A 54,468-nucleotide genomic window follows, 5' to 3' on the forward strand; every position below is an offset into this window, starting at 1 on the left:
CTGATGCCCTGTCTGATCCTGGCAGGCGGCCTGGCCGTCGACGGCGCTCAGCAGGCTCGGGCCCGCCGACAGGCCCACACCGTCGCCTCGCAGGCGGCCAGGGCCGGCTGCGACCAGTCCTCCGCGGCCCAGCTGACCGGTCGGTCGGGGGCCTCCGGTGATGGTGACGGGCGTGCCCGGGCCGCACAGGTCGCCGCTGCCGCCCGGCCCGAGGGCGGTTCGGTCTCCTCAGCGGTGCGGGTGGAGGACGATCTGCTGACGGTCACCGTGACCGTCACCAGAGCGACCATCGTGCTCTCGGCGATCGGACTGGACTCGGTGCGGGGCCAGGCGGTGTCCAGCTGCCGGTTGATCCCCCGCTGACCACCGCCGGTAACTCCCACGCGCCGGACCGTGGCCCCGATACGATCGGGGGATGACCCACTACTACCCGGTGCACCCGGTCAACCCGCAGCGTCGTGCCCTCAACCAGTTGGTCACCATCCTCAAGGAGGGTGGCCTGATCGGCTATCCCACCGATTCCGGATATGCCTTCGGGGCCCGGCTCGGCAACAAGGACGCCCTGGAGCGGATCCGTCGGATCAGGGGCCTGGACGAGAAGCACCACTTCACCCTGGTGATGAGCGAGTTCAGCCAGGTCGGCCAGTACGTGCAGATGGAGAACTCGGTGTTCCGCGCCATCAAGGCCGCGGTGCCCGGTCGCTACACCTTCATCCTGCGAGCCACCCGTGATGTGCCCAAGGTGATGCTGCACCCCAAGAAGCACACCGTGGGAGTCCGGGTCCCCGAGCACGTCACCTGCCTGGCACTGATGGACGCCCTGGGTGAACCGATCGTCTCCTCGACACTGATCCTGCCCGGCCAGGACCGGCCGATGGACGATGGCTGGCAGGTGAAGGAGGCACTCGACAACGAGCTGGACGCCGTGCTGGACTCCGGGGACTGCGGCACCGACCCGACCACTGTGATCGACTTCAGTTCCGGCGAGGCGGTCATCACCCGGATGGGTGCCGGCGACCCGGCACCCTTCCAGTGATGGCAGGCAGCCCGGCCGTGCCGAAGGACACCACGAGCATCCCGGTCCTCGGGCTGCTGGGAGCGATGGACGACGAGATCCGCCTGATCCGAGGCGACCTCGCGGACGCCCGAGCCCTGCCCGGACCCTGCGAGATGGTCTCGGGGAGGTTGGACGGCCACCCGGTGATCCTGGCGAGATCCGGCATCGGGAAGGTCAATGCAGCCCTGGCGGCCTCGGCGATGGTCTCTGCAGGTGCCTCGGCGATCGTCTTCACCGGGGTGGCCGGGGCGGTCGCCACGGGGCTGGGAATCGGCGACGTCGTGGTGGGCGACCGGTTCGTCCAGCATGACGCGGACGGCACCGCCTTCGGCGACCCGATCGGCCAGCTACCCGGCGAACCGCGCTACTGGGCCCCGGACCCCCAGCTGCGGGAGCGGGTCCGGCAGGCTGCCCTGGAGCTGGCCGGCGGTGGCGCTCATGCGGTGGTGTGCGGCACGATCGCCAGCGGCGACCAGTTCATCGCCGACCCCGCCCAGGTGACCTGGCTGCGTCGGACCTTCAACGCCTCGGCGGTGGAGATGGAGGGGGCCGCCCTGGCCCAGGCGGCGTCCCACCTGTCAGTGCCATTCGCAGTGGTGAGGATCCTGTCGGACTCCGCCGACGGGAACGCCGTCGCAGACTTTCCGGCATTCCTGGCCGAGGCCTCGCAGCGCGACCGTGAGCTGGCCCACGCGCTGGTCGCCCAGCAGTGAACCGGAGCCGGCCCGATGAGCTGCGGGCCGGCAGCGCGTGGCGGCCTCAGGCCCGCACCAGCAGGGCCCCGCTGTCGATCCGGACCCGCATCGTGGTGGCCATCGAGAGCGGATCCCCGTCGGCCTCGGTGAGGACCTTGCGGTCGGTACTGACCAGGCAGGTGTAGGCCGAGGCGTGCCGGATGATGCGATGGCCCCTGCGGTGCAGGGTGACAGCGCGGAGGGTCGCCGCGGCCCAGCCCACCAGGCCCGAGGGGGAGAAGGTCATCAGGTCCAGCCGACCGTCGTCGATCCTGGCCTCGGGCACCAGTTCGATCCCGCCGGGCAGCAGCCCGCAGTTGCAGGCCAGCACCATCTGGCACCGACCGGTGACCGGTTGACGGCCATCCACCGTGGTCTCGGCGCTGAACCCGCGCTGGGTCAGCGCTCTGAGCCCCGAGACGATATACGCCAGCCAGCCGATCCGTTCCTTGGATCTGGACTGTGTTCCCGCCAGTGCCTCGGCATCCAGGCCCATTCCCGCGATGACGGTGAAACACATCTCGGCGCCCTCGTCGAAGCGCACCCGGCCCAGGTCCACCGCGCGCGGGGAACCCTCGAGCACTGCTGTCAGCGAGGCCCTGAAGTCATTGTGCGGCAGCCCCAGGTTCCGGGCGAGCAGATTGCCGGTGCCCAGTGCCAGGACGCCCATCGCGATCCCGGTGTGTGCCATCGCCGAGGCCACCTCGCGAACCGTGCCGTCGCCACCCATCGCACAGACCAGGTCGGCGCCGGAGTCCACTGCACGACGGGCCATCCCTGCGCCATGATCCTCGGCGGTGGTCGCGACCCACTGGGGTCGGGCCCAGCCGTGACCCTCGAATATCGAGGCGGCGATGTGCCTGTGGGCGTCGAGGTCGTCGATCTTCAGCGGGTTGTAGACGATGACCGGCCGTGTACCAGGGGTGCTGGTGGTCATGCCAGGAGCCTAGCCCGGCAGTCCGGAGATGAGGGTGTCGATCCGTGAGGAGGACTCCCGGATCCGCGCGGCCGAGGTCCGGGCGGTGATTCCCTCGACCATCGCGGGCACCAGTGAGGGGTCTGCGCACAGGGCCAGGTCACCGCCGGCGTCGAGGAACCGCGAGCCTCGGTCCCGCACCGGCACTGCTGACACCGCCTTCGCCGAGCCGAGGTCATCAGAGAGCACCACGCCGGCGAAGCGCAGCGCCGAGCGCAACAGGTTCGGGATCACCTTCGAGGAGAAGACCGCCGGGACGGTGGGGTCGATCCGCGAGTAGATCGCCGAGGAGACCATCACGGTCTGCGAGCCGGCGGCGATCCCGGAGCGGAAGGGCTCCAGGTTCGCCGAGTCGGCAGAGGTCGTGGTGTCGGTGGCCACCGCCAGATCGGTGTTGGCCCGAACCGCTCCCAGCCCCGGGAAGTGCTTGACGGTGGTGGCCACCCCGCCCTGCCGGTAGCCGGTGACCGCAGCGGTGACGAATCGGCTCACGGTGGCCGGATCGGTGCCGAAACCCCGGTGCAGTGCTCCAATGGGTGCATTGCCGGAGCCCAGCTGCGGATCGACGACATCGGCCACCGGTGCCAGCACCAGGTTGAGGCCGGCCCTGGTCATCTGGGCCCCCATGGTGCGGGTGAGGGCCTGGCAGCTGGCCGCCGAACCGGTACCCATCCGGGCGGCCGAGGGCAACGGGGAGAAATCGGAGGATGTCAGATTGGCCACCAGGCCGCCCTCCTGGTCGGCGGCGATCAGAGCTCGCGGGGCCCCGGCGGCCCGCGCTGCCCGATGGATCCGGGCGGTGGCGGCGCGGATCCGAGAGGTGGAGGTCCAGTGGCCCAGCAGGAAGACCCCGGCCAGCCGGTGTCGGGTCACCAGGGCGGCGACCTCCTCCAGGTCGGAACCGGTGCTCAGCCCCACCAGCATGCAGCCTCCGGCCAGTTCGGCCGGGTCGGCAGAAGAGGCGGTCCGCGAGGGACTGGGACTGGGTGAGCGCGACACGCTGACAGACGAGTCGGCCGGTGACGGTGCCGGTGAACCGGTGCCTGCGGCGGGTGTGCTCGTCGAGGCCGAGGGCTCACTCCGCGGGGCCGCGGGGGCACAACTGGCCAGCACCGGGGTGAGGGCGGCACCAGCCAGGAGGGCTCGTCGTGAGAGGACCATGGATTTCACGCTAGTCACGTCTGGGCCCCTCAACAATGCCCGAGGGCCACCCGGTGCGATCTGGTGGTTGCGGTGGATGGCTCACAGGTCCACCCAGCTGCTCCCCGATGCCGTCAACTCCACTGGTCGCCCCAGCAGGCTGCTGACCCTCGCTCCGAGCTCGGCAGCGACCTCGCCGGCGGTCGCCTGGTCCGGGGCCTCGTCCAGCTGGGCCAGCCTCAGCACGACCCGGTCGGGCAGATAGCTGATCCCGGTCACCGGCACCCCGGCCGCCCGCAGCGCAGCCTCCTCCCGGCCGGCCTGCGACAGTTCGAGGCTGGTGGTGAACTCAGCGGATCGGATCCGCCGGCTGAAGGTGGCGATCGCCAGTGCCCCGGTGACGGCCCGGGAGTAGCTGCGAAGCAGCCCGGAGGCACCGAGTTTGATCCCGCCGAAGTATCGGGTGGTGACGGCCACCAGATCCGACAGATCTGCTGGGTGCGGCTCATCGCCACCGGGCCGGTGGCAGACCCCGGGAGATCGGGGTGGTGGACCACCGCGGAACTGGAGCAGAGCCTCCAGGGTGGGGATACCGGCGGTTCCGGCGGGTTCCCCGTCATCACTGGAGCGCTGGACGGCCCGGCTGGGGCCGAGCAGGAATGCACTGACGTGGTGACGGGCGTCATGGTGGCTGCGGCGCTGGTCGGCGATCACCTGACGGGCGGCGTCCTCCTCGGTGACCCGGACCAGCCGGGTCAGGAAGATCGAGCGCTTCACCTCGATCCGGTGACTGATGTCAGTGCCTTCTCCCAGCACGGTGTAACCCACTCCGGCAACCCTGCCACAACCGCGGATGTGGCCGACTGCGCGCCACCTGGCCGGGGCCCGGTGCGGCTCCTCAGGTTCCGCTGGCGCCATCGGGCCGGTCACCTAGGGGGATAATCGCCGCCCGGTGTTCCCTCCCGGGACCCAGCCGTACAGAATGGGGCCATGGCTGAATCATCGATGATCGACGCAGCGAATCTCAGACTTGCCATCAACGGACTGCCGTTGCCCACCGGCGGTGCCTCCACCGGCATCGAGGCGGTGGCCCCGGTGCTGGCCCGCCAGCGAGAACTGCGCCGGGAGCTGCCGGAGGCACTGTGCCCGGCCGACCGGCGGATCCAGCGGTTCATCGATCGCTACCTGGATCAGGCAGGCGTGGCGGACCTGAGACCCAGAATGCCGGCCACCACCCTGGTGCTCGACGAGGCCGGCCTGGCACGCACCTTCTCACTGCCGGTCGACGGCGACGAGTTCTCCTCGGACCTGCTGTCCAGCTACCGGGTGGCCAACGGCGTCCTGCACAATCCGCGCAACGACCGGCGCACCACCGCCGGGGTCTTCCACATCGTCGAGGGAGGCCTGGCGATTCCCGACGACAAGAAGGCGGTCCCGGCCAGGGTCTTCGCCCAGCTGCTGGAACGCGCATTCCAGGCCCCTCGGGCCGACACCCTGCTGCCCTACAGCGCCGACCAGGACGCCGAGCACCAGGCCCACAGCTACGTCTCCCTGCTGATGCGCCCGATCGTGGTGCCCGCGGTTCCCGGCCTGGTCTCCGAGCGTCGGATGGAGACCCGGTTCTTCGCCCCCGGTGGGCTGGTCTCCAACCTGGACTTCGTGGAGGGGATCTTCGGCAATGCCGGGGATCCGTTGCTGCCGGTCAACGACGCCGCCCTGGCACCGACCTCGTGGACCGGCCACACCGGATGCGTCATCCTGGCCCCGCACCTGAGCCGTGTCACGAAGAAGGAGCTGGGCCTGCCGCATGTCGACCAGGCCACCGAGCGCCAGCGCCGCGATGGGATGTGCTGGCGGGAGGAGTCGGAGTACTACAACGAGGGCAAGCCGTTCAAGCTCTGCGCCCGCGATGAGTCCGGGGTGATCGTGACGATCATCGCCGACAACTACTACGGCTACTGCAAGAAGGAGGTCAAGACCCAGATCGGGTACTCGGCCAATCTGTTCGGCATCAGCGAGGAGGAGCACTCCGGGGGAGCGCGGGCCTACACCGCCTACAACGAGGGCCTGGAGTACACCACCACCTCGGAGCCGGGTGATCCCGAGGTCGCCGATGTGGTGGCCGCCAGTCCGGGTCGGTTCACCCTCCAGCCGGAGGGTTATGCCATCGACAATGAACTCGACGGAGTGGTCATCGTCCCGGGTGAGGCCCGGTACTCACTGCTGAAGGGCACTGTCTCCTGGACCGGGAGCGACGGCGTCGAGCAGTCCCTGCGGCTCAGGGTGGACCACGAGTACCTCGGGCCGACCGGCACGCGGATGCGGATGGAGCACTCCGAGATCGACAACCAGTGGGCGCTGAACCTGGTCGACGGGGCGTCGACCACCCTGCACAAGCAGTGCACCGTCTCGGGAGGCGGCAAGTCGGAGATCTCCAAGGCGATCTCCGATGCCTTCATCCCGGGCTCGGCCTACACCCCCGATTTCGAGGCCGACATGGCTGCGGTCGACCAGATCCTGCACCGCGACTACTCGATGAGATTCGCCGATCCGGGGCTGGCCGGCTCCGATCACCGCCCGATCCTGTCGAGGGAGCGCTCGGTGGGTTCGGTGATCAAGCTGCTCACCGCCTCCAGCGACTTCACCGAGGACTACAACTCCTGGGTGGAGTCGATCCCGCAGTTCCGCAAGGAGCTGGTCTTCACCATCAAGCGCTACTACAAGCCCGAGTGGGGGTCGGACTGGAAGTCCCACTTCTCGGTCTCTCCGACCAACGGTCGGCACGGCACGATGGTGCGTCTGGACGGCGAGAAGATCCGCGTCGACATGCTGCGGGTCGGCTTCGACGAGAACGGCTCCTGGCGGCTGTTCACACTGCGCCATGACTACGCCCCCGATGTCAAGGTCCAGACCGAGGACGACATGACCGCCTCGGCGGTGGTGCCGGCCGGACTGACGGTCGGACCGCAGGATCTCTCCAGCAAGGTGGTGGCCAACTGTGAGGCCCTGCTCTTCCAGCGCCCCGACGACGCCATCCACCGCGGCTACGACCGGCAGACCGAGCGCGACATGGCCGGGTCGGGGCTGTTCATCTCCAACTACCAGCCGCTGACCCGCGCCGATGTCGCCCAGATGAGGGACGACGTCGTCGAGTTCTCCAAGTTCTCCGCGCCGATGCGCTCCTTCCTGTCGCAGTTCGCCGACTCCGACCCCGCCGCCGGACCGGCCTATGCCGTCTCCAGCGCCGACCCGCGGCTGGTCGACGGGGTGCGGTCGAAGAACCCTCGCTACCTTCAGGTGCGCCCCGACATCTCCCATTCCCGCCTGACCCGGATCGCCGACCTGGCCAGTCACCTGCACCATCGTCGCCCGGTCGCCGAGAAGCTCCTGCTACCGGTCGACATCGTGGCCGCCGGAAGACGCAACAACCCTCCGGAGGAGAACGTCCCGGCGCTGTGCTCCTACAACCCGCTGCACTACATGGAGCTGCCCGAGCTGTTCATGGAGTTCATCTCCTCGATGACCGGCAAGAGTCCGTCGACCACCGGCGCCGGTTCCGAGGGGGCGCTCACCAAGGGCCCCTTCAATGCGATGCCGGCGGTCTTCGACCTCAACTCCTCGTTCCTGTCCTTCGCCCTGTCGGGATACGACGGCTGGCTGTCCTCGGCCGGCTGTATCGGCCCGAAGGTCCAGGTCGCCCACGACATCTCACTGCTGATCCCCGAGCTGTTCTCCCGGATGTCGCCGGCCGAGAGGGATGCCGCAACCCTGATCCGCGGCGGATACCTGGAGAAGCTGACGGACTACCAGTTCGACGGTGAGACGATTCCGGCCTCCCGGCTGGGCTACCGGATGACCGAGAAGTTCATGAAGATGTACTTCGGGCGGATCTTCATGCACCCCGACACGATCTTCACCCCCGAGATGCTGCGTCCCGAGCTCCAGGACGAGCAGGTCTTTGCCGACTCGGTGCGAACCATCGCCGCGACCCACGCCCGGGTCGCCCGGGCCTACTTCGACGACGGCACGATCGCGATGGCGGTACCTCCGATCCGGGCCCTGCTGGAGGTGATGGCCAACGGTCGGTCGGCCGAGGGCTACACCCTGGACTCGGCGGAGCTGCGCCAGATGTTCACCCGGGAGTCCGTGCTCGCCTCCGACTGGTACGGCGCCCGGCTGGACGCCAAGCAGGCCGAGGACATCAGGCGCAGCGAGGCAGGGCTGGCCCATCTCCAGGAATTCATCGACGATCCCCGCAACGGGACAGCCTCGGCCGAGATCGGCGTCGAGGACAGGCTGGCACAGGTACGGGCCTATCACGATCTGGTGACCTCGCAGGGCTACCGCGAGTTGCTGGTGGGAACTCTCGGCCGGCAGGTCGATTTCCGGTTCTGAGAGTCGGGTCGGGGGGGCATCAGAGCCGGCCCCGACCCGGTCCGGCGGTTGACTCAGCGGGAACCGGTGGGCACCGCCGAGAGCACCGGCAGGTCGCGCCCCATCGTGGTGGTCAGCGACCAGCCGGTGTCGGTGTCGGTGATGGTGGCACTCACCATTCCCGACGGGTCGATGGTGTACCTCTCCTCGACCTGGTGGCCGTCGGCGACCTGGCGGACCTGGCTGGCGTCGAGCTGGGCCCCGGACTGCTGGAGCTCGCGGTCGAAGGGCACCACGATCTGGGCGAAGGGGGTGAGATCCCCGCGGGGGGTGCCGTCGACGTCGGTGCGGGAGAACTCGACGAAGCGGTAGACGCCGACATTGTGGCGGCTGCGGTACTGCCGGGTGATGGTCACCGGGGAGTCCAGCCGAAGGGTCTGGTCGGCCAGCACGTCGAAGGCGACCTGGGTGCCCCAGTTGGTCTCTCGGAAGACCCCGAAACCGCGGGACAACCGGTCACGGATGCTGTGCGGCGAGCTGGGGTCGGCTGCGATCGCCAGTCCGATGGCGGTCGATGCGGTGGGGCTGGGGGAGCGGTGCACTCGCCGTCCGAACAGTTCACGGACCCGGCGGGCGACCAGTGGCAGTGCGGTGGCCCCACCGACCATGTCGATCCCGGCGATGTCGGAGTTGGCCGGATCATCCTGCAGCAGGGCGCTCAGCGGGGTCATCACGGCCAGGCTGCGGTCCACCAGCGGCTGGCAGGCGGCCTCGAACTCGGCCACCGGAATACGCACCGTCTGGTCGGGAAGGTCCACCAGCACATTGCGCGACTGGGTCCGGACGGCCTCCTTGGCGATCCGGCAGGTCTCCAGAAGTGCTCCTTGCTCGGGCAGCGGGCCCTCGACCCGTCGTCCGACCATGTCGGCCAGCACCTGGTCGAAGTCGTCACCGCCCAGATCGTTGAGACCGACCGAGTCGACCACCTCACCGGAGGTTCCCGCCATGTCGACCAGGGAGGCATCGAAGGTGCCACCGCCCAGGTCGTAGATGATGACCCGGGTGCGCTTGGAGTTGAGCGTTCTGGACTGGCGCAGGGAGTACTCCAGGCCCGCGGCCGATGGCTCGTTGACCATTCCCAGCACGGTGAAACCAGCGGCCCGGAAGGCCTCGATGGTGACGAAGCGCTGCCCGGTGTGGGCGTGCGCCGGCACCCCGATCACAGCCCTCAGCGGCCCCTCCACGCCGGCCATCCGGATCTGGGCGGCGACATGGCGCAGGTAGCAGGTGAGCAGCTCACCGATCGGCACCGGCGTCCCACCGATCATCACGGGGGTCGAGAAGGTGACCGACGGATCGGCCAGCGAACGCTTGACCGATCGGATCCCGGGATGGCCGGCCGCCATCGCCTCGGCGGCCTCGAAACCGTGCACCAGTTCGCCGTTGACCAGCGCGGAGAGGCTGGGGATGTGGTCGTGGGAGTCATCCTGGCTGTCCTGGAAGGACATCACCGGGTAGTTCCCACGATCCACCGAGGCGACGACGGTGTGGGTGGTTCCAAGGTCAATGCCGAGATCCATGTGGCTGAGCCTATCGCCGCAGGGTGGGCGAGCCCGCGGCCCATCTGGGCCGAGTCTCCGGGGCGCACTCCCTGCGGGTGTTCAGGAGTTCCAGGAGTCGTCGCCGTGACGGGGCCGGTAGGGGCCGGTCTCACCGGACTCCCCGTCGTCGTGGCCGGGGCCCTGCTCGGAGGAGTCCTCGCTGCTCCGCTTGGCACCACCGGGTTCCTCCTGGTCGGAGGCCGCATCGGCGTCTGGTCCACCGCTGGTCCGGTCGCCGGAGTCCTCGTCCCGGTCATCGTCGGGAGCGGACTTCTGGTCGTCGTCCATCGACCTCAGGAAAGCCTCCGCCTCGGCCCCGATATCGTCGGCGCTGGGCAGCACGACATGCTTGGACTCGATCTCCTGGCGGCCGTTCTGGCTGTCGTACTGCTCCTCCAGATTGTGGATCATCGCCGAGAGCTCCTCGGAGTTGTCGACCTGGCTGGTGATCTGGGCACGCACCACCCCGGCGGCCATCGCCAGGGCATGGCTGGGCAGTGCCAGCCCGGTGGTCTTGCGGATCGCCTCGACCAGGGCGCGGGCGGCATCGGGGTAGTCCAGATCGGCCAGGTAGTGGGGCACGTGAGCGGCCAGTCCCAGCACGTCGTGACCGTGTTCGGCCAGCCGCTGGGACAGCATGGCAGGGAACGATGCCGGCATCTGGATCCGTCCGAAGGGGGACTCCTCTCCGAGGATGAGCTCCGGGCGGGAGGCCCACTTGGTGACCTGAACCGGGCGGGTGTGCGGAGCCGCCATCGGGATCGCCTGGGTGACGATGCTCAGCCTCACATCGGTGGCCTTGACGATCTTCTCGATGGACTCGGCCAGACCCTCCCAGCGCAACGCCGGCTCAGGACCGTCCAGCAGCAGGAAGTGCTGCTCCAACTCATCGGTCATCTCGTAGAGGGTGATCTCGGGCGCCTGGTAGCCCTCGAAATGGTTCTCGTCGAAGACGATCGGCGGCCGGGAGTCGCGGTGGTCCAGGATCTCGTCGAGGGTGAACCCGCCCAGCTCCCGATGGGCCAACTCGCTCAGCAGACTCTGGCGCAGCAGGTGCTGGGCATGACCGGCGTCGATGAAGGCGCCCAGGGTCATCACAAGGGTCGACACATCCAGTTCATCTGGATCGACCTCGGGACGCCAGCGGAACAGCTGCTCGTCGCTCATGATGCCTCCTTGTTGTCTGGAAGGTGTTTCCGCACCGGTTGCGGACCCGGGTGCAAGAACACCACGGGTTCAACAACAGCACGGCTACCGGTGATATTCCAGTGGACAGGCCCGTCAGCGGGCCGTGTCACCGCTAGATTGGCGGTATGGACGGGGTATGGGTACCGCTGCGGGATGACCCCAGGGGCGGATTCCAGATACCCGAGTCGCGGCTGTCCGAGAGGTTCACGCACAGTTCCGGTCCCGGCGGCCAGGGGGTCAACACCTCGTCCTCACGGGTCGAGCTGAGCCTGGATCTCACCTGCTGCCCCGAGATCCCCGAGAACCTGCGCGCCCGGATGATGACCGGCCTGCAGCATCGGCTGGTGGACGGGGTCCTCACGGTGGCCGCCTCCCAGTACCGCGAGCAGTTGGCGAACCGGCGTGCCGCCCGTGCTCGGATCTCGGAGCTGCTGAGCCGGGCCGCCAGACCGTCACGGACCCGGCGCCGCACCAGGCCCACCAGGGGATCGGTGAGACGCCGGGGCGAGGCCAAGGCCCGACGGTCGAAGCTCAAGGCGAGCCGGCGTCCTCCCACTGATTGGTGATCGGGCTCTGGGAGCCGGGGGAGAGACGGCCCTGCCACCAGCTGGTGGCAGGGCCGTCGTCGGGGCGTGAACGAGTGCCTGATCAGTCCTTCGACGAGGAGGTGTCGGGGACGATGTCGGCCAGCTGGTGGTCGATGTCTCCCAGCTCCTGGTCGCCATTGAGGCGGGAGTGGCCCTTGGAGTAGCTGAAGTAGATCACGATGCCGATCGCCATCCAGATCAGGAATCGCATCCAGGTCTCCACCGACAGGTTGAGCATCAGGTAGAAGCAGATCAGCGCGGAGGCGATCGGGATCACCGGCACCCACGGCACCCGGAATGCGCGAGGCAGATCCGGCTGCTTCCTGCGCAGCACGATGATGCCGATCGAGACCATCACGAAGGCCAGCAGGGTGCCGATGTTGACCATCTCATCGAGGATGCCCGGGGGCACCAGGGCGGCGGCCAACCCGTCGGTGACCATCACCACGATGGTGATGACATAGGGCACCCGGGTGCGCTCGGAGACCTTGGACAGCACGGGTGGCAGCAGATGGTCGCGCGACATCGCGAAGATGACGCGGGTCGCCCCGATCATCATGGTCAGCACCACCGTGGTGAGGCCGGCGACCGCTCCGGCGGAGATGATGACCGCCATCCACGGCTTGCCCACCATCGTGAAGGCCTTGGCCAGCGAGGCGCTGGGATCGAGCTTGGTGTAGGGCACCATCCCGATCAGCACCAGGGAGATCGCGATGTAGAGAACGGTGCAGATCACCAGGGAGCCGATGATTCCCAGCGGAATGTCGCGCTTGGGGTTCTTGGCCTCCTCGGCAGTGGTGGCCACCACATCGAATCCGATATAGGCGAAGAACACCAGGGCGGCACCGGCAACGATTCCGGAGGCGCCGAATGCGGTCGGCTGAGCGCCGCTGATCCACTGGATGAGAGGCTGGGTGAGCCCCGAGGTGGTGCTCTCAACGGGGGCCTTGGCCGGGATGAAGGGGTGGAAATTGGCAGCCCGGACATAGCCGATGCCGGCGAAGATGACGAACAGCACGATGAACAGCTTGAGGGCCACCAGAGCCGTGTTGACCCGCATCGACTCCTTGATACCGGCCAGCAGCAGCAGGCCGAGAATCACGATGATGCCCATCGCCACCAGGTCGACCCGACCGCCGGAGACGATCTCGGGTGGCAGGTGGATGCCCAGCTCGCCGAGCAGCACATTGAGGTATGCGCTCCAGCCCTGGGCCACCACCGAGGAGGCCAGGAAGAGCTCGAGGAAGAGGTCCCAGCCGATGATCCAGGCGAAGATCTCGCCCATCGAGGAGTAGGAGAAGGTGTAGGCCGAGCCGGCCACCGGCACGGTGGAGGCGAACTCGGCGTAACACATCGCTGCCAGCGCGCAGGCCAGCGCGGCCACCAGGAAGCTCACCACGATGGAGGGGCCGGTCATGGTGTGGGCCACCCGCCCGGTCATCGTGAAGATGCCGGCTCCGATGACCACGCCGATGCCGAAGGTCGTCAGCTCGACCCAGGTGAGGTTCTTGTTGAGCTTATGGGTCGGGTCCTCGGTGTCTCGGATGGATTGCTCCACCGATTTCGTTCGCAGGATACTCACAGGCTTCGCCTTCCGGGCTTCGGGCTCTACTGATTCATCCGGTCCCCAGTTGTTAGCGGTTCTGCTGAGGGTTCGACCTCTCAGCATGGGTCGCCACATTGCGGGAACCAAGAACGAAGCGAGAATTTACCGCAGGTGTGGCGCGATCGAGGAAATCTGGTGATTCGGGCCGAATGGCGAGATCGGCAGGTTCGCCGGAGTGGCAGCCTCAGCGCTGGTGGCCGTCCATCAGGATCGACGGCCGACCGCAGCGGCGTTCCGGGGGATGGGGACCAGGTGGCGGTGGCGGAGTCTGGCAGACTGAACCGGTGCGCGCCTACCGAGAGATCCTGAGCCTTCCCGGTGCGCTGAGGTTCTGTGCAGCGGGTCTTCTCGCCCGGGCCGGGGGAGCCATGATGGGCATCGGCCTGGTCCTGATGGTCTCGGCGATTTACGACTCCTACGCGATGGCTGGAGCACTGGCGGCGGTGTCCGGTCTGGCGTGGGCGATCGGCACCGCGGTGCTCTCCGGTCTGGTGGACCGTCACGGCCAGCGCCGGATCATGTGGCCGGCTGCCGTGCTGTGCAGTGCGACTCTGCTGGTGGCGGTGGTCTTCGCGGTGCTCAGGCTGCCGGTGTGGACGTTGTTCCCCCCGGTGGCGATCAGCGGGTTGTCCAGCGGTTCACCGGGGGCCCTGGTCCGGGCCCGCTGGAACCATCTGGCGGCGACCCCCGAACAGCTCCACAGCGCGTTCTCGCTGGAGTCGGCTCTCGACGAGTTGACCTTCGTGGTGGGCCCGGTGCTGGCCACCGCGCTGTCGACCGGGGTCCACCCGGCGGCAGCCCTGGTGGTGCCGGCCGTGGTGGGGCTGGTGGGCGCCCAGCTGTTCTACTCGCAGCGGTCCACCGAGCCTCCCGCGACGCCGCGGGCCACCGATGCCGAGGGTCATCGGGTGCCAGCCCGGATGATCATGGCCTTTCCCGGGGTCGCAGCAGTGGTGGGCACCAGTGTGCTGATCGGGTGCGCCTTCGGCTCGATCGATGTCAGCGTGGTGGCCCAGGCCACCGGCTGGGGAGTGCGTTCCGATGCCGGCCTGGTACTGGCCGCGTTCTCGGTCGCCTCGGGGATCTCCGGGCTGCTGTACGGGGCCAGATCCTGGGCGATGCCATTGACCCGTCGCTTCGCCATCGGGTTGGTCGCGATGTCGGTGGCGGCCCTGGGCCCGGTGCTGGCCGGCAATATCGTGCTGCTCGCGGCTGTCGGCATGCTGATCGGGCTGAGCGTCGCCCCGACCCTGATCAACACCAATTCGTTGGTGGAGCAGCTGGTGCCCAGGGCCCGCCTCACCGAGGGGCTGGCGTGGACCGGCACCGGTCTGGGGGTGGGGGTCTCGATCGGCTCGAGCGTGTCGGGTCAGGTGATCGACCGGGCCGGGGAGCATGCCGGCTTCTGGGTGGTGGCGATCTGCGCCTGCGGCGCGATGGTCATCGGGGTGAGTTCCCTGCGGGCGCTGCGGCGCGCACTGGCGTCCGGTGATGGTCCGCCGACCCTGGTGAGCGTCGACCCCGACTGATTGCCGGCAGACCTGTCACCTGGAGTCTGCTTGCATGGACGTGATTCATCACTGGGGCAGGGGTGGGCCAGGACCGCTCTCGGGACCTCTGCAGCGGACAAAGTGACATAATGTCGCTTATCGGACAATCACATCGTGGTGATCGGGACCGCTGGAGATCCCCTCGAGGGCTGATCCCCCGGTGTCCTAGAACTGATCGATGAAGAACTGCGCGTCCGTTCCGTCGGGCAGCCTGCGGCGGGCGAACTCCTCGGCCCTGCGACGGGTGGGACGCAGGCTCGTCCAGACCACTGCGGCGGTGAGCACCATCCCGATGCTCACCTGGAGGGCCGACAGATCCGCGATGAATCCCAGCGCGAACAGCAGGATTCCCGGTGCCTCGGTGGCCGCCATCGTGATGAGGAAGTGAGTCGCGTAGGCCGATCTCAGGTCGGCAGGCGTGCTGACCGGCAGGTCGAGGAGGCCGACCATCCGCCCCAGCGCCAGGGAGATCACTGGCGCCGCGACGGCAGCAGCCCACCCCAGAGTCGGATGTCCTGTGAATCCACTGTCAAGGGCGAACCAGGAGGCGGCGGCGATCAGCACCAGGGTGATCGCCACCGTGGCGGAGATGATCCTCAGCCCCGCCAGCTGCCCCGGTCCCGGCGGTCCTCCGGTGGGATGGTCGGCCATCAGAAGTTGATCATGTGTCCGCCGATACCCTCGGCGGCGTCCTTGAGGGCCTCCGACAGTGACGGATGGGCGTGGATATTGCGGCCGATCTCCTCGGCGGTGATGTCCCACAGCTGGGCCAGGGTGAGCTCTGGCAGCAGTTCGGAGACGTCGGGGCCGATCAGTGAGGCACCCAGCAGCTCGCCGTGCCGGGCGTCGGCGACGATCTTGACGAAACCGGTGGCGTCGCCCAGCCCCCAGGCCTTGCCGTTGGCGGCGAAGGGGAACTTGGAGGTCTTCACCTCGTAGCCCTTCTCGCGGGCCTGGGCCTCGGTGTAGCCGAAGGAGCCGATCTGGGGCTGGCAGTAGGTGGCCCGCGGGATCATGTCGTAGTTGATGGGCATCGTCTCGGCCTGGGCGATGGTCTCGGCGGCGACCACCCCCTGGGCCTCGGCGGTGTGGGCCAGCATCAGCTTGGCGGTGCAGTCGCCGATGGCGTAGATGCCCTCGACATTGGTGCGCATGAAGTCGTCGATGGCGATGGCACCGCGGTCGGTGAGTTCGACGCCGGTCCTCTCCAGTCCGTAGCCCTCGGTGCGCGGGGCGAAACCGACGGCCTGGAGGACCCGGTCGGTCTCCAGCACCGTCGCCTCTCCCCCGGCGGCCGGCGAGACGGTGACCTTGACCTTGTCCCCGGAGTCGTCGATGGCGTCCACCTTGGTGGAGGTCAGCATCGTGATGCCGAGCTTCTTGTAGACCTTGGCGAGCTCGGCGCAGATCTCCTTGTCCTCATTGGGGACGATCCGGTCGAGGAACTCCACGATGGTCACCTGGACGCCGTAGGCGGCCAGCACATAGGCGAACTCGGTGCCGATGGCCCCGGAGCCGGCGATGACGATCGAGCCGGGCAGGGTGTCGGAGAGGATCTGCTCCTTGTAGGTGACGACCCGCTCCGACAGCTGGGTGCCGCGCAGCGTCTTGACCGTTGCGCCGACAGAGATGATGGCGTTGTCGAAGGTGATCTTCTCGGTGACCTCGCCGTTCTCGTTCCTGACGTCCAGCTCCTTGGGGCCGGTGAACTCACCCCAGCCGTTGACCTCGGTGATCTTGTTCTTCTTCATCAGGAAGTGGATGCCATTGACCATCCTCTTGGAGACCGCCCGCGAGCGGGTGAAGGCCTTGCCGAAGTCCATCGAGATGTCTCCGGAGATCCCGAAGGTGTCGGCTTCGCGGGTCACGATCTGGGCCAGTTCGGCATTGCGCAGGAGCGACTTGGTGGGGATGCAGCCGACATTGAGGCACACCCCGCCCCAGTACTCCTTCTCGATGATCGCTGTCTTCTTGCCGAGCTGGGCTGCGCGAATCGCTGCCACATAGCCGCCGGGGCCGGCACCAAGGACAACGACGTCGAAGTGTGAGGTCATGGCGCCACTCTAACGGGCCGTCCGATCCCCCGCTGTGCGATCACCGCGCGGGTCCTTCAGCCGTCACCGAACGAGGGCCTTTCACTCCCCCGCCCGTGTGTCGTACTATCGGCATCAGATCTCCAATATGATATATTTCCGGAAACTTCGGGTGCACTGCCCGCCCGCCTGAGTCCACTCGGGGGACGGGGTGGTGCGCCGACGTGTTGCGAAAGGATCAAGGCGTGGACACCATCAGCCCGGCATCGGTGGGACGACTCATCCGTGATGCCCGCAAACAGCGCGGTCTCACCCAGAACCAGCTGGCCGAACTGCTCAAGACCTCCCAGAGTGCGATCCACCGCATCGAGGCCGGCCATCAGAACCTGTCCCTGGACTACATCAATCGGATAGCCGACGCCCTGGAGTCGCCGCTGATCTCGACCCCGAAGTCGGGTACCTCGATGAACTACCGGATCCAGGGTGGTCGGACCCTGTCGGGCAGCATCGAGGTGCGCTCCTCCAAGAACGCCGCGGTCGCGCTGCTGTGCGCCAGTCTCATCAACCGGGGCCACACCGTGCTGCGCGGGCTGGCCCACATCGAGGAGGTCAACCGCATTCTCGAGGTGCTGGCCTCCATCGGCGTCACCGCCAGCTGGTCGGAGGACGGTAAGGACCTCACCCTCGAGCGCCCCGCGGAGCTGGATCTGGACGCCATGAACGAGACCGCCGCCAAGCGTACTCGCAGCATCCTGATGTTCCTGGGACCGCTGATGCACTTCTACGACGACTTCAAGCTGCCCTACGCCGGCGGCTGCAACCTGGGTGCCCGGACCGTCGAGCCGCATCTGCAGGTGCTGCGGGCCTTCGGCCTGGACGTGGTGGCCACCGAGGGCGCCTACCGGGCCCACGTCCATGACCGCAGGATCCAGGAACGCCACATCGTGCTCACCGAGCGCGGCGACACCGTCACCGAGAACGCCCTGCTCGCCGCCGCCCAGATGCCGAGCCTCACCGTGCTGCGCAACGCCAGCCCCAATTACATGGTCCAGGACCTGTGCATCTTCCTCACCAAGCTCGGCGTCCAGATCGAGGGGATCGGCTCGACCACGCTGCGGATCCGCGGCGTCGCCGATATCAACACCGATGTGGAGTACTTCCCCTCCGAGGACCCCATCGAGGCGATGAGCCTGCTCACCGCAGCGGTGGTCACCAAGTCCGAGCTGACCATCACCCGGTGCCCCATCGAGTTCCTCGAGATCGAGCTGGCGATACTCCACGAGATGGGGCTGGACTTCAGCCTCACCGATGAGTACCCCTCCCACAACGGCTACACCCGGCTGGTCGACATCACGGTGCGTCCCAGCCAGCTCAAGGCGGTGGCCGACAAGATCGCCCCGATGCCCTTCCCGGGCCTCAACATCGACAACCTGCCGTTCTTCGCGGTGATCGCCGCCGAGGCCGAGGGCCAGACCCTGATCCACGACTGGTGCTACGAGAACCGGGCGATCCATCTGGTCGATCTCAGCAAGCTCGGCGCCAACGTCCAGCTGCTGGACCCGCACCGGCTGATCGTGGTCGGTCCGACGCGGTGGCGGGGTCGTGAGCTCATCTGCCCACCGGCCCTGCGTCCCGCGGTCTGCCTGCTGCTGGCCGCACTGGCCGCCCAGGGTGAGACCGTGCTGCGCGACGTCTACATGATCAACCGCGGATACGAGGATCTGCCCGCCCGGCTGGGGGCCCTCGGGGCCAGCATCACGGTCTTCAACGACTGAGTCGTCAGGGCGGTGAGCGCTCAGTCCAACTCGGCGGTCGGTGCCGCCGGGGCCTCGACCAGCCGGTCCTGGGCCTGCACCAGGGCCAGCTCCGTGCGCCCCAGCCGGATCGTCTCGGCCAGCACCGCGTGCACCGAGCCGGCGGTGTGCCCCAGCGCGGCCGCCAGGTCGCGGCCGGCCAGCAGATGGGACAGGAAGACCGCGGCGGTGAGATCTCCCGAGCCGTCGAAGTGGGCGTCCAGCAGGGGGGTGGAGACCAGCACCGCACGGTCGGCGGTGACGGCCACCATGTGGGCGTGCTCGCGATCCAGTTCGGCGCACTCCACCGAGGTCACCAGCACCGTGGAGGTGCCGGCCTCGACCAGACGCCGGGCCGCTGTCAGCACCTCGGCCAGGCTGGTCGGCCGGGCTCCGGACAGCGCCCCCAGTTCGAAGAGGTTGGGGGTCAGGACGTCGGCCAGCCCGAGTGCCCGCTGGCAGAAGAAGGTGCGTACCCCCTGGGGCACGTAGAAGCCCTTGTCGATATCCCCCATCACCGGGTCGCAGCAGAACAGCACGGCGGGATTGAGCTCCTTGAGCCGCCGGGCGGTCTCCCAGATGAGCCGCCCGGACTCCTCGGTGAGGTAACCGCTGAGCAGCGCGTCGACCTGGCTCAGCACCCCGTTGGCGGCCATCGCGTCGATGATGCCGCGCAGCTGATCGGTGGTCAGCGCGGGCCCGGCCACACGGGGCCGGGCATTGTCATTGGACAGCACCACGGTGGGTACCGCCCAGGTCTCCACCCCGAGGCGCTGCAGCGCGAAGACGGCCGCCGAGTTGCCGACCGACCCGACGGTGACATGGGACTGGATGGACAACACGGTCCTGGAACGGCCGGCCGTGAACAGGCCGGGTGCTGACCGGTCGTGGTTGGACAGATGTGGGCTCACCCGAGCCACAATAGGCGGGTGCGAGCCAGTGATTTCCCCTACTTCTCGAAGCCTTTCACAGCCCTGGCGCACCGGGGTGGATCGTTGCTGGCCGACACCATCGGCCACGAGAACACCCTGAGAGCCTTCGGTAACGCTGTGGCGCTGGGGTACAGCCACATCGAGACCGATGTGCACGCCACCAGTGACGGAGGTCTGGTGGCCTTCCACGATGATCGTCTGGATCGGGTGACCGACTCCACGGGTCTCATCCGTGAGATGCCGTTGTGCCGGGTGCGTCGGGCCAGCGTGGGAGGCGAGCCGATCCCGACCCTTGACGAGGTGCTGGAGGCCTTCCCCGAGACCTTCGTCAACATCGACATCAAGGAGTCCGGGGCGGTCGCCCCACTGGTGGAGGTGCTGAGGCGGCACCGAGCCACCGGAAGAGTCTGCGTCGGCTCCTTCGGCTCGGACCGGCTGGCCAGGTTCCGGCTCCTGATGGGCTCCCAGGTCGCCACCGCGGTGGGCCCGGTGGGGGTGGCCTGGTCGGCCATCGGTCGGGTGACCGCCCGGTTGCTGCCACCGACCGGGGTGGCCTTCCAGGTGCCGATGAGAACCCGGCTCGCCGGGCTTGACATCCCCCTGGTGACCCCGGCCTTCATCCGCGCCGCCCACGCCACCGGCCGGGCGGTCCATGTCTGGACCATCAACGACCGCGAGCAGATGAACCGACTCATCGACATGGCGGTGGACGGCATCGTCACCGACCGCATCGACGTGCTGGCGCAGGTGCTGGCCGAGAGGGGTTTGGCCGGCTGAGGCCGGCCCAAGGGGTGCCGCGGACCGGGGCTACGCGCAGCGCCGAGTCGAGGCCCTCGCCATCGGTTGCCCGAGCCTGCCATGATGGATAACGCAACTTGCCCGAGTCGGAAGTCTGGAAGGAGGAGCCATGGCAGATCGTGCACTGCGTGGAATGGGTCTGGGATCCAAGAGCTTCGAGGACGAGGAAGGCGTCGAGATGGCCGAGAGGCAGGAGATCGGTTTCGACTGTCCCAACGGCCATCACTTCGACATCACCTTCTCGGTGGAGGCGGAGCTTCCCGGGGTCTGGGAGTGCCCCCGATGCGGCGCGGAGTCTCATCGCAGCGATGGCACCCAGGCCGAGAAGAAGAAGGAGAAGCCCCAGCGCACCCACTGGGACATGCTCACCGAACGCCGGTCGATCCCCGAGCTGGAAGAACTGCTCAAGGAGCGGCTGGACGATATCCGCAAGGACTAGGGCCGGCCGTCGGCGCGGCGGCTCTCAGCGCCTGTGATGGGGCCGTCGACCACCAGCAGCTGTGGCACGTCCACGGCCCCGAGGAGCCCCTCAGCTGCGGCTCCTCAATGTGTCGCGCGCCGAGCCGAGGGCCTTGGCGAGCTGGCTGGTGCGGTAGTCGAGTCCCCACAAGGTGGTGCGGATCAGGGCCTCGACGACGATGGCCCGGCTCATCTTGGAGTGGCCGTACTCCCTCTCGACGAACTCGATGGGCACCTCGGCGACGGTCATGCCGTGCTTGAGGACCCGCCAGGTGAGGTCCAACTGGAAGCAGTAGCCGGCCGAGGCCACGTCGTCCAGACCTATGGTGCGCAGCGTCTGGGCACGGAAGGCATTGAACCCCCCGGTCGGATCCCTCACCTTCATGCCGAGCATCAGCCGGGTCCAGACTCCCCCGCCTCGCGAGATGAGCTCCCGGGACCTCGGCCAGTTCACCACGCTGCCACCGGGCACGTAGCGAGACCCTTTCACCATGTCGGCATTCCGCAGTGCCGCCAGCAGCAGCGGTAGCTGCTCAGGCTGATGGGAGCCGTCGGCATCCATCTCGACCAGGACGTCGTAGCTGGCGTCCAGCCCCCAGTGGAAGCCGGCCAGATAGGCCGCTCCCAGGCCCTCCTTGCCCTTGCGGTGCATCACATGAATCTGGGAGTCGGCGGCGGCGAGCCGGTCGGCGATCCGGCCGGTGCCGTCCGGGGAGTTGTCGTCGGCGACCAGGATGTCGACTCCGGGGTCGGCGGCACGAACCCGTCCGGTGATCGCCTCGATGTTCTCGGCCTCGTTGTAGGTGGGGATGATGACAAGGACCCGGGAGCCGGTCCCCTCGTCGTCGCTGGTGGGCATGGCGTCGTCGTCCTCTCCCGGCCCCGCCCGGGGCCCTGCACGGTCACTCACTGCACGACATCTGTCGGAGATGTCGTGAGGCCTCTCAGCCTAACCCTCACACCCGGCCGGCTGCCGGGCGAGCCTCCTGCCAGGGTGGCCGGAGTGCAGCTCGAGGCCGTCAGGAAGCCGGGTCCGGTCGCCCTCGTCGTGATCCTGCGGCGCCGAGGAGCACCGTGATGAGGGCGATCGCGACACTGAGCCAGGCGATGACCGGGGAGGCCTTGACCCCGGCGGAGACGCCGGAGCCGACCGAGAGGGTGTACATCCGCCAGTCGTGGCTGGCCTCGGCGGTGCGGTCGCGGACGGCGCCACTGGGTTCGATGAGGCCCGACAGTGAGGAGGTCGTCGAGACGGTGATCTGACGGCCGGTCTCGATGGCCCGGGCCCGGGTGATCTGCCACTGCTGGTAGGGCTGCGCGGTGTGGGTGTAGGTTGCATTGTTGGACTGGACCATCAGCAGCTGCGCACCGCTGCGCACGGTGTCGTAGACGGTGCTGTCATAGGCCAGTTCGAAGCAGATGACGACCCCCACCGGTAGCTGGCGGCCATTGATCCGGGCATTGATGATCCCCGCAGTGGTGCCCGGAACCGACTGGCGGCCGACATGTTCCAGCACCGGCAGGATCGGCAGCAGGGTGGAACGCCAGGGAATCCATTCCCCGAAGGGCACCAGATTGCGCTTGTGGTAGACGCTCGATGGCTTCGCAGCCCCCTGTGGCCACCACATCGCGGTGGTCTGGCGCTCATCGGGCCCGGGCCCCTCGGTGACGGCCCCGACCAGGATCGGGAGCTCGGCGATCCGGGTGGCGGTGGTCACCAGGGAGCGCGTCTGAGCGTCTGCCACCGGATCGATGTCGGTGCTGTTCTCCGGCCACAGCACCATCTGGGGCGCGGCTCCTCCGCCGGCTCGCTGGGCCGCGATCGCCGCGATCGTCTCGGACAGGTGGTTCTCGGTCACCGAACGGGCATAACCCATGGCGTAGGACCCGGCGGTGCCGTCGACCCCACCCTGGATCACCATCACCCTGGGCCCGGAGGTCTGCCGGGAGACCTGTCGGTTGACCCAGGCCGTGGTCCACTCCCCCACCAGACAGGCCACCAGCAGCAGTGCCACCAGGCTGACTCCGGGACCGGGCCGCAGCCCCACCCGGCCGGCTGCGACCGGACTGCGGCCCTGCCGGGGACCGATCGCTGCGGCCAGCAGTTGGCCGGCCAGGGCGATGAGCAGGCTCACCCCGGTCGCCCCGATCCAGCGGAAGGTGCCGGCCACCGGGGTGTCGATCGCGGTCCACGCCAGTCGTACCCAGCCGAACCCGCCGATCGGCACCCGCGCGGCACCGACCTCGGCGGCCGACCAGATGCAGGCGGCCCACAGCGGGGCCAGCGGCAACCGCTGCACCATCCGGATGCCCCAGCCGGTGACCATCGGCCAGCAGGCCATGAAGGCGATCAGCACCACCGCGGCGGGCCAGGCGACCACGTAGACCCACCAGATGGTGCTGGTGAACAGCCCCAGGCCGTACAGGTATCCCAGTCCCAGAGCCGCCCGTGGCCGGGCTCGTCGTACCAGCAGGGTCAACCCGGCGACCCCGGGAATCACCAGCGGCCACCAGCCCACCGGCGCCTGGCCCAGCCCGGTGGCGACTCCCGCCAGCACCGCGAGCAGGCAGCGCCACAGGGTCGCATGGTGGAGAGCCGATGGTGGCTGGAGGCGGCCGTCACGGGCGCGGGCGCGGAGGAGGTGGCCGGCCTCGAAGGGCGATGGGGTCGCGGTGAACGGCGAGGTCACTGCTCGGTGACTCCTGAATCGGCGTCGGTGCCGCCGGCGGCAGCACGCTCCGAACCGGGCTCGGCATCGTCCAACTGGTCACTGACCAGCGGACGGGCATCGAAGACGGTGTCCAGCACGACGGTCGTCTCGGTGCTGCAGCGGCAGCTCTTGCGTATCTGGTTGAGCAGTTGGTCGAGATGGTGCGGGGATGCCACCTGGACCCGAATGAGGTAGGAGGCCGAACCGGCCACCGAGTGGCAGTCGCGCACCGCCGACAGCTCCCGCAGCACCGGCGGGATCTGGTCGTCGAGGGCCGGATCCACCGGGCGGATGAGGATGAAGGCGGTGATCCCGGCATCGATCGCGACCGGGTCGATGTCGGCGTGGTAGCCCTTGATGATGCCCTTGGCCTCCATCCGGCGCACCCGCTGCTGGGCGGCCGAGGTGGACAGCCCGGTCTCCCGGCCCAGGTCGGTCCACGACATCCGCCCGTTGGACTCCAACAGGGCCAGAATCTGTCTGTCGGTGCTCTCCATGGGCCACATCGTGCCACTGTCTGGCGAAGGGATCACCGGTGTGGACGTCTGGAGAGGAGCCGGGGCCCGGTCACTCGGTCGACTGTGACGGGGTCGCCTCGGGCTGGGCGGGCTGCGGCGGCGTCCAGTTCGAGCGGAGCACGTGAATCGTCGAGCCGGCCAGCAGATTGGGGGCCAGCCGAGCGGCCCGGGTCTCGCGTCCGTGCTCGGCCAGGCTGATCCGCTGGAGGACGTCCAGGCCCTCCTCGGCGAACCAGGCCTCCAGATCCACGACTGTGGAGTAGCGCACATTGGGTGTGTCGTACCACTGGAAGGGCAGGTCCCGGGAGACCGGCATGTGGCCGTTGATGAGGCGGAGTCGGTTGCGCCAGTAGCCGAAGTTCGGCATCGAGAGGATGAGCAGCTTGCCGATCCGGGCCATCTGGTGCAGCACCTCACTGGGGCGAGGCACCGCCTGGAGGGTGCGCGAGAGCACCACGACGTCATAGGAGTCGTCGTGGAACTCGCCCAGATCCGCGTCCAGATCCAGTTCCAGCACCGGGACCCCGTTGGCCGCGGCGGTGATGAGTTCGGCGGTGGAGGAGTCCACCCCGGTTCCCAGGCAGTCGCGCTCATCCATCAGTTGACGCAGCAGCAGACCGTCGCCGCAGCCCAGGTCCAGTACCCGGGAGCCGGTGGGCACCAGGGAGGAGATGATCTGTTGGTCGGGCCGCAGCCCGACCGGCTGCCCGGAGGACCGACCGGCTGTCGGGTGTGGGAAGGATGTCTTCATCGGGATACCTCCCGGTCGCAGACGTGTCCATCGAAGTGCGGGGCCCGGGCCGAGGCGCGGCTGGTGCGTCGCTCGTCGGGGACCTCGAGGAAGGCCCTCACCAGGTCGTGATAGGGATCCAGCTTCATCAGGAAGGAGTCGTGGCCCCAGGAGGAGGCGATGGTCGAGAAGGTCACCGGCAGGCCGGCTCCCTCCAGGTGACGGACGATCCGCCGCGAGTGGGCCGGTGAGAACCGCCAGTCGGTGTCGAAGCAGACCACCAGGAAGTTCACCGGGTCCTTGACGACCAGATCGGTGGTTCCGACCCCACCGAAGGGGTCGAAGTAGTCCATCACCCGGGTGAGGTAGATGTAGCTCAGCGGGTCGAAGCGGGTGAGGAAGGCCTCGCCCTGGTGGTCCAGGTAGCTCTCGACCGCGAAATCGACGCCGAATCCGCGCCGTGACTGGGCGAACTGGTGGCTGCGCCCGAACTTCTCGGCGAAGGCGTCCTCCGACAGATAGGTGATGTGGGCCAGCATCCGAGCGATCGACAGGCCGGTGTCGGGTCGCGCGCCCGCATTGAGATAGCTGCCGTTCCCGAAATCGGGATCGCGGACGATGGCCTCGCGTCCCACCGCCGAGAAGGCGATGTTCTGAGCGGTGAGTCGACTGGAGGCCGCGATGATCACAGCATTGTCGAGGGTCTCGGGATGGGTCAGTGCCCAGTCCAGGGCCTGCATCCCGCCCATCGAACCGCCCACCACCGCATGGAACCGCGAGATCCCCAGGTGGGCGGCCAGCCGCAGGTGCACCTCGACGAAGTCGTGCATGTCGACCTGGGGGAAGTCCATCCCCCAGACCCTCCCGGTGTCCGGATTGATCGAGGCAGGTCCGGTGGTGCCCGAGCAGCCTCCCAGCAGGTTCGAGCAGACCACGAACCAGCGGTCGGTGTCGATGGCCCGTCCCGGCCCGATGATGTTGTCCCACCAGCCGGGCTTCCTGTCCCCCTCGTGCATCCCTGCACCGTGGGCGTCGCCGGTCAGCGCGTGGCAGATGTAGATGGCATTGTCACGCCGGGGAGAGAGGGTGCCGTAGGTCTCATAGGCGACGTCGACATGGTTGAGCCGGCCTCCGGCGACCAGATCGAGGGGATGATCGGGGGTGGCGACGGTGGCGACCTGGGTGGTCACCCGGCCGACGCCCGGACCGAAGGGTGTGGTTCGTGGGGCTGGCTGACGTGGCATCGGTGCCGATTGTGCCACTGTCGCGGGCCCGGCGGCTCGATCTGAGCATGATCGGAGATCGTCTGCGCCCGATCACCGTGCCGGTTTCGGGCCGGGCGGATAGCGTTGCCCTCATGCGGCTCGTCGATATCGACTCCCTGGACCCGATACTGGCAACCCTGCCCGAGTGCCCACGCATCGTGACCCCCGGTGGCGGTGCCACCCCGCTGGCCCTGCTCAACGCGCTGGACCGCCAGCTGGGCAGCTGGAAGCTGTTCTGCGTCAACGCTCCGGCAGGAGTCCCCGCCCATCACGGAGTCCGCCACGAGACGGTCTTCCTGGGGCCCGGCTCCCGGCAGGCCCAGGACGTGCACTACTTCCCGATGCCGATGAGCACCGCGCCGATGCTGCTGTCGACCAGCTGCCCACCCGACCTGGTCGTGCTGCACACCACCACCCCGCGCAACCGGGTGGTGAGCATGGGGATCGAGGTCCAACTGATGGCGGCAGCGGTGGAGGCCGCCAAGCGGCGCGGCGTCCCGGTGATCGCCCAGCTCAATCCCCAGATGCCCTTCGTCCGCGGCGATGGAGTGCTCCCCGAGCAGGCCATCGATGTCGCCGTCGAGGTCGACCAGCCGCTGGTACCGGTGGCACCGGCCATCCTCGACAATGACCTGATCAGCATCGGCGAGCTGGTCGCCAGCAGGGTCGGCAACGGCAGCACCATCCAGATCGGCATCGGCAAGATCCCCGACGCCGCCGCGCTGGGGCTGCGTCGGCACAAGGATCTGAAGATCTGGTCCGGCATCCTCTCCGACGCCGCGATGGCCCTGGACCGTGCCGGGGCGCTGGTCGCCGGCCGCCAGATGACCGGGTCCTCGCTGCTGGGCAGTCTGGAGCTGTACGCCTGGGCCGATGAGAATCCCCGGGTGAGGCTGCTGAGGTGCGAGAAGACCAACAGTCCCTCAGCGGTGGCGGCCCTCGACGGGTTCGTCAGCATCCACACCGCTCTGGAGGTCGACCTGTTCGCCCGGGTCAACGCCTCCCGGTTCGGTCTCAAGATGTACTCGGGAACCGCCGGGTCGACCGACTTCCAGTTCGGGGCGATGCACTCTCGCGGCGGGCAGTCCCTGGTGGCCCTGCACAGCCGGCACCAGGACTCCTCGACCATCGTCGGGAGGCTGTCGGGACCGGCCACCTACTCCCAGCCGACTGCCGTCATCACGGAGAACGGCGTCGCCGAACTGATCTTCGCCGACGAGGATGAGCAGGCCCGGCGCCTGATCGACAATGCCGCCCACCCCGACTTCCGTCAGCAACTGCGGTCCCAGGCACGCGACCTGGGGCTGCGGTGCTCCCCGGCCGTCGGCTGAGAAGACCCGGCCGGGCGCCGCCAGCCGGATCGTAGGCCGCTACTGGTGGATGCCGAGCAGCCGCTGCAGGGTGGTCACCACGCCGCAGTCGAGGTTCGACGGCGCGATGAACCGGGCCCTGGCCAACAGATCGGGATGCGAGTTGGCCATCGCGAAGGACAGCTCGGCGTGATCGAACATGTCGAGGTCGTTGAGATAGTCCCCGAAGACCGCCGTCTGACCAGGGGTGACACCGAGCACCTTCTGCAACTGCCCCAGGGCATGCCCCTTGGTGGCATCGGCATTGCTGACGTCGAGCCAGTGGTGGGCCGACAGCACGACGGTGTGATCCTGGGACCGCTGGCCGGTCCGCGTGCCCTGAGGGAGCCGGTCGGACTCACCGCCGATCGCGTCCTGCAGTCTGGGGAAGATCTCGGCGGCATCCCCGAAGTCGAAGACGGCAATCTTGATGATGTCGTCGTCCACCCGGGACAGATCCTCGACGACCTGGTGGTGAAGGTAGTACTTGGCGACCTCGGCGAGGAAGGCGTCGTCGTCGCGACGGATGTAGGCCCCCTGGACACCGCACAGCACGGCACCGAGGTCGTGGCCCCGGGCCTCCAGCCGATCGAGCTCGGCCAGGGTGACGGCAACGTATCCCGGGTCGATGACCGAGGCGTCCAGTCTGGAGTCCTCGCGCATCAGCAGGGCGCCGTTCTCGGCGATATAGGCCATCTGGGAGCTGCCGGCGGCACGGTCGAACATCGCGTGCAGGGTCGCGTACTGGCGCCCGCTGGCCGGGGTGAAGGCGATCTCACGGTCGGCCATCACCTGGAGGATCGGCCACAGACCGTCGGGGATCTCGCCGTGGCCGTCGAGCAGGGTGCCGTCCATGTCGCACACCACCAGCCGAAGGTCTGGGGTCTGCGCCGGTGCCTGCGGGTCGGTTTCCTCAGAGGGCTGGGGTGTGCTGGTCTGGGTGGCTGATGACTCCACGGTGACTGGTCTCTCCGGTCTGCGAGGCGAACTGCGGGCTGACGTGCGTGCCGGGAAGGGCCCTGGCACCAGCGCTGACGTTACCCGCTGCCCCAGCCATCGCACCACGGGGCAAACTCTGGTGACGCCGTTCATCGCGTCCGGGCCGGCCCGACAGCAGCGCCCACAGGATGCAGGCCAGATCAACCAGTTCCTGGATGCCGGCTCCCACCACCGCCGGCATCACACCGGTGGCGGCGACCAGCATCAGCGCCAGGGACAGTCCGATACCGATCGCGATGGCCTGCCAGGCCACCGACAGGGTGCGTCTGCCGATCCGGACGGCCAGCGCGACCCGCGACAGGTCGTCCTTCATCACCACGACGTCGGCGGACTCCACCGCAGCCGCCGAGCCCTGGACCCCCATCGCCACTCCCACCTCGGCCACCGCCAGCACCGGGGCGTCATTGACCCCGTCACCGACCATCATCACCGGGCGCGGACGGGCCGATCTCACCGCCTCGACCTTGCCGGCGGGGGTCAGTCCGGCGGCGGTCTCCCGGATCCCCAGCTGGCCGGCGACCTGCTCTGCGGTGGCGGCGGCGTCGCCGGTGAGCATCAGGGTCCGTGCGATCCCCAGCCGGGACAGTTCGGCCAGGGTGGCGGCGGCCTCGGGGCGCACCGAGTCGGCCAGCTCGATGACTCCCACCGGCCGTCCGTCTGCCCAGACATGGACCCGGGTGGTGGCCCCGTCGGTGCTGTCCGGGGCGAACGGCGTCTCGCATCCTGAGGAGTCGAGACGGGCGAACCCCTCAGTTCCGACGCGCACCTGCCGGCCCGCGACCCTGGCGGTGATTCCTGCCGAGGTGACCTCCAGGGCCTCATCGGCGGCCGCCACGTGAAGGCCGCGGTCTGCCGCGTCGGCGGTGATGGCGGTGCCGATCGGATGGACCGACATCTGCTCCACACCGGCTGCCAGTGCGATCACCTGCTCGGCAGTGAATCCCGGTGCGCAGTGCACGGCGGTGACCCTCGGAGCGCCACGAGTCAGCGTCCCGGTCTTGTCGAAGGCGGCGGTGCGCACCCGGGCCAGCTGTTCCAGAGCACCGGAGTCGCGAATGATGATGCCCAGCCTGGCAGCCCGGTTGGTGCCGGCCATGAAGGCCACCGGGGCGGCGATGATGAGCGGACAGGGCGTGGCCACCACCAGCACCTCGGCGAACCTCACCGGATCACCGGAGAGGAACCAGGCCGCGGCGGCGATGGCCAGCGAGACGGCGGTGAAGGGCACCGCGACCCGGTCGGCAAGGCCCACGAAGGGCGCCCGGGAGTCCTGGGCCTGGCGCACGAGCTCGACGATCCGCTGGTACTGGGAGTCGGCGGCCAGGGCGGTGGCGCGCATCACCACCGCGGTCGGGCCGTTCACGCTGCCGGCCATCAGCTGCTCGCCGGGACGCCTGAGAACCGGCATCGGCTCACCGGTCAGGGAGGACTCGTCGAGGGTGGCATTGCCGACCTCCAGATCCCCGTCGACCCCGACCATCTCCCCGGGACGGACCTGGATGCGGTCTCCCACCCCGACCCTGCCGACCGGGATGCGTTCGACCGTCCCGTCGTCGGTGATTCTTCCGACCTCGTGGGGTGCGTTGTCGAGCAGTGCCGACAGGGATCGACCGGCCCTGGCCGAGGCGAGGTCCTCCAGCCCCTCTCCCCCGGTGACCATCAGGCAGATCACCAGCGCGGCCCAGTACTCACCCAGCACCGTGGTGGAGACGATCGCCACCACCGCCAGGAGATCGATCCCATAGGTGCCCCTGCGCAGGTCGGCGACCATTCCGATGGCCATTCTGGTGGCGATTGCCAGACAGACGATCGTGACCAGCCAGCGCGCCGGGGTGGCGGCGCCCGCCAGCAGCAGCAGGCCGCCGGCCAGGGCGGTCAGGCAGACCAGCGCCACCAGTGGGTAGCGGCGCAGTTGCCGCCAGCAGGTCTCTCGTGCTCCGGTCATGTGGATATCGTCCACTGTGATGGGAATGACTTCCAGCAAGGCAAGGCGACCCTGACACGGCGGTCCGCCGACAAGACCGACGCCATCTCGGACCTGGTGGCCGACGGCTAGAATCGTCGACATCACTTCTGCACAGGATCCCTCGCCCATCGAGGCAGCCCGCATCCGCCTGGTGCGGGCCCGTGACGAGGCACAGGCGCGGCTGGTGCGCACCGATGAGAGGATCGAGGGGCTGCGCAGGGAACGGGCCGATGAGCCCGCCGACGACGAGCACGACCCCGACGGTCCGACGCTGTCCTCGGAGTGGACGATGGCCCGGGCCCAGCGCGAGGTGGTGGAGTCCGCGATCAGCGAGATCGACGCTGCCCTGGAACGCGTGGCGGCCGGCGACTACGGTCGGTGCACCCGGTGCGGGAGGCAGATTCCAGCGGCTCGTCTGGAAGCCCGTCCGGCAGCCTCGCTCTGCCTGGACTGCGCGGCCTCAGTCGGATCCTGAGTCGCTGCCGGCGACCAGCCAGTCCAGTGACTCATCAAGGATCTGGGGGCTCGAGCAGATCTCGGCGTGATCCAGTCCGGGGTGTTCGATGACCTGGATCGAGGGCCTGGGTGAGCCGTCGGCCAGCAGCCGGGCGAACCGGCCCATCGCCTCCGGTGGCACGTGGCTGTCGGTGCCTCCCACATCGCAGCGAATCTCCAGGTGACGCCGGTAGCGGTCGGGGTGGCTGATCGGCTCCAGCTGGTCGCGCAGCCACTGGCCCGAGGGCGTCGCCGCACCCTGGTCGATGGTTTCCTGGGGCCGGCCGATGCGGGTCATCCCGGGTCGGGTCCAGTCCGCCGTGGCGGCGATCGCGGCGACCCGGCTGACCCGGGGGTCGATACCGGCCAGCGCCAGTGCGGCGTCCCCTCCCATCGAGACCCCGCCGGCCAGCACCGGGCCCGGCACCTCGAACCGCGCTGCCACCCAGTCGATGACTGCCATCGCGTCGAGCACCGTACCGCCCAGCAGTGGCCACATCACCTGTCTGAAGTGGGCCATCACCTCGTCGAACAGGGCCCCCGCCGGCCGGTCGGCCCGCTCGCCGTGGCGCCGGGGGTCGATGGCGACCCCGATCAGGCCGGCGGCCGCCAACCGGCGCAGCTCCGGTTCGAACTGGTCCTTCGTACCGCCCAGCGGCGGCAGCAGGATCACCAGGCCCCGGCGCTCGGCCGATCGCGCACCGATCACCAGGACCGGGACGTCGCCGACGGTGGTGCCGGTGCGTGCCAGATCGGTCTCCTTGAGCGGAGCTCCTGGTCGTTCCATCTTCTCAGTGCCTCCCCGACAGACCCATCTGCCTCATGAACTCCTCGGCAGGCCGGATGTGGAGGCTCCGGTTGCCCTCGGCGTCGATCTCGGGGCCACCCAGAGGCTCGATCCGCCCCTGCGGCGACCAGTAGAACAGATCGCGACACAGCAGCCCGCCGGGGTGGTAGAAGTCGTCGGAGGTGAGAACGGTCTCGCACACCTGGATGAGGTCGGTGACCTGCTGGCGCCAGCCCCGGACCGTCATGACGGTGTACAGCAGCAGCGACCGGTTGGGAATGGCGAAGGAGATGCCCTGGGGAGCCGGGCCGATGATGTCGGCGCTCAGCCGGGCCATGTTCATCGCCCGGGATGCGATGAACGGGGACTCCCCCGTGATGCCGAGAACCGAGTCGTCGATCCGGAAGAGCTCCCCGACCGGTTCGGCGTCGGTATTGTCCCGGGCCCGTTCGAAGGCCTCGTCGATGCCGATCGACAGGTTCTCCACGACCGCCCTGGGGAGGGTGAGGACGCTCTCGGGACCGCTGAGACACAGCACCTCCAGGACACCGGTGGCGAACCGTCTCCCGTAGGAGACGTCGGTGCGCTGGTTCGGCACCTCGGGGGTGAGCTGGCAGCGCAGCAGCGGGCGCAGTTGCTCGGGGGCGAGGCTCTGGGGTGCCGGACGGCTGGTGGAGGCCAGCATCGAGTCGACGTGGGCCGCCACCGCCTCCGGCCATCTGGTGCGCGGCCGCTGGGCACGCAACCGGTTGACGAGGTTGGCGAGTACCCACTCGGTGCCGTGCACGTCGATCACCCGGGCGGTCGACAGATCGTCGGCCTGTTCGAGGTGGGAGTCCAGGCCGTGGCCGGCCAGTGCGTCGCGGATCATTCCGCCGACCCACAGGGCGTCGGGGATGGTGGCTGCAGGTGGGTCGTTCTGGGCTGGGGCCATCTCAACCTCCTCGGGTCGGGATCACCGACGGGATGAGGCCAGCCTAGCCAGCTCACCCGCTCAGATCGAGGACATCAGCCCTGCTGGGCCAGTGCCGCCATCGCCGCGCCGCTGATCCGCTGGGTGGTCCACTCATCCATCGATTCGGCACCGATCGATCGGTAGAAGGCCAGCGAGGGAGCGTTCCAGTCCAGCACCGTCCATTCCAGACGCCGGTACCCCTGGTCCAGACAGACCGCCGCCAGACTGGAGATCAGCGCCGTGCCGTACCCGCGACCGCGGAACTCGTCGTGGACGTAGAGATCCTCCAGCCAGATGCCGTTGCGCCCGGTCCAGGTGGAGTAGTTGAGGAAGTACACCGCGATGCCGACGATCCGGCCGTCGAGGTCGATGACATGGGCGAAGACATTCGGATGCTCCCCGAAGAGGGTCTGCGCCAGATCCTCGACGGTGTTCTCCACGGCATCGGGCTCCCGCTCGTAGACTGCCAGGGCCTGGATGCAGGCAAGGATTCCGGGTTCGTCACCATGGTGGGCGGCACGCAGCACGGCGCCGGTGGCAAGTGTCTGGGGATTCACTCACGATAGGCTACCGAAGCTCTCGCCCGGGTCCTCGGTCACCTCCCTGCGACATCCCTGCGTCGATAACCGATGAGTCCCACCGCCAGCAGCCCGGCGCCGATCGCGGTCTCGACGAGCACCGGCGTCCAGTTCATCGGATCGGTGGGCAGGTGTGGGAGGTGCCCCCAGGGCTGCAGTCGGATCAGCCAGCCGGGAGCGTCGGCCAGCGGCAGCAGCCAGGTGGTGAGCGCGGTCCAGCCGACCAGAGCCCAGGCGATCCACAGACCGCGGGGCCACAGCCCCAGCAGGGCGGTGGCCAGGCCGATCACCAGCAGCATGCCGGGCAGGAAGGCGGCTGCCGCGCCGAGCAGCTGCCAGGGCAGCCGGGCCGAATCGTCGTGGACCGCCTGCCACAGTGGAAGCAGTACCCCGGCGATCGGTAGCAGCAGTCCGGTCAGTGCCAGGGCCGGCAGCAGATGGCTGGCCAGCAGTCGGGGCCGGGAGGTGGCGGTCGCCAGCATCGCCTCGGCGCGGCCCTCGGTCTCCTCGCCGCGCAGCCGGGCGATCATCGATACCCCGGCCAGCGAGATGACGGTGGTCATGATGCCGAGCATCGCGGTCTGGAAGGCGATCACCAGCTCCGAGGAGCCCGAGCCGAGCTCCTGGAGAAGCTTCGCGACGCTCGGCTGGTTCTGGTAGATCCGGTCGACGGTCAGCGACAGCGACCCCATGAACAGGCAGGAGAGGCTGATACCGAGCCCCCAGCCGATGAGGCCGCCGCGGTGCAATCGCAGCGCCAGCCCCCAGGCCCCGGACAGCCCGGGGGCAGCAGTGGCGGGCCCGGGGCGCTCCCCGATGATGGCGCTGCCGAGATCACGTCGGGACTCCAGGGCGAATGCCAGCCAGGTGAGGATCGCCGTCAGCGCCAGGGGCAGGGTGAGCACCCACCAGCGCTCCCCGGCGTAGGGCCGGGCATAGGCCGCCCAGTCCATCGGCATCGCCCAGCCCCAGCGGACCAGACCGGGCTCGCCGGAAGCGTCGATGAGTCCCCTGACCAGGTAGAGCCCGCCGAGGATCCCCATCGTCACGGCCCGCGCGGTACGCGCAGACTCGAAGACCTGCGCGGCGACGCCGGCCAGAGCGGCGATCATGGTGCCGGTCAGTGCGATCCCCAGCCCCCCGGCGACCGATCCTGCCGCCGGGGTGCCCGCGCCGATCATGCTCGCCGCGATGACCCCGCCCAGCACCAGGCAGGCCGCCATCGACAGACCGAGGGCGGCGGCCAGTGGGGTGTGGCGATCCACTGCCGCCGAGCGGATCAGCTCAAGACGGCCGTCCTCCTCCTCGGCGCGGGTGGCCCGCACCACACCCAGCCCCGCCATGATCCCGGTTGCGGCAGCGGTGAAGCCGCCGACCCGCCAGAAGGTGAACCCGCCCGCCGTGCTGAGGTCGAAGGGCAGGCCCAGGATGGCCTTCATGGTCGGATTGGCGGCCAGCCCGGCCAGCATCGCGGCGCCGGCCTGCCCGGCCGGCACGAGGTCGTGGTACTTGAGCGCGGTCAGTGGCAGGAAGGACGCCAGCACGAGGATCCACACCAGGTAGAAGATCCGGTGGCGCCGCAGGTAGAGACGGCCCACAGTGGTCAACCCGGTCATCCCTCGGCCCCCCTGGAGGGTTCCTCGGCATGCCTGGGCGCCGGAGGTGCCGCCGGGGTCTCGCTGCCGTAGTGGCTGAGGAAGAGCTCCTCCAGATTTGGCGGGGTGGCGGTGACACCGCGGGCGCCGGCCTCGCCGAGGACTCCCAGGACCGCCGGGATGGCCTCGTCGTCGACCTCGAGGTGCACCGAGTTGCCGTCGATGCGGGGGTCGTGGGTACCCCGCAGGCCGGTGAGGCGGGTGGGATCGTCGAGGGTGGCGGAGACACTGGTGCGGTGAAGGTGGCGCAGCTGGTCCAGGGTGCCCGACTCCACGATCCGCCCGGCCCGGATGATGCTCACGTGGTCGCACAGCTCCTCGACCTCGGAGAGGATGTGGCTGGACAGCAGCACGGTGCGCCCGGCCTCATGCTGCTCGCCGATCACCTCGGTGAACTGGCGTTCCATCAGTGGGTCGAGGCCCGATGTGGGCTCGTCGAGCAACAGCAGTTCGACGTCGGAGGCCAGCGCACTGACCAGGGCGACCTTCTGCCGGTTTCCCTTGGAGTAGGCACGGCATCGCTTGCGCGGATCGAGGTCGAAACGGTCGATGAGGGAGTCGCGGCGCCTGACGTCCAGGCCGCCGCGGGCCCGGCCGAGCAGATCGATGACCTCCCCGCCGGTGAGGTTGGGCCACAGACTGACATCGCCGGGGACGTAGGCGAGACGCCGGTGCAGCTCGGCCGCGTGGCGCCAGGGATCACCGCCGAACAGTCGTGCGGTGCCGGAATCGGCGCGCACGGTGCCGAGCAGCACCCGGATGGTGGTGGACTTCCCGGCTCCGTTGGGGCCGAGGAAGCCATGGATCTGGCCCGGTTGCACCGTCAGGTCCAGATCGTCGAGGGCGAGTGTGCGGCCGAAGGTCTTGCGGATGCCGGTGAGATGGATCACCGGCTGGGATGCTCCGGTGGTGGTCATCAGGACTCCTTGGTCGGGTCGGGCTCTGCTGGGTCATTGGGGTGGGGGCCGGCCGCAGTGGGCTGGGAGGACGTCTCGGCCATCGGGTTCGCGACGAACAGTCCGTTGGTGAACAGGTCGAAGGAGGCCGTGGCGTACCGTTCGACCACCTCGCCGCCCAGCAGGTCGGTGCCCCCGAGCTGGCGGGCGATGTCGCCGGCATGGGCCAGGGTGCCGGCGGAGTGGGCGACCAGGATCGCCGAGGTGGCGGTGAGATCGGCGACCGGCCGGATCGTGCCGGCCTCGACACCGGCCTCCAGTACTTCCTCGGTGGCGTGGGTCATCACATCGAAGAGTCGCTGGGCGGCCTGTCCGCCGCCCCGCATCCGTTGCATGAGGTAGTCCATCACGAGCCGGATCTGCGGATCATCGGTGATGACCTGCATCGGGTTGATCCTGGGCCGGTCATCGGTGAGGAAGTCCTTCTCGGCCAGGGTCTGGCCGATGAGCCATTCGTCACAGGCCTCCAGAAGACCCTCCTTGGACCCGAAGTGGTAGCTGACAAGGCCTATCGGAACCCCGGCCCGGGCCGCGATGACTCGCACCGTGGCACCCTGCGCGCCGAGCTGGCCCACCGCCGAGATCGCGGCGTCGCGGATCCGTTGTCTGGTACTCCCGGCCTCGGAAGCTGTTATACGCATGTTCAATATTGAACATGCGTTCAAAGCAGCTGTCAAGAGGTGAGTTCCAGCAGGGTGGTGACGGTGCTCCAGTTGCGCACCGTGACGACGGCCTGCGCGCCGAGGATCCGGGGTCTGAGCACCGCGGAGGCCAGCCTTGAGCGGCCGATGCCGTCGGGCAGCCACAGGTAGACCATCCGATCGCCGAGCTCGAAGCCTTCCGGGGCGAAGGCAGAGGCCTCGATCTGCTCGAGGCGGGACGGGTCGGCAGCGTCTGCGAGGAAGGCGGCGTGCAGCTGCCTGCCGCTGTCGGGCCCGGCCGGGAAGGGGCACCTCGCCACCACCTCGGCCAGGTAGTGGTGGCTCCTGACGATGACCTCGATCCGCTGCCCGAATGTCTTCTCGAGTCCCGATGACACCTGCTGGGCGACCACCTCCTCCTGGTCGTCGCTGATGAGCACCGCCTGGCCGCTGTGCAGATAGGTCCTCACATCGCGGTAGCCGAGGTCTGTCAGCAGGTCGCGCAGCGCGGCCATCGGCACCTTGCGGTGCCCACCGACATTGATCCCGCGCAGCAGCACGGCGTAATGGGTGCCCGGCGTCGATGACTCGGCCATGGTGGCTCCCCTCCCCCTCAGTTGCTCAGGGACTGCTCGAGGCGGCCCCGGTCGCTGAGCCATTCGAGGGCCTCATGAATGGCGTCCTGGGGCCGGTAGCGGGGCCGATACCCCAGCAGTCTGCGGGCCTTGTCGATGGCCGCGAGGTGACTGCGGCAGAGGTGACGCCGGCTGAGTTCGGCATGCTCGGCGCTGGTGCCCTCCCGGAACCGGTCCCAGCCGACCGTCTCGAGCCTCGCCGACCGGCCGAACCAGCCGGCGGCCAGGGTTGCGTATCCACGTACCGTGAGGGCCGAGGTCGAGACGATGTTGAAGTCCTGACCGGCGGCATCCGCGCGGTGCGAGAGGGTCCTCTCGAAGGCCTGTGCGACGTCGTCGGCATGGACGTGGCTCAGCAGCTGGGCGCCACCATCGGGAACCTCCAGAGGCTGGCCGGACGCCAGTCGGCGCCAGACCGTCGGGTCCAGGTTGCCCAGTGGTCCGATCGGACACCATCCCTGCCCGGTGACATGGCCAGGATGCAGGGTCGTGGTCATCAGTCCCCCGTCGGCGGTCTCGGCGGCCAGCATCCGGGAGATCTGGTCCTTCCGGACTCCGTACTCGTCGAGGGGTGGGCCTGCGCAGCCGTCTCCACCCTCGGAGTCCTCCCGGATCGGCAGGGTGAGGCTGGCCCCGTAGCGCCACAGCGAACCGCAGTGCACCAGATGGGCTGTTCTGCCCCGCAGAGCCTCCACCAGGGCTCTGGCCGAGCTCGGCGTGTAGCAGATGAGATCGATGACGACCTCGGGATCCTGGGCCAGGACCGTCCTGCCGAAGGTTCCCGCGGCGTCCTCGGCCGCCCTGTCGGCGCGGACCTCGGTGACCTGGGACCACTCCGGACCGTCGGTGTACCGGCGGCCGGTTCCCCGGCTGATGGTGGTCACCTCGTGGTCGGAGCGAACCAGCCTGGGCACCAGGAAGGATCCGATGTGGCCGCCGCCGCCGATGACAAGAGTTCTCACCGGTTCACCCTCTCAGATCCGGCGGGTCACGCCGGCGGACAGGACCTGGCGGTTCGTCCCAGGGGGCGGGGTCGAGGGGGTTCGGATTCGGAGGGAGGTACCGGGAGATGACCCCGGTTGCTGGTGGCTGTTGCTGGAGGGGCCGGCTCAGGCCGTCGGCTCCATCGCGGCGCGGAACTGTCGGTCGATCTCCAGGAGGCGGCCCCGCACCGGCTCCAGGGTGGTGGCAGGGTCGATGAGCTGCCACTGCTGGTTGACGTCGGAACGGCCGATGTGGGCCTCGATATGGGTCTCCAGGAGGTTCATCCTCAAGGAGGTGAGCACTCGGGTGAACGGTTCGACACTCGCGCTGCCGTTGTGCCCCCCATAGGTGAGGAAGGTGGCGGGCCGTCCGTTCCACTCGGTGAAGAGGAAGTCCAGGGCATTCTTGAGGACGCCCGGGTAACCCCAGTTGTACTGCGGGTAGACGAACAGGAATCCGTCGAAGGCCGAGATGGTCTGGCTCCAGCGCCGGGTGTGGGGGTGCTCGTAGTGCCCCAGCGCCGCCATCAGGGGCTCATCCAGGAAGGGCAGGTCGACCTCGGCCAGGTCGACCAGTTCATAGCTCAGCGGGCTGGGCTCCAGGATCCGATGTGCCCAGCCGGCGATGGCGGGGCAGATCCGGGAGGGGCGGGTGCTGCCGACGATGATGGCGATGCGCTGGTCGGTCATGGCGACTCCTTGTCGACGGCCACCCTTCTCGGGTGAACTATTGGTACGTGCCACGAACTATTATTAGTTCGTGGCACGTACATCATCAACTAGGATGTCGGCATGACGTCACGAGGCCCAGCGCCGGACCGCCGGCGTGCAGCTGCACCGGGTTCCCCCCACAGCACTGCGGGGGATGTCCTTCGCGACACGACCGAGCAGCTGGATGACTGCCTGATCGACGCCCTGGTTCAGCTGTCCTTCGTGGTCCAGAAGGTGATCGGTCGGATCGCCGAGGCCCAGGAGATGTCGATCACCCAGGTGAGGTTGCTCGCAGTGCTCGAGGATCGCCAGATCGGCGTCAAAGAGCTGTCGGGGATCCTGGAACTGGGGAAGTCTGCCACCAGTGGCCTGGTGAGTCGGGCCGAGCGGCGCGGCCTGGTCCGCCGTCACGAGGTGCCTGAGGATGCCCGAGCCGTCCAGGTGGGGCTCACCCCTGCCGGCCGGGCGATGACCAGGTCGGTGCGCCGGGAGGTGCGTGCCGACCTCACCGGCCTGGCCGTGGCGCTGGCGCCGGCCGACCGGGACCGACTGCCCGGGCTCGTCCAGCCGCTGGTCGACGAGTACTTTGCCCAGCACCTGGTGAACCCCACATCGTGAGCTGTCTGATGGCGCTCGGCCTGCCGGTGGACCGGTCGAGATCCTGAGCCCCGATCCGGTCTCACCGCCTCAGCCACGAGCCGCCCAGCTGGCTCCCGGGGTGCGCACCGCGATGGCAGCCAGGATGGTCAACCCGACCACCTCCAGGCCTCCGCCGGCGACCGCGAACCACTCGCCGCCGCCCAGGAAGACGTTGATGCTGTGACCCACCGGCCAGCCCAGGATGAGCGCACCGGCATACCAGGGCAGCCGACGCGACAGCAGCACCGCGAGGCCGAGCAGGGAGGTACCCACCAGATTCCCCAGCACGAAGACAACTCCGGGGATGTAGAACATCGGCCCCGACTGGGCGGATTCCAGGGCCGGGACGGCTCCTGGGGTGTTCTGGACGGCGAGGGCCACTGGCAGCGGACTGGCCGTCAACGCGAGGTAGCAGACGTAGCCGGTGATCATCATCACCACTGCGCACAGCGACAGCCGCGGCCGATAGGGCCGCAGCACCCGCAGTGCGGTCAGCAGGCCGGGGATCGCCAGCAGTGAGCCGGCCATCACCAGCATGCTGCAGGCGGTGATCTCGGCCGGGAATCTCCGGTACATCTCCAGCGCCTCGGCGGCTCCCGCGACATCGGACAGGCCATTGGAGGTGGAGATCACGGCGTAGATCGTGTTGCAGGCCATCTGAAGGATGAAGGCCGACGGCAGCGCGATCGCCCCGAGGACCTGCCGGAGGCGGAGGGTCGGATCGGAGCCTTCTCGCGGGTGGGCCGCGATGGCCTGGGCGGTGACCAGGTCCGGCTCTCTGAGGGGTTCGGGGGGCGCCGGCCGTTGCGGCACCGGCTGTGCGACCGGCGAGGTCCGGGCGGGGGGACGAATGGTCCGGGTCATGATCTGCTCCTGTTGCTCGGGGGTGTGGGCACACCTCGACAGTGCCCCGCCGGGACCCGCCCGGACATCGGGGGCAACCCCCGAGAACACCGCGTGCTGGCACGGATGCCGGTGCCACCGCCGGCCCTTAGGCTGCTGCCATGAGAAGGCCTTCCGGCATGCCTGGGGCTGCCCACCGCGGGCACCGCGTGGTGGTCGGGGTGTGCTGGATCGGCTCCACCCTCTTCGCCGCCGGTGCCGGGCTGTCACCGATATCGGCATCCTGGACAGTGTTCGTCGCCGCCTGCGCCCTCGGCGCAGTCTCACTGGGACTGGCGACGCTGGTGCTCCGGCGCGCTCCAGGGACCCCGTTGGCCGGCTGGCTGGCGCTGGCGGGCATGTCCGCGGTGGTCACCTGCACCGTCGACGGAGCGCGGCTGGGCGCCTTCTCGGGCAGCTGGATGCTGCTCTACCTCCCCTTCGCGATCCTCCTTCTGCTGGTCCCCACCGGTCATCCGGCCGGACCGCGTTGGGGACTTGCCGGTGCGGCGATCACCGCGGTCACCGGGGTCTTCATCGCGCTGTGCGCAGCGCAGTGGCGATGGCCCGGCCTGAGCGCGCCGACGATGCTGCCGTCGGTCGGCCTGTTGCTGGTGTTCCTGGGGCTACTGGTGGTCTGCGCCGCCGCTCCGGTGGCCCGATATCGTCATGCCGGGCCGGCCCAGCGACGTCAGCTTCGCTGGGTCTTCCTCTCCGGGGTCTCACTTCCTGTCACCCTGTTGCTGTGCTGGGCGAGCTATCTGGTGCTCGGCAACCCCGACCTGGTCGGCATCGGGCTGGTGGTGATGTACCTGGCGATCCCGATGGCAACGACGATCGCGGTGGTGCGTCCGGGACTGTTCGACATCGACCGCGCGGCGGTGGCCACGGTGACGGCCACGCTTCTCAGCCTGGCGGCGCTCATCATCTTGTCGGTGGCCGCGGCCTCGGTCGGGCTGACGATGACCCAGTGGTCCCCGACAGCTGCGCTGGGCAGTACCGCCGCGCTCGTGGTGGCCGCGGCCTTGGCCTACCGCCCGCTGCGCCGTGCGCTGGACGGGTTGCTCTACCCCGAACGTGGCCGGGCACTCGGGGAGTTGGCGGAGCTGATGCAGCGGGTGGACGCTGGGGTGTCGCGGCCCGAGGAGGTCGAGCAGGTGCTGCGCCGGGCGATGCGCGATCCGGATCTGGTGATCGGCTACCGCAGCCTCACCGACGGTCGGATGCAGACGGCAAATGGTCTCCCGGTGAGCGGCAATGCGATGTCGGTCCGGGTGCTGGTGCGCGGTGAGCAGATCGGGATGATCATCCCCTGCCCCAACAGGACCCACCGGCCCGCACCCGAGATCGTCAGTGCGGCCGCACCGATGATGGACGCCGCGCGACTGACATCAGAACTGGCCCGGGCCACCGCCGAGACGGAGGCCTCCCGTCAGAGGATGCTGAGGGCCGGCTACCAGGAGCGGCGCAGGCTGGAGCGCGACCTCCACGACGGTGCCCAGCAGCGCCTGGTGGCGCTCGGAATGAGGCTTCGGGTGCTCCAGCGGACGGCCGGCACCGATGCCGGGGTCTGCGAGTCCCTGGACACTGCGGTGGCAGAGCTGGGCACCGCCGTCGCTGAACTGCGTCAGCTCGCCCACGGGGTGCGGCCCTCGGCACTGGACGACGGACTGGCCTTCGCCCTCTCGGACCTGGCTCGGCAGGCCCCTGGGATCATCGAGCTGGACGTCCACGCCGCCGAACTGCCGGACGCCGTCGCCACCACCGCCTACTACGTCGTCAGTGAGGCGGTCACCAATGCTCTCCGCCACGCCGGGGCCTCCCGGATTGTCGTCGCGGTGCATCACGAGACCCACAGTGACAGGGCCCGCACTCATCCCCACCAGCTGCGGGTACGGGTCACCGACGACGGCTGCGGGGGTGCCGGGATCCGGGGAACCGGTGGCCTGACCGGCCTTCACGACCGGGTCGGGGCGCTGGGCGGGTCGCTCTCGGTGGCCTCGCCGACAGGTGCCGGGACCCTGGTGGAGGCGGTGCTGCCATGCGGATCGTGATCGGGGAGGACTCCGCGCTGTTCCGCGAGGGACTCTCGGCACTGCTGGAGTCCGCCGGTCATCAGGTGGTGGGACGGGCCTCGACCGCTGCCACCGCGGTGGCCCAGGTGCGAGCGCTCCACCCCGACGTCGTCATCCTCGATGTCCGGATGCCCGATGACGCCGAGGGGATCGAGGCCGCCCTGGAGATCCGCGACTGGCGACCACCGACCCCGGTGATGCTGCTCTCCCAGCACGTCGAGACCCGACGGTCGGTCGAGCTGGTGACCTCGGGGGCGATCGGCTACCTGCTCAAGGACCGGGTCCTGGACGTCGAGGAGTTCATGTCTGCTCTGCGACGGGTGGCTGCCGGCGGTACCTCGCTGGATCCGGAGGTGGTGCAGCGGCTGCTGGGTGCGGCCCGGGCATCCAGCGTGCTGGAGGGTCTGACCCCTCGCGAGAATGAGGTGCTGGCTCTGATGGCGCGGGGCTGGTCGAATGCCGCGATCGCGCAGCGGCTGTTTCTGTCGGAACGCACGGTTGAGACCCACATCAGCAGCATCTTCAGCAAGCTCGGAATGATCGAGTCCCCCGACGGGAACCGTCGCGTCCGAGCCATTCTGACCTACCTCGATGCCCGGGCCGGCTGAGGCTCTGCCCCTCTCACTGCGCCGGGGTGGCACTCAGCGTCGTCCCGTGCTGCCGCCGGCCATTCCCCCTCCGAATGTTCCGGTGGTTCCGAGGGCGCCTCCGCCCATCGAACCCGAGCCGAACCCCCGCAGTGAGCTGGAACCGGAGGTGGGCAGTGCTGAGGTGGTGTCCGCGATCGCCACCGTGGTGCCCGCCGAGATTCCCCGGGTGACCTGCACCTGGGTGGCCCCGATGGCTCCGAGACCGACCCGGGTGCTGGTGGCCTTGTGGTCGGAGCCGACCACCCTGACGATCCCGGTGCTGTCATCGACCAGGGTGACCGCCGATACCGGCACGACGGTGGCACCGGTGGCGGCCGCAACCGTGATGACGGCGCTGGCCGTGGTACCTGGCAGCAGTCCCTCACCGGGGTCCTGCACGGCGACGGTGACCGGGTAGCTGGCGGTCGACGACCCCGTGGAACTCTCGGCCAGAATCCCGATCGCACTCACCGTGCCCCGCGAGGTCGTGCCGGCGGCCGAGGACACGGCCACGGACTGTCCCACCTTCACCGATCTGATGCTGTCCTCGCCGATCGACAGGGACAGTGTCACGCCGCTGTCACCGACGATCCCGATGGACTCGCTGGTGGTTGCCTGGTCCCCGGTGCTGAATGGCACCGCGCTGATCGTTCCGGAGATGGGCGCTGTCAGGGTGGCATTGTCCAGCTCGACCTCGGCATTCGTCAGATCCAGCTGAGCGGAGGCGACGGTGGCCGAAGCCTGGGCGACAGTGGTGGACTGGCCGGTCTGGCCCGCCTGCCCTGTCTGGCCCGACTGGCCTGTCTGTCCGGTCTGCCCCGCCTGACCTGTCTGGCCCGACTGGCCCGCCTGCCCGTCTGAGGAGGTCGAGGGTGTGCTGGACCCGGTGGATGAGGTACTGCGGGAACCGGAGGTCGCGGAACTGGCCGTTCCGCTGTGGCCCGCGGCCGCGGACCCATCGGTGCCGCCACGACTGGTGCCTGAGCCGGTGCCTGTGGAGGCCGAGCCGGTCGACGCACTCGATGAGCCGGCGGAGGAGGAGTCCGAGGCGCTGGCGCTCCTGGTGGCCAACGCAACGATCTCGTTCACGGCTTGGGCCAGCGACTCGCGCGCCGCTGACACCAGGGACTGTGCGGCCGTGAGTGAGTCCAGGGCGGCGATGCACGTCGTGGCACCGGACTTCGAGGAGGATTCGGTGGCCGCCGCGGAGGGCTCGGCGGAGGAGCTGTCGGCGGGCTGGGCGGAGGTGCTCTCGGAGGGCTCCTCGGTCGCCGAGGGGCTCGGCTGGGAGGCCGACGCGGAGCTGCTGGCGGACGGGGCCTGGGAGCTGCTCGACTCGGTCGAGGAGGCGGAGCTGGTAGTCGGGCCGGCCGGGGACGATGACGAGGTCGTGGTGGTGGCAGGGTCGGTGGGGTCGCAGGACTCCGATGTGGCGCTCAGTCGGCTGCTGAATCCTGCCCAGGACTGGTCGAACTCCCGCTGGGCCTGTGAGACCTTCTGCTTGAGCCGGTTGAGCTCCTTGAGCTGCTCGGCCTTCGATGTCTCGGCGCTGGTGGCTGATGTACCCGTCCCGCCGCTCGATGACGCCGAGGGACCGGCCGAGGAGCGGCCCGTTGAGGCCGAGCTGGCCGGCGCGCTGGCGGCCGCGGAGGGTGATCCGCTGGCGGAACCCGAGGTCCCGGTGGACCGGCGGACCGAGGTCGACTGGCCGCCTGTGCCGGCGGCGGAGGAGCTGCGGGCGGTGGCCTGCGCGCCCTGTGCAGGGGAGGTGCCTGAGGCAGAGGAGGTGGCTGATGCTGTGGCACTGGCCGAGGCACTGGCGGCGGTCTCGGCCTGGGCCAGGGACTCCTTCGCCTGCGCGAGGGTCAGTTCCGCCTGGCTGACGTCGGCCTCCAGGGAGGTGGGGTCCAGAGTTGCCAGGGTCTCACCGGCGGTGACCTGCTGGCCCACCGTGACCTTGACGCTCGACACCGTTCCAGCCGCCGGGAAACTCGCCGATGCGCTCTTCTGGGCCGCGACGCTGCCCGAGGCGGTGAGGGTCTGGGTGACCGAGCCGGTGGTGGCCCGGGTGGTGATCCATCTCTGGGAGGCCGCGGCCCGACGCTGCTGGAGCAGGGTCAGCGATCCGCCCAGAGCCAGGATGAGGACGGCGGTGACGATGATGACCGCCCGTCGTCGCAGCCTTCTGCGGGGACGACCCTGCTGGTTCTGTCGACCTGTCGCGACGGTCATCCTCTGCCTTCCGTCGTGCACGAACCGTTGCTGGCCGTGGAGAGTCGTACCGAGGTGGCGGTCACCGCACCCGTGCTGTCGGTGCTGCCCTGTGCCACTGCGCACAGGCCGACCTTGAGGGCCGAGGCAGTGGTCGTCCCGGTCCTGGTGATACTGGTCGAGGCAGCCACGGTCACCGTGGTGGGGGTGGTCGTGCCGGCGGCCGAGGTGACGCCGGCGCTTGGTGTCGCGGAGCTGCCCTGCGGGCCGCCCGATCGCTGAATGACCGCGACGGTGATCGTGCTTCCGGACACCGCGGTGACCTTGCCGCTCAACATCCCGCCGGCCGAACGCCCACCGGAGCCGGCTGCGCCCGAGGGGCGTGCCCCGGACGGCATCGCCCCGCCGGACGGCATCGCACCGCCGGACGGCATCGCACCGCCGGAGGGCATCCCTCCCCCGCCCGGCGCGCCTGCTCCCGCTGGCCGGCCGGCAGCGGATCCTGCTGGCTGCTGGCCGCCACCGCCGGCGGCCTCCTGACAGGACCCTCCACTCGCTGCCGAGATGGTGATGCTGGAGGCGGTGATGGGACCGGTCTCTGTCGCCCCGGGCGAGGCAGAGCCGTTGGTGGCCGATCGGACGCTCACGCACTCCCCCGCCTTGATGTCGGAGGTCTTGCCGGTCACCTGCGAGGTGAACCTGGTGGACGAGGAGTAGGTGACCGCCGTCTGCTCGTCACTGCCCTGCACCTGGAAGGTCTTGCCGTCGATCTCGGCGATCAGTCCGGAGGTGCCCGGCGCCGAGCGTTGGGCCTGCGACGGGTCCGCCGGTGTGGAGGACGCCGCCGAGTCGGACTGGGCGGCGGAGTCGCTCGATGAGCAGCCCGTGGTGAGCAGCACCGCGGCGCCGATGCCAGTGGCGACCACCGCGCGCACAGGGACTCGATGGCTGAGGGGGTGGAGGTTTGGGGTGAACCGCATGATGATCCTTCGAAACAGGGACAGTTCGGAACAGCTGCGAGGCGCGGTCGGCGTCACTCTCGTCTCAGCGCGTCGATGGGGGCGAGCTTGGCCGCTCGTCCGGCCGGGTAGACCCCTGCGGCCAGTCCGACGCCGACCGCCACGACCAGGGAGCCGACCGCTGCCCACCAGGCCAGCGTCACGGGCTGGCCGATCATCTTCGGCAGCAGCCAGGAGCCGAGGGCGGCGATCGCCAGGCCGAGCAGCCCGCCCGCCAGCCCCAGGGCGCCGGCCTCGACGAGGAACTGGCTGCGGATCACTGCGGGCTTGGCGCCCAGAGCCTTCCTCAGGCCGATCTCCCTGATCCGCTCCGAGACCGAGACCAGCATGATGTTCATCACCCCGATCCCTCCGACAACCAGTGAGATGGCCGCGACACCACCGAGCAGAATGGTCATCGTGCGATCGGTGGAGGTCGCCGTCGACACCAGGGACTGCTGGCTGGTGATGGTGAAGTCCGCATCATCTCCGGTACCGACCTTGTGGCGGGTCAGCAGGGCCGCGTCGGCCTCCTGGTAGGCGGAGCTCAGCGCGTCCTGGTCACGGGCCTGCAGGTAGATCGTCGAGACCGTCGTCGCCGAGGTGCCGACTGCGGCTGATGCCGTGGTCCACGGCATCAGGACCATGTCGTCGTCACTGGTCGAGGATGTGCTGGTGGACCCCGAGGAGGCCATCACGCCGATGACCGTGAAGGAACCGCCGTTGATGGTCACGCTCTGTCCCACCGGGGACTGTCCCGAGAACAGCTCCTCGGCGGTGTCGGAGCCGAGCACGACCACCTTGTTCTGCTGGCTGAGGTCGGAGGTGGTGATGAACCGTCCGCTGGTGAGGCTCCTGCTGCGCACCGTGAGCCAGTCGGGGGTGATCGCATAGACGGTCGAGGTCCAGGTGGTCGAGCCTGCTGCCAAGCTCTCACTGGCACTCGCGACCGGTGCCACCGCCGAGATGCTCGGTGCCACTGTGGAGTCGGTGAGCGCCTCGGCGTCGGCACGGGTGAGGGTGGTGGCGGTGCCGAACCCACCTCGCACGCCGCTGGAGGAGGTGGTGCTGCCCGGGGAGACGATCAGCAGGTTGCTGCCCAGGGCGGCGATCTCGTCCTTCACCTGCTTCTGCGCACCCAGGCCGAGCCCCACGGTGAGGATCACAGAGGCGATACCGATCATGATGCCCAGTACCGTCAGCAAGGAGCGCATCCGGTTCAGCCGGACGGCCTCGAGGGCGACCTGGAGGGTCTGGGAGAACCTCACGCCGCCACCTCCGCGGGATCGATGATGTGACCGTCCCTCACGTGAACCATCCGTTGGGCGCGGTCGGCGACCTCCTGCTCATGGGTGATGAGGACGATCGTGCGACCGGTCCGGTGCAGTTCGTCGAAGAGCGACAGGACGTCCTCGGTGGAGGCGGAGTCCAGGTTTCCGGTGGGCTCGTCGGCGAGGATGATCGCCGGTTCACTCGCCAGCGCGCGGGCCACCGCGACTCGCTGCTGCTGGCCTCCGGACAGCTCCCCGGGCCGGTGGTGGATCCGGGGCCCCAGTCCGACCCGTTCAAGGGCCCTGATCGCGCGCTCCTTGCGCTCACCGGCCGGCACCCCACCGTAGAACAGCGGGAGCTCGACATTTCGCCAGGCCGACAGGGCCGGGAGCAGGTTGAACTGCTGGAAGACGAAGCCGATCTCCTTGTTGCGGATCTCGGCCAGGTCGTTCTCCCCGAGGCTGGCCACGTCGTGGCCGTTGATGAGGTAGCGCCCGGTGGTGAGCACGTCGAGGCATCCGAGGATGTTCATGAGTGTCGACTTGCCCGAGCCCGAGGGGCCCATGATCGCCAGGTACTCGCCCCGGCGGACGTCGAGGCTCACCCCGCGCAGCGCCTGAACCGCGACGGCACCGGTCTGATAGGTCTTGGTGACGTCGTCGAGGGTGACGACGGAGTCCTGCGACACCGACATCACCGTCCCCCCTGCCCGCCAGGACCGGAGCCACCGCCGGAGCCGCCCCCGGGAGCTCCTCCAGCCGGGGCCTGGCCGCCGCCGGGTCCCTCTCCAGCGGAGCCCGCCTGCGAGAGATCCCCGGATCGGGAGCCGCTGCCCCCCGAGCCCGAGGACTGAGCGGCCCGGAAGCTCGAGACGACCACCTGGTCACCCGATGACAGCCCACTCGTGATCACCGTGCTGCGCCCGATCACCGATCCGAGGGAGACCTTGGTCCGTACCTCCTTGCCACCGACCAGGCGCTGCACGTAGCTGGTGCCATTGTCGGTGGTGATGGCCTCAGTGCTCACGCTGATGACATTGGTGAGCTGCTTGGTGGTGATGGCGGCGGTCACCGAGGAGCCCGGCAACAGGTCATTGTGGGTGCCGGTGACCTTGATCGTCACGGGGAAGGTCGAACTCCCCGAGGAGCTGTCGGAGGAGCTCGCCACGACTCCCACCGATGTCACCGTCCCGTAGATGGTCGTGCTGGACCCGGTTCCGGAGATGGTGGCCTGCATCCCCTTCTTGATCGAGCCGACGTCACTGGCGGACACCGAGGTGGAGACGGTGTAGGTGCCCTTGTCGAGGATCGTGATGGTGCCGGAGGAACTGCTCGAGGCTGTCGTGGACCCGGTCCCCGATCCCCCTGAGCCGGCCGACGTCTGGGAGGTGTCCGACCCGCCGGCGGATCCGGATCCCGATCCGCTGGCCCCGCTGGAGCCGGATGACCCGACGGTGTCGCCCTCGGCGATGTCGACGGCTGCCACGACTCCGGCGAAGGGGGCCGACAGGTCGGCCCCGTCGAGGTTCGTCTGGGCCTGGCTGACCGCGTTCTCCTTGACGGTGACGGTGGCCCTGGCCGCCGAGATCGCCGTCGAGGAGGAGTCGCTGTCATCCTCGAGAGTGGTGAGGCTGTCCTCGGCCGCCTCCAGATCCGCCTTGGCCGACTGGAGGGCGACCTTCAGGGCGGAAGGATCGATGGACGCGAGGACCTGGTTCCTGGTAACGGTGTCGCCGACCGCGACATCCACCGAGGTGACTGTTCCGCTGGAGCTGAATGACAGGCTCGACTGGCGCAGTGGCTCCAGGGTGCCCGAGGCCGAGACCGTCGACTTCAGTGTTCCCGCCGAGACCGTCTCGGTCCGGTACTGGGGCTGCGCGGACGAGTCCTCGGGCCGCAGCGCCACCAGCCACACCACCGCCGCGATCACCAGGACTCCCGCCACCACCACGATGATCTGCCAGCGGCGTCGCCTCGGCCACAGGTGGGAGAGGAACCGTCTGGCCCTGCCTCCTCGAGTGCTGTTCTCAGCCCCGGGTTCGACCATGCCCATACCTTCTGTCTCGGTGTTCTGCCATCCAGTGGCCAGATCACGATGGCAACGGAGGCTGTCGGAGGCAGCGGGACAAGTTAGCTTTCAGCTGTGTGATCGCGGGCCGAGGGCTTCTCGACCGCGATCACCGGCTCCTCGAGAGTCGATTTCCCAGATTGCCGGACGGAGCCCACGTAGCCTTGGGCCATGGCCACCGACCCCACCAGGACCTCGGCACTCATTGCACAGGCCGAGCGCTACGGCGCCCACAACTACGAGCCGCTTCCAGTGGTGATCTACTCCGGTGAGGGAGCCTGGGTGGTCGACGTCGAGGGTCGCAGATACCTCGACTGCCTGGCCGCCTACTCGGCGCTCAACTTCGGACACCGGCACCCTGCGCTGGTCGCGGCGGCCCACCACCAGCTGGACCGCCTCACCCTCACCAGCCGCGCATTCCACAACGACCGACTCGGCGAGTTCATGGAAGGTCTGGCCAGGCTGACGCACAAGGACATGGTGCTGCCGATGAACACCGGTGCCGAGGCCGTGGAGTCAGGCATCAAGGTGGCCCGTGCCTGGGGCTACCGGACCAAGCGGGTGGCCACGGACCGGGCGCGCATCATCGTGGCGGCCGGAAACTTCCACGGCCGGACCACGACCATCGTCGGTTTCTCCAACGATCCGAGCGCCAGGGACGGCTTCGGACCGTTCACTCCCGGCTTCGACGTCGTGCCCTTCGGGGATGCCGAGGCCCTGGCCGCAGCGATCACCCCGGACACCGTCGCGGTCCTCATCGAACCGATCCAGGGCGAGGCCGGCGTCATCATTCCGCCAGATGGCTATCTGGCCGAGGTCCGGCGTCTCACTGCTGACAACGATGTGCTGTTCATCGCCGACGAGGTGCAATCGGGGCTGGGACGCACCGGGGCGACCTTCGAGTGCGACAACTGCGGTGTCGTGCCTGACCTCTACCTGCTCGGCAAGGCCCTGGGAGGAGGCATCGTGCCGGTCAGCGCCGTGGTGGGGGACGCCGGCGTGCTCGGCGTCCTGCAGCCGGGCGAGCACGGCTCGACCTTCGGTGGCAACCCGCTGGCGGCGGCGGTCGGCTCCGCGGTGGTGGACCTGCTGGAGACCGGCGAGTTCCAGGCCCGGGCCCGCGATCTCGGTGAAGTGCTGGCGAGGCGTCTCGAGAGCCTGGTGGGCCATGGCGTGCAGGCGGTTCGGGTGCGCGGCCTGTGGGCCGGGATCGACATCGATCCCGCCCTGGGCTCGGGGCACCTGGTCTGTCAGCAGCTGGCCGACCACGGCGTGCTGGCCAAGGAGACCCACGGATCGACCATCCGGCTGGCACCACCGCTGGTCATCACCGCCGCGGAGATCGACTGGGCAGTCGACCAGCTGGAGGAGGTGCTCGCGGGCCTGGGATGACCTCCCGGCCGCCGCAGGGGCGCCATCGGCTGCCAGAAGAAGCCCATCGAGGAAGCCCATCGACGGGACGAGTCGGTGGGCCGATCGGCGCGCATGCCGGAAGTACCGACTAACGTCGCAGCATGCATGTCGTTGAGCGTGGCACGGGGACCGCCCTGGTGATGATCCACGGCTGGGGGCTGGACCACCGAATGCTGCTGCCACTGGATCCGGTGGTCGAGCAGGCCGGCGGATGGCGCCGGATCTACCTCGATCTTCCCGGGCACGGTGGCAGCCCGGCAGGCGGGATCTCGAGCACCCAGCAGATCGTCGACGCGGTGGAGGCCGAGCTGGCCGAACGGCTCGGCGACCAGCCCTTCGCGATCCTGGGCAACTCCTTCGGGGCGATGGTCGCCCGTCAGATCGCGCACGACCGACGCCCTCAGGTGCTCGGCCTGGCGACGGTGGCCGGCGCCTTCATCGCTGACGCCGCCGCCCGGACGCTGCCGGAACGCACCGTCATCCACGAGGATCCGGCGGTGATCGCGGCACTGGGCGAGCTGGGAGCCGAGTACACCCCGATGGCCGTGGTCCAGACCCGCGAGCACGCCGAGGCCTTCCTGACATCGGTACACCCGGGCCTGGCGACCGCCGATCACCAGGCACTGGGCCGGATCGCTGAGCACTACGGATTGGCCGCCGAACCCGAGGACTCCTCCCCCGCACCCTTCGGGCGCCCCTGCCTGTTGCTCACCGGACGCCAGGACCAGGCGGTCGGCTACCAGGATGCGTGGGCGCGGATCGAGCACTATCCGCGCGCGACCTTCGCAGCCCTGGACGCCGCCGGCCACAACGTCCATCTCGAGCAGCCGGGGCTCACCGGGGCCTTGATCGCCGACTGGCTGCAACGGATGAGGCGGTATCCCTAGCGCCCTCAGAGCTGGACGGTGAGCTCCCCCAGCCGGTCTGTCAGTGCCATGTTCTCCGAGTAGTCCACCGGGCAGGCGATGACGTGGACCCCGCCGTCATCCAGGGCTGCTCGCAGGGTCGGCGCCAGCTCGTCGGCGGCAGTGATCAGGTGACCCTCGGCGCCGAAGGACCGGGCGTAGGTCACCAGGTCGGGGTTGGTGAAGTCGACAGCCTCATGACGGCCGAGTTCCATGTCCATCTTCCACTTGATGAGCCCGTAGGAGTCGTCGATCCACACCAGGGCGACCAGGGGGATCTCCTCGCGCACCGCCGTCTCGATCTCCTGGGAGTTCATCAGGAAGGCCCCGTCACCCATCGCCGCCAGGATCTTGCGATCCGGCATCGCCAGCGCGGCACCCAGCGCCCCGGGCAGGGTCCAGGCCATCGTCGACAGACCGTTGGAGATGACGCAGGTCTCCGACGCCTCGGTCGGGTACAGCCGGGCCATCCACATCTTGATGGCCCCGGTGTCGACCAGCACGATGTCCTCATCGTCGAGTGCCGAACGGATCTCGTGGACGACGCGCTGGGGCTTCATCGGGAAGGACCCGTCGGCGGCACCGCGCTCCAGCTCGTCGTGGAGGAGACGCCGGATCGGGGCATGCGGGAAGTCGAACGCGGGAAGGTCGGCGTCGCGGGCGGCGTCGGTGAGGGCCTGCAGGGACTCGGCGACGTCGGCCTCGATGTTGATCGAGATCTGGTAGTCGGCGTCCTCGTCCTGGGCGAAGCAGTTGACGTGGATGATGGTCTTGTCGCCGGACGGATTGATCCGGGCAGGGGCGAACTCCTGCAGTTCGTAACCGACCGCCAGGATGACGTCGGCCTTGTCGAAGGCGAAGTTCTCGTAGTCGTGGCGCATGAAACCGACCACCCCCAGCGCATTGGGGTGGGAGTCGGGCAACACTCCCTTGGCCTGGAAGGTGGTGGCCAGGGGCAGGTTGAGGGTCTCGACCAGCTCGCGCAGCTCATCCTCGGCGTGCGACCGGGCGACGCCGTGACCGGCGAGGATCACCGGAGACGTGGCATTGCTGAGCGCCGCGATGGCCGCGTCGATCTGTACCGGGTCGGGAAGGGCGTGGTGGGTCGGACGGGACACCAGGGGGACCACCGAGGCCTCGACAAGCTCGGCCTCGACATCCTGGGGCACGGCCAGATAGGTGGCACCGGGACGCTCGGCCTGGGCCAGGTCGAAGGCCTTGCGCACCATCTCCGGCACCGCCTCGGGGCGCTGGATGGTCGCCGACCACTTGGTGACCGGGGCGAACATCTTCTCCAGATCGACGATCTGGTGGGACTCCTTGTAGATCCGGTTGAGCCCCACCTGAGCCGAGATGGCGACCACCGGCACGGAGTCGGTGGTGGCGTCCGTGACTCCCAGCAGCAGGTTGATGGCACCGGGGCCCAGGGTTGCGGTGCACACCCCGGCGCGCCCGGTGAGCCGACCGTAGACGTCGGCCATGAAGGAGGCGCCCTGCTCGTGGCGGACCAGGACGAACCGGATGTCCGGGTCGTCGTCGATCTCCTGGACGAGTTGGATGTTCTCCTCACCAGGAATGCCGAAGACGAACTGGACCCCTTCCCGGCGCAGGCATTCGGTGATGAGGCGGGCGACGGTGCGTTCTGAGTTCACCTGGTCATCCTCTCGCATCCTGGCTCGCAGGTCATTGCCGTCCTGCTACTGGCCGGCGGAATCCCGGAACCGGGTACAGCCCGGCCCCGGGGCCTTCTCACAGCACGACGAGGCCGACCAGATAGCTGATCGTCAAGGTCAACAGTCCGACCTCGAGCGACCGGCGGAGGGTGCGTCTCAGGTGGGTGCGGCCCACTCGTGCGCTGAGGATGGAGGTGATGGTCAGTGAGATGACGACTGCCACCACGATGGCTGCCGACTCCACTCCGGAATGGAAGAAGAACGAGATGAGCGGCGGGATGAGGGCTCCGATGCCCTATGCCAGTCCGGCAGCCAGCCCGGTGCGGACGGTCGACGCGGAGGTCTGCACCGTGCTGATCCCGTACTCACTCTCGAGCTGAGCACTCAGCGGATCGAGATCCATCAACTGTCGGGCCACCTCCTCGGCGACCTCAGAGGTCAGCCCCTTGGCCCGGTAGTAGGCCGCGAGTTCCTGGTACTCGGCCTCCGGATCAGCCAGGATCTCGCCACTCTCCTGTTCGATGACCGCCAGTTGGGCGTCGCGCTCGGCGGCGGCCTCGGCCCACTCGGCACCTCCCACGCTGAGCATGCCGGCGATGGTGGCCGAGGATGCCGCCACCAGCAGGACGGCGTCACCGGAACCGGCGCCGGCAAAGCCCTCGAGGATTCCGGCGGTGGCGATGATGCCGTCATTGGCGATCGCGAACCATCCTCGCGCCTCACTCGGATCGAAGCGGGCCCAGGGCCGGCGTCCGGGGCTGTGCACCCCGGATTCCGGTGGCTCCGGTCCGTCCACCGCAGCATCTGTCACACCTGCTCCTTCCCGAGGGGTCGCCCGCAGCCGACCAGCAGGTGGCGGTCACCGTTGCTTCCGAGTCGTCCTAGGTGTACTTCCCCGGGAGGTTGTGAACGGGTGAGGTAGCGAAGACCTCCGGGCAGGAT

Annotated in this window: 48 protein-coding genes and 1 pseudogene (1 of these 49 cut by a window edge); 16 read left to right on the forward strand and 33 right to left on the reverse strand. The window is 68.8% G+C overall.

All coding sequences use genetic code 11. The features are described from left to right. The 3 genes in view from G554_RS0102825 to G554_RS0102835 are tightly spaced (at most 52 nt apart) and all read left to right on the forward strand, a layout consistent with a single transcriptional unit that may run on beyond the window. Positions 1-363, forward strand: the 3' portion of a protein-coding gene (locus G554_RS0102825; RefSeq protein ID WP_051232266.1) for a pilus assembly protein TadG-related protein. 69 nt of this gene lie to the left of the window's left edge; the window shows 363 of its 432 coding nt (coding positions 70-432); the start codon falls outside the window, past its left edge; its stop codon occupies positions 361-363. Between the two features lie 52 nt (positions 364-415). Next, positions 416-1,036 (forward strand): L-threonylcarbamoyladenylate synthase, encoded by a 621-nt coding sequence (locus tag G554_RS0102830; RefSeq protein WP_027586720.1) that lies wholly within the window; start codon positions 416-418, stop codon positions 1,034-1,036. Beyond that, entirely contained in the window at positions 1,036-1,770 is a 735-nt protein-coding gene (locus G554_RS0102835) for a 5'-methylthioadenosine/adenosylhomocysteine nucleosidase (RefSeq protein WP_483756905.1), read from the forward strand. Before G554_RS0102830 ends, G554_RS0102835 begins: the two co-directional genes overlap by 1 nt. A gap of 46 nt (positions 1,771-1,816) precedes the next feature. On the opposite strand, the gene G554_RS0102840 is transcribed toward G554_RS0102835, so the two are convergent. From G554_RS0102840 to G554_RS0102850, 3 genes are all read right to left on the reverse strand, one after another. After that, positions 1,817-2,728, reverse strand: a complete 912-nt coding sequence (locus G554_RS0102840; protein WP_027586722.1) for a diacylglycerol/lipid kinase family protein — start codon at positions 2,726-2,728, stop codon at positions 1,817-1,819. A gap of 9 nt (positions 2,729-2,737) precedes the next feature. After that, a complete protein-coding gene (locus tag G554_RS0102845; protein ID WP_161626456.1) occupies positions 2,738-3,766 on the reverse strand; it encodes a glycoside hydrolase family 3 protein in 1,029 nt (342 codons plus the stop codon). Positions 3,767-4,009: 243 nt separating this feature from the next. Next, the gene (locus G554_RS0102850; protein ID WP_084648271.1) at positions 4,010-4,825 is read right to left on the reverse strand and encodes an IMPACT family protein; all 816 of its coding nucleotides are present in this window, start codon (positions 4,823-4,825) and stop codon (positions 4,010-4,012) included. 72 nt (positions 4,826-4,897) lie between these two features. Between G554_RS0102850 and G554_RS0102855 the strand changes: the two genes are divergently transcribed. Then, positions 4,898-8,302, forward strand: coding sequence for a PPi-type phosphoenolpyruvate carboxykinase family protein (locus tag G554_RS0102855; RefSeq protein WP_027586725.1), 3,405 nt, complete (start codon positions 4,898-4,900; stop codon positions 8,300-8,302). Positions 8,303-8,355: 53 nt separating this feature from the next. Here G554_RS0102855 and G554_RS0102860 read toward each other — a convergent pair whose 3' ends face one another. Continuing rightward, positions 8,356-9,861 carry an Hsp70 family protein gene (locus G554_RS0102860; RefSeq protein ID WP_027586726.1) on the reverse strand — a complete coding sequence of 502 codons (1,506 nt, stop codon included), beginning with the start codon at positions 9,859-9,861 and terminating at the stop codon, positions 8,356-8,358. Between the two features lie 81 nt (positions 9,862-9,942). Beyond that, the gene (locus G554_RS0102865; protein WP_027586727.1) at positions 9,943-11,049 is read right to left on the reverse strand and encodes a PAC2 family protein; all 1,107 of its coding nucleotides are present in this window, start codon (positions 11,047-11,049) and stop codon (positions 9,943-9,945) included. A gap of 146 nt (positions 11,050-11,195) precedes the next feature. Here G554_RS0102865 and arfB point away from each other — a divergent pair, with 146 nt between their 5' ends. After that, positions 11,196-11,636 (forward strand): alternative ribosome rescue aminoacyl-tRNA hydrolase ArfB, encoded by a 441-nt coding sequence (arfB, locus tag G554_RS0102870; protein WP_051232273.1) that lies wholly within the window; start codon positions 11,196-11,198, stop codon positions 11,634-11,636. Positions 11,637-11,718: 82 nt separating this feature from the next. On the opposite strand, the gene G554_RS0102875 is transcribed toward arfB, so the two are convergent. Next, complete coding sequence (locus G554_RS0102875; protein WP_027586729.1) at positions 11,719-13,239, reverse strand: amino acid permease; 1,521 nt, start codon at positions 13,237-13,239, stop codon at positions 11,719-11,721. 308 nt (positions 13,240-13,547) lie between these two features. On the opposite strand from G554_RS0102875, the gene G554_RS14305 reads away from it, so the two are divergent. Next, positions 13,548-14,792 carry an MFS transporter gene (locus G554_RS14305; RefSeq protein WP_071162135.1) on the forward strand — a complete coding sequence of 415 codons (1,245 nt, stop codon included), beginning with the start codon at positions 13,548-13,550 and terminating at the stop codon, positions 14,790-14,792. 186 nt (positions 14,793-14,978) lie between these two features. Here G554_RS14305 and G554_RS0102885 read toward each other — a convergent pair whose 3' ends face one another. Together G554_RS0102885 and lpdA are read right to left on the reverse strand one after the other, a co-directional pair. Continuing rightward, positions 14,979-15,464, reverse strand: a complete 486-nt coding sequence (locus G554_RS0102885) for a hypothetical protein (RefSeq protein ID WP_027586730.1) — start codon at positions 15,462-15,464, stop codon at positions 14,979-14,981. Continuing rightward, complete coding sequence (gene lpdA / locus G554_RS0102890; RefSeq protein ID WP_027586731.1) at positions 15,464-16,867, reverse strand: dihydrolipoyl dehydrogenase; 1,404 nt, start codon at positions 16,865-16,867, stop codon at positions 15,464-15,466. The genes G554_RS0102885 and lpdA overlap by 1 nt, the downstream gene beginning before the upstream one ends. Before the next feature lie 224 nt (positions 16,868-17,091). Between lpdA and G554_RS0102895 the strand changes: the two genes are divergently transcribed. Further along, on the forward strand, positions 17,092-18,621 hold the full coding sequence (locus tag G554_RS0102895) for a helix-turn-helix domain-containing protein (RefSeq protein ID WP_036924249.1): 1,530 nt from the start codon (positions 17,092-17,094) through the stop codon (positions 18,619-18,621). A gap of 20 nt (positions 18,622-18,641) precedes the next feature. Here the strand turns inward: G554_RS0102895 and pdxY are convergent, their stop codons facing one another. Next, positions 18,642-19,550: a pyridoxal kinase PdxY gene (pdxY, locus tag G554_RS0102900; protein WP_161626457.1), complete on the reverse strand. Its 909-nt coding sequence runs from the start codon at positions 19,548-19,550 to the stop codon at positions 18,642-18,644. Positions 19,551-19,568: 18 nt separating this feature from the next. Between pdxY and G554_RS0102905 the strand changes: the two genes are divergently transcribed. Next, complete coding sequence (locus tag G554_RS0102905; protein WP_211220399.1) at positions 19,569-20,348, forward strand: glycerophosphodiester phosphodiesterase family protein; 780 nt, start codon at positions 19,569-19,571, stop codon at positions 20,346-20,348. Between the two features lie 130 nt (positions 20,349-20,478). Continuing rightward, complete coding sequence (locus G554_RS0102910; protein ID WP_027586735.1) at positions 20,479-20,808, forward strand: RNA polymerase-binding protein RbpA; 330 nt, start codon at positions 20,479-20,481, stop codon at positions 20,806-20,808. A 90-nt stretch (positions 20,809-20,898) separates the two neighbouring features. Here the strand turns inward: G554_RS0102910 and G554_RS0102915 are convergent, their stop codons facing one another. The 5 genes from G554_RS0102915 to metX all read right to left on the reverse strand — a co-directional run bounded on the left by G554_RS0102915 (position 20,899) and on the right by metX (position 26,031). Continuing rightward, entirely contained in the window at positions 20,899-21,687 is a 789-nt protein-coding gene (locus G554_RS0102915) for a polyprenol monophosphomannose synthase (protein ID WP_027586736.1), read from the reverse strand. A 160-nt stretch (positions 21,688-21,847) separates the two neighbouring features. Beyond that, positions 21,848-23,518, reverse strand: coding sequence for an apolipoprotein N-acyltransferase (lnt, locus tag G554_RS0102920; protein ID WP_169337787.1), 1,671 nt, complete (start codon positions 23,516-23,518; stop codon positions 21,848-21,850). Continuing rightward, positions 23,515-24,036, reverse strand: a complete 522-nt coding sequence (locus G554_RS14310) for an Lrp/AsnC family transcriptional regulator (protein WP_051232277.1) — start codon at positions 24,034-24,036, stop codon at positions 23,515-23,517. The genes lnt and G554_RS14310 overlap by 4 nt, the downstream gene beginning before the upstream one ends. Before the next feature lie 70 nt (positions 24,037-24,106). After that, positions 24,107-24,808, reverse strand: coding sequence for a methionine biosynthesis protein MetW (gene metW / locus G554_RS14315; protein ID WP_051232279.1), 702 nt, complete (start codon positions 24,806-24,808; stop codon positions 24,107-24,109). Beyond that, positions 24,805-26,031 (reverse strand): homoserine O-acetyltransferase MetX, encoded by a 1,227-nt coding sequence (gene metX, locus G554_RS0102935; protein ID WP_036924251.1) that lies wholly within the window; start codon positions 26,029-26,031, stop codon positions 24,805-24,807. The genes metW and metX overlap by 4 nt, the downstream gene beginning before the upstream one ends. A 113-nt stretch (positions 26,032-26,144) precedes the next feature. On the opposite strand from metX, the gene G554_RS0102940 reads away from it, so the two are divergent. Beyond that, a complete protein-coding gene (locus G554_RS0102940) occupies positions 26,145-27,383 on the forward strand; it encodes an acetyl-CoA hydrolase/transferase C-terminal domain-containing protein (protein ID WP_036924254.1) in 1,239 nt (412 codons plus the stop codon). A 39-nt stretch (positions 27,384-27,422) separates the two neighbouring features. On the opposite strand, the gene G554_RS0102945 is transcribed toward G554_RS0102940, so the two are convergent. Both G554_RS0102945 and G554_RS14320 read right to left on the reverse strand, forming a co-directional pair. After that, on the reverse strand, positions 27,423-28,358 hold the full coding sequence (locus tag G554_RS0102945; RefSeq protein WP_027586740.1) for an HAD hydrolase family protein: 936 nt from the start codon (positions 28,356-28,358) through the stop codon (positions 27,423-27,425). Next, positions 28,315-30,345, reverse strand: coding sequence for a heavy metal translocating P-type ATPase (locus G554_RS14320; protein ID WP_071162136.1), 2,031 nt, complete (start codon positions 30,343-30,345; stop codon positions 28,315-28,317). Before G554_RS14320 ends, G554_RS0102945 begins: the two co-directional genes overlap by 44 nt. 172 nt (positions 30,346-30,517) lie before the next feature. Here G554_RS14320 and G554_RS0102960 point away from each other — a divergent pair, with 172 nt between their 5' ends. Beyond that, entirely contained in the window at positions 30,518-30,841 is a 324-nt protein-coding gene (locus G554_RS0102960; RefSeq protein ID WP_211220400.1) for a TraR/DksA family transcriptional regulator, read from the forward strand. Here the strand turns inward: G554_RS0102960 and G554_RS0102965 are convergent. From G554_RS0102965 to G554_RS0103005, 9 genes are all read right to left on the reverse strand, one after another. Further along, positions 30,827-31,648 (reverse strand): alpha/beta hydrolase family protein, encoded by an 822-nt coding sequence (locus G554_RS0102965; RefSeq protein WP_027586742.1) that lies wholly within the window; start codon positions 31,646-31,648, stop codon positions 30,827-30,829. The genes G554_RS0102960 and G554_RS0102965 overlap by 15 nt on opposite strands. A 4-nt stretch (positions 31,649-31,652) precedes the next feature. After that, entirely contained in the window at positions 31,653-32,582 is a 930-nt protein-coding gene (locus G554_RS0102970) for a hypothetical protein (protein ID WP_027586743.1), read from the reverse strand. A gap of 74 nt (positions 32,583-32,656) precedes the next feature. Further along, complete coding sequence (locus G554_RS0102975; protein WP_211220401.1) at positions 32,657-33,160, reverse strand: GNAT family N-acetyltransferase; 504 nt, start codon at positions 33,158-33,160, stop codon at positions 32,657-32,659. 38 nt (positions 33,161-33,198) lie between these two features. After that, on the reverse strand, positions 33,199-34,788 hold the full coding sequence (locus G554_RS14325; RefSeq protein ID WP_154654148.1) for an ABC transporter permease: 1,590 nt from the start codon (positions 34,786-34,788) through the stop codon (positions 33,199-33,201). A 5-nt stretch (positions 34,789-34,793) separates the two neighbouring features. Then, a complete protein-coding gene (locus tag G554_RS0102985; RefSeq protein WP_027586745.1) occupies positions 34,794-35,753 on the reverse strand; it encodes an ABC transporter ATP-binding protein in 960 nt (319 codons plus the stop codon). Further along, entirely contained in the window at positions 35,753-36,433 is a 681-nt protein-coding gene (locus G554_RS14330; protein WP_084648263.1) for a TetR/AcrR family transcriptional regulator, read from the reverse strand. Before G554_RS14330 ends, G554_RS0102985 begins: the two co-directional genes overlap by 1 nt. Before the next feature lie 32 nt (positions 36,434-36,465). Beyond that, positions 36,466-37,029 carry a DUF1697 domain-containing protein gene (locus G554_RS0102995; RefSeq protein WP_027586746.1) on the reverse strand — a complete coding sequence of 188 codons (564 nt, stop codon included), beginning with the start codon at positions 37,027-37,029 and terminating at the stop codon, positions 36,466-36,468. A 17-nt stretch (positions 37,030-37,046) separates the two neighbouring features. Further along, positions 37,047-38,030 (reverse strand): NAD-dependent epimerase/dehydratase family protein, encoded by a 984-nt coding sequence (locus G554_RS0103000; protein ID WP_027586747.1) that lies wholly within the window; start codon positions 38,028-38,030, stop codon positions 37,047-37,049. Positions 38,031-38,177: 147 nt separating this feature from the next. Then, entirely contained in the window at positions 38,178-38,741 is a 564-nt protein-coding gene (locus tag G554_RS0103005; RefSeq protein ID WP_027586748.1) for an NADPH-dependent FMN reductase, read from the reverse strand. A gap of 102 nt (positions 38,742-38,843) precedes the next feature. Here G554_RS0103005 and G554_RS16585 point away from each other — a divergent pair, with 102 nt between their 5' ends. Further along, a complete protein-coding gene (locus tag G554_RS16585; RefSeq protein ID WP_051232285.1) occupies positions 38,844-39,380 on the forward strand; it encodes a MarR family winged helix-turn-helix transcriptional regulator in 537 nt (178 codons plus the stop codon). A 69-nt stretch (positions 39,381-39,449) separates the two neighbouring features. On the opposite strand, the gene G554_RS0103015 is transcribed toward G554_RS16585, so the two are convergent. Further along, complete coding sequence (locus tag G554_RS0103015; RefSeq protein WP_027586749.1) at positions 39,450-40,265, reverse strand: hypothetical protein; 816 nt, start codon at positions 40,263-40,265, stop codon at positions 39,450-39,452. Positions 40,266-40,405: 140 nt separating this feature from the next. On the opposite strand from G554_RS0103015, the gene G554_RS16590 reads away from it, so the two are divergent. Next, positions 40,406-42,337, forward strand: a complete 1,932-nt coding sequence (locus G554_RS16590) for a sensor histidine kinase (protein ID WP_154654149.1) — start codon at positions 40,406-40,408, stop codon at positions 42,335-42,337. Beyond that, the gene (locus tag G554_RS0103025) at positions 42,325-42,966 is read left to right on the forward strand and encodes a response regulator transcription factor (protein WP_027586750.1); all 642 of its coding nucleotides are present in this window, start codon (positions 42,325-42,327) and stop codon (positions 42,964-42,966) included. Before G554_RS16590 ends, G554_RS0103025 begins: the two co-directional genes overlap by 13 nt. 33 nt (positions 42,967-42,999) lie before the next feature. Here the strand turns inward: G554_RS0103025 and G554_RS0103030 are convergent, their stop codons facing one another. The 5 genes from G554_RS0103030 to G554_RS0103050 are packed head-to-tail and all read right to left on the reverse strand — an operon-like array spanning position 43,000 to position 49,514. Beyond that, positions 43,000-45,219, reverse strand: coding sequence for an efflux RND transporter periplasmic adaptor subunit (locus G554_RS0103030; RefSeq protein ID WP_027586751.1), 2,220 nt, complete (start codon positions 45,217-45,219; stop codon positions 43,000-43,002). Further along, positions 45,216-46,178, reverse strand: a complete 963-nt coding sequence (locus G554_RS0103035) for a DUF5666 domain-containing protein (RefSeq protein ID WP_027586752.1) — start codon at positions 46,176-46,178, stop codon at positions 45,216-45,218. Before G554_RS0103035 ends, G554_RS0103030 begins: the two co-directional genes overlap by 4 nt. A gap of 53 nt (positions 46,179-46,231) precedes the next feature. Further along, on the reverse strand, positions 46,232-47,464 hold the full coding sequence (locus G554_RS0103040; protein ID WP_027586753.1) for an ABC transporter permease: 1,233 nt from the start codon (positions 47,462-47,464) through the stop codon (positions 46,232-46,234). Then, positions 47,461-48,162 carry an ABC transporter ATP-binding protein gene (locus G554_RS0103045; protein WP_027586754.1) on the reverse strand — a complete coding sequence of 234 codons (702 nt, stop codon included), beginning with the start codon at positions 48,160-48,162 and terminating at the stop codon, positions 47,461-47,463. The genes G554_RS0103040 and G554_RS0103045 overlap by 4 nt, the downstream gene beginning before the upstream one ends. Further along, the gene (locus G554_RS0103050; RefSeq protein WP_154654150.1) at positions 48,162-49,514 is read right to left on the reverse strand and encodes an efflux RND transporter periplasmic adaptor subunit; all 1,353 of its coding nucleotides are present in this window, start codon (positions 49,512-49,514) and stop codon (positions 48,162-48,164) included. The genes G554_RS0103045 and G554_RS0103050 overlap by 1 nt, the downstream gene beginning before the upstream one ends. Before the next feature lie 192 nt (positions 49,515-49,706). On the opposite strand from G554_RS0103050, the gene rocD reads away from it, so the two are divergent. Further along, positions 49,707-50,927, forward strand: coding sequence for an ornithine--oxo-acid transaminase (rocD, locus tag G554_RS0103055; RefSeq protein WP_027586756.1), 1,221 nt, complete (start codon positions 49,707-49,709; stop codon positions 50,925-50,927). 122 nt (positions 50,928-51,049) lie between these two features. Beyond that, the gene (locus G554_RS0103060) at positions 51,050-51,835 is read left to right on the forward strand and encodes an alpha/beta fold hydrolase (protein ID WP_027586757.1); all 786 of its coding nucleotides are present in this window, start codon (positions 51,050-51,052) and stop codon (positions 51,833-51,835) included. Positions 51,836-51,840: 5 nt separating this feature from the next. Here G554_RS0103060 and G554_RS0103065 read toward each other — a convergent pair whose 3' ends face one another. Then, complete coding sequence (locus G554_RS0103065) at positions 51,841-53,505, reverse strand: acetolactate synthase large subunit (protein WP_245569921.1); 1,665 nt, start codon at positions 53,503-53,505, stop codon at positions 51,841-51,843. A 97-nt stretch (positions 53,506-53,602) separates the two neighbouring features. Beyond that, positions 53,603-54,337, reverse strand: a pseudogene (locus G554_RS16595) (VIT1/CCC1 transporter family protein). Positions 54,338-54,468: the final 131 nt, after the last annotated feature.

The sequence above is a fragment of the Acidipropionibacterium thoenii DSM 20276 genome, from assembly GCF_000423445.1.
Classification (GTDB): Bacteria; Actinomycetota; Actinomycetes; order Propionibacteriales; family Propionibacteriaceae; genus Acidipropionibacterium; species Acidipropionibacterium thoenii.

Bases quoted from the DNA above. Each gene is read 5' to 3' on its own strand.
- G554_RS0102830 (WP_027586720.1), top strand. From the start codon at position 416: ATGACCCACTACTACCCGGTGCACCCGGTCAACCCGCAGCGTCGTGCC.
- G554_RS0102835 (WP_483756905.1), top strand. From the start codon at position 1,036: ATGGCAGGCAGCCCGGCCGTGCCGAAGGACACCACGAGCATCCCGGTC.
- G554_RS0102840 (WP_027586722.1), bottom strand. From the start codon at position 2,728: ATGACCACCAGCACCCCTGGTACACGGCCGGTCATCGTCTACAACCCG.
- G554_RS0102850 (WP_084648271.1), bottom strand. From the start codon at position 4,825: ATGGCGCCAGCGGAACCTGAGGAGCCGCACCGGGCCCCGGCCAGGTGG.
- G554_RS0102855 (WP_027586725.1), top strand. From the start codon at position 4,898: ATGGCTGAATCATCGATGATCGACGCAGCGAATCTCAGACTTGCCATC.
- G554_RS0102860 (WP_027586726.1), bottom strand. From the start codon at position 9,861: ATGGATCTCGGCATTGACCTTGGAACCACCCACACCGTCGTCGCCTCG.
- G554_RS0102865 (WP_027586727.1), bottom strand. From the start codon at position 11,049: ATGAGCGACGAGCAGCTGTTCCGCTGGCGTCCCGAGGTCGATCCAGAT.
- arfB (WP_051232273.1), top strand. From the start codon at position 11,196: ATGGACGGGGTATGGGTACCGCTGCGGGATGACCCCAGGGGCGGATTC.
- G554_RS0102885 (WP_027586730.1), bottom strand. From the start codon at position 15,464: ATGGCCGACCATCCCACCGGAGGACCGCCGGGACCGGGGCAGCTGGCG.
- lpdA (WP_027586731.1), bottom strand. From the start codon at position 16,867: ATGACCTCACACTTCGACGTCGTTGTCCTTGGTGCCGGCCCCGGCGGC.
- G554_RS0102910 (WP_027586735.1), top strand. From the start codon at position 20,479: ATGGCAGATCGTGCACTGCGTGGAATGGGTCTGGGATCCAAGAGCTTC.
- G554_RS0102915 (WP_027586736.1), bottom strand. From the start codon at position 21,687: ATGCCCACCAGCGACGACGAGGGGACCGGCTCCCGGGTCCTTGTCATC.
- G554_RS14310 (WP_051232277.1), bottom strand. From the start codon at position 24,036: ATGGAGAGCACCGACAGACAGATTCTGGCCCTGTTGGAGTCCAACGGG.
- metW (WP_051232279.1), bottom strand. From the start codon at position 24,808: ATGAAGACATCCTTCCCACACCCGACAGCCGGTCGGTCCTCCGGGCAG.
- metX (WP_036924251.1), bottom strand. From the start codon at position 26,031: ATGCCACGTCAGCCAGCCCCACGAACCACACCCTTCGGTCCGGGCGTC.
- G554_RS0102940 (WP_036924254.1), top strand. From the start codon at position 26,145: ATGCGGCTCGTCGATATCGACTCCCTGGACCCGATACTGGCAACCCTG.
- G554_RS14320 (WP_071162136.1), bottom strand. From the start codon at position 30,345: ATGACCGGAGCACGAGAGACCTGCTGGCGGCAACTGCGCCGCTACCCA.
- G554_RS0102965 (WP_027586742.1), bottom strand. From the start codon at position 31,648: ATGGAACGACCAGGAGCTCCGCTCAAGGAGACCGATCTGGCACGCACC.
- G554_RS0102970 (WP_027586743.1), bottom strand. From the start codon at position 32,582: ATGGCCCCAGCCCAGAACGACCCACCTGCAGCCACCATCCCCGACGCC.
- G554_RS0102985 (WP_027586745.1), bottom strand. From the start codon at position 35,753: ATGACCACCACCGGAGCATCCCAGCCGGTGATCCATCTCACCGGCATC.
- G554_RS14330 (WP_084648263.1), bottom strand. From the start codon at position 36,433: ATGCGTATAACAGCTTCCGAGGCCGGGAGTACCAGACAACGGATCCGC.
- G554_RS0102995 (WP_027586746.1), bottom strand. From the start codon at position 37,029: ATGGCCGAGTCATCGACGCCGGGCACCCATTACGCCGTGCTGCTGCGC.
- G554_RS0103005 (WP_027586748.1), bottom strand. From the start codon at position 38,741: ATGACCGACCAGCGCATCGCCATCATCGTCGGCAGCACCCGCCCCTCC.
- G554_RS16585 (WP_051232285.1), top strand. From the start codon at position 38,844: ATGACGTCACGAGGCCCAGCGCCGGACCGCCGGCGTGCAGCTGCACCG.
- G554_RS0103015 (WP_027586749.1), bottom strand. From the start codon at position 40,265: ATGACCCGGACCATTCGTCCCCCCGCCCGGACCTCGCCGGTCGCACAG.
- G554_RS16590 (WP_154654149.1), top strand. From the start codon at position 40,406: ATGAGAAGGCCTTCCGGCATGCCTGGGGCTGCCCACCGCGGGCACCGC.
- G554_RS0103025 (WP_027586750.1), top strand. From the start codon at position 42,325: ATGCGGATCGTGATCGGGGAGGACTCCGCGCTGTTCCGCGAGGGACTC.
- G554_RS0103030 (WP_027586751.1), bottom strand. From the start codon at position 45,219: ATGACCGTCGCGACAGGTCGACAGAACCAGCAGGGTCGTCCCCGCAGA.
- G554_RS0103035 (WP_027586752.1), bottom strand. From the start codon at position 46,178: ATGCGGTTCACCCCAAACCTCCACCCCCTCAGCCATCGAGTCCCTGTG.
- G554_RS0103045 (WP_027586754.1), bottom strand. From the start codon at position 48,162: ATGTCGGTGTCGCAGGACTCCGTCGTCACCCTCGACGACGTCACCAAG.
- G554_RS0103050 (WP_154654150.1), bottom strand. From the start codon at position 49,514: ATGGTCGAACCCGGGGCTGAGAACAGCACTCGAGGAGGCAGGGCCAGA.
- rocD (WP_027586756.1), top strand. From the start codon at position 49,707: ATGGCCACCGACCCCACCAGGACCTCGGCACTCATTGCACAGGCCGAG.
- G554_RS0103060 (WP_027586757.1), top strand. From the start codon at position 51,050: ATGCATGTCGTTGAGCGTGGCACGGGGACCGCCCTGGTGATGATCCAC.